Annotated in this window: 78 protein-coding genes and 2 pseudogenes (1 of these 80 only partly in view); 23 read left to right on the forward strand and 57 right to left on the reverse strand. The window is 36.9% G+C overall.

From position 1 onward, the window contains the following. From B9T31_RS09460 to B9T31_RS09675, 44 genes and pseudogenes are all read right to left on the reverse strand, one after another. Window positions 1-209: pseudogene (locus B9T31_RS09460) on the reverse strand (hypothetical protein); the annotation flags it as partial. Next, window positions 210-686: a hypothetical protein gene (locus B9T31_RS09465; protein WP_086181717.1), complete on the reverse strand. Its 477-nt coding sequence runs from the start codon at window positions 684-686 to the stop codon at window positions 210-212. After that, entirely contained in the window at window positions 686-4450 is a 3765-nt protein-coding gene (locus B9T31_RS09470) for a tape measure protein (protein WP_086181718.1), read from the reverse strand. The genes B9T31_RS09465 and B9T31_RS09470 overlap by 1 nt, the downstream gene beginning before the upstream one ends. Before the next feature lie 55 nt (window positions 4451-4505). Next, window positions 4506-4949: a hypothetical protein gene (locus B9T31_RS09475; RefSeq protein WP_086181719.1), complete on the reverse strand. Its 444-nt coding sequence runs from the start codon at window positions 4947-4949 to the stop codon at window positions 4506-4508. Between the two features lie 289 nt (window positions 4950-5238). Next, entirely contained in the window at window positions 5239-5727 is a 489-nt protein-coding gene (locus tag B9T31_RS09485) for a hypothetical protein (protein WP_086181721.1), read from the reverse strand. Then, complete coding sequence (locus B9T31_RS09490; protein WP_086181722.1) at window positions 5727-6197, reverse strand: phage tail tube protein; 471 nt, start codon at window positions 6195-6197, stop codon at window positions 5727-5729. The genes B9T31_RS09485 and B9T31_RS09490 overlap by 1 nt, the downstream gene beginning before the upstream one ends. 69 nt (window positions 6198-6266) lie before the next feature. After that, a complete protein-coding gene (locus B9T31_RS09495; protein ID WP_086181723.1) occupies window positions 6267-6596 on the reverse strand; it encodes a hypothetical protein in 330 nt (109 codons plus the stop codon). Then, window positions 6593-7429, reverse strand: coding sequence for a KilA-N domain-containing protein (locus tag B9T31_RS09500; protein ID WP_086181724.1), 837 nt, complete (start codon window positions 7427-7429; stop codon window positions 6593-6595). The genes B9T31_RS09495 and B9T31_RS09500 overlap by 4 nt, the downstream gene beginning before the upstream one ends. A 166-nt stretch (window positions 7430-7595) precedes the next feature. Continuing rightward, window positions 7596-7970, reverse strand: coding sequence for a tail completion protein gp17 (gene gp17 / locus B9T31_RS09505; protein WP_086181725.1), 375 nt, complete (start codon window positions 7968-7970; stop codon window positions 7596-7598). Then, window positions 7967-8449: an HK97-gp10 family putative phage morphogenesis protein gene (locus tag B9T31_RS09510; RefSeq protein ID WP_086181726.1), complete on the reverse strand. Its 483-nt coding sequence runs from the start codon at window positions 8447-8449 to the stop codon at window positions 7967-7969. The genes gp17 and B9T31_RS09510 overlap by 4 nt, the downstream gene beginning before the upstream one ends. Beyond that, window positions 8431-8787 (reverse strand): phage head closure protein, encoded by a 357-nt coding sequence (locus B9T31_RS09515; RefSeq protein WP_086181727.1) that lies wholly within the window; start codon window positions 8785-8787, stop codon window positions 8431-8433. The genes B9T31_RS09510 and B9T31_RS09515 overlap by 19 nt, the downstream gene beginning before the upstream one ends. A 1-nt stretch (window position 8788) precedes the next feature. After that, window positions 8789-9235 (reverse strand): head-tail connector protein, encoded by a 447-nt coding sequence (locus tag B9T31_RS09520; protein ID WP_086181728.1) that lies wholly within the window; start codon window positions 9233-9235, stop codon window positions 8789-8791. Between the two features lie 3 nt (window positions 9236-9238). After that, window positions 9239-9661 (reverse strand): hypothetical protein, encoded by a 423-nt coding sequence (locus tag B9T31_RS09525; protein ID WP_228146017.1) that lies wholly within the window; start codon window positions 9659-9661, stop codon window positions 9239-9241. A 44-nt stretch (window positions 9662-9705) separates the two neighbouring features. Beyond that, a complete protein-coding gene (locus B9T31_RS09530) occupies window positions 9706-10890 on the reverse strand; it encodes a phage major capsid protein (protein WP_086181729.1) in 1185 nt (394 codons plus the stop codon). Next, on the reverse strand, window positions 10883-11767 hold the full coding sequence (locus B9T31_RS09535) for a head maturation protease, ClpP-related (RefSeq protein WP_086181730.1): 885 nt from the start codon (window positions 11765-11767) through the stop codon (window positions 10883-10885). Before B9T31_RS09535 ends, B9T31_RS09530 begins: the two co-directional genes overlap by 8 nt. Before the next feature lie 61 nt (window positions 11768-11828). Continuing rightward, a complete protein-coding gene (locus B9T31_RS09540) occupies window positions 11829-12119 on the reverse strand; it encodes a Gp49 family protein (RefSeq protein ID WP_139840909.1) in 291 nt (96 codons plus the stop codon). A 57-nt stretch (window positions 12120-12176) separates the two neighbouring features. Next, the gene (locus B9T31_RS09545) at window positions 12177-13394 is read right to left on the reverse strand and encodes a phage portal protein (protein WP_086181732.1); all 1218 of its coding nucleotides are present in this window, start codon (window positions 13392-13394) and stop codon (window positions 12177-12179) included. Next, on the reverse strand, window positions 13366-13551 hold the full coding sequence (locus B9T31_RS09550) for a hypothetical protein (RefSeq protein ID WP_086181733.1): 186 nt from the start codon (window positions 13549-13551) through the stop codon (window positions 13366-13368). The genes B9T31_RS09545 and B9T31_RS09550 overlap by 29 nt, the downstream gene beginning before the upstream one ends. A gap of 9 nt (window positions 13552-13560) precedes the next feature. Further along, complete coding sequence (locus B9T31_RS09555) at window positions 13561-15279, reverse strand: terminase large subunit (RefSeq protein WP_086181734.1); 1719 nt, start codon at window positions 15277-15279, stop codon at window positions 13561-13563. An 11-nt stretch (window positions 15280-15290) separates the two neighbouring features. Further along, window positions 15291-15740 carry a phage terminase small subunit P27 family gene (locus B9T31_RS09560; protein ID WP_086181735.1) on the reverse strand — a complete coding sequence of 150 codons (450 nt, stop codon included), beginning with the start codon at window positions 15738-15740 and terminating at the stop codon, window positions 15291-15293. A gap of 95 nt (window positions 15741-15835) precedes the next feature. Next, complete coding sequence (locus B9T31_RS09565) at window positions 15836-16015, reverse strand: hypothetical protein (RefSeq protein ID WP_086181736.1); 180 nt, start codon at window positions 16013-16015, stop codon at window positions 15836-15838. An 8-nt stretch (window positions 16016-16023) separates the two neighbouring features. Next, window positions 16024-16311, reverse strand: coding sequence for a hypothetical protein (locus B9T31_RS09570; RefSeq protein WP_086181737.1), 288 nt, complete (start codon window positions 16309-16311; stop codon window positions 16024-16026). A 3-nt stretch (window positions 16312-16314) separates the two neighbouring features. After that, entirely contained in the window at window positions 16315-16605 is a 291-nt protein-coding gene (locus B9T31_RS09575; protein ID WP_086181738.1) for a hypothetical protein, read from the reverse strand. Next, a complete protein-coding gene (locus tag B9T31_RS09580; protein WP_086181739.1) occupies window positions 16602-16955 on the reverse strand; it encodes an HNH endonuclease in 354 nt (117 codons plus the stop codon). Before B9T31_RS09580 ends, B9T31_RS09575 begins: the two co-directional genes overlap by 4 nt. A gap of 66 nt (window positions 16956-17021) precedes the next feature. Beyond that, window positions 17022-17204 carry a hypothetical protein gene (locus B9T31_RS09585; RefSeq protein ID WP_086181740.1) on the reverse strand — a complete coding sequence of 61 codons (183 nt, stop codon included), beginning with the start codon at window positions 17202-17204 and terminating at the stop codon, window positions 17022-17024. A gap of 21 nt (window positions 17205-17225) precedes the next feature. After that, window positions 17226-17780: a hypothetical protein gene (locus tag B9T31_RS09590; RefSeq protein ID WP_228146018.1), complete on the reverse strand. Its 555-nt coding sequence runs from the start codon at window positions 17778-17780 to the stop codon at window positions 17226-17228. Further along, window positions 17755-18477 (reverse strand): HIRAN domain-containing protein, encoded by a 723-nt coding sequence (locus B9T31_RS09595; protein WP_086181741.1) that lies wholly within the window; start codon window positions 18475-18477, stop codon window positions 17755-17757. The genes B9T31_RS09590 and B9T31_RS09595 overlap by 26 nt, the downstream gene beginning before the upstream one ends. A gap of 25 nt (window positions 18478-18502) precedes the next feature. Continuing rightward, entirely contained in the window at window positions 18503-19432 is a 930-nt protein-coding gene (locus B9T31_RS09600) for a HipA domain-containing protein (RefSeq protein WP_086181742.1), read from the reverse strand. A 168-nt stretch (window positions 19433-19600) separates the two neighbouring features. Beyond that, complete coding sequence (locus B9T31_RS09605; protein ID WP_086181743.1) at window positions 19601-19810, reverse strand: hypothetical protein; 210 nt, start codon at window positions 19808-19810, stop codon at window positions 19601-19603. A gap of 153 nt (window positions 19811-19963) precedes the next feature. Continuing rightward, window positions 19964-20632: a hypothetical protein gene (locus tag B9T31_RS09610; protein WP_086181744.1), complete on the reverse strand. Its 669-nt coding sequence runs from the start codon at window positions 20630-20632 to the stop codon at window positions 19964-19966. A 116-nt stretch (window positions 20633-20748) separates the two neighbouring features. Then, entirely contained in the window at window positions 20749-21366 is a 618-nt protein-coding gene (locus B9T31_RS09615) for a super-infection exclusion protein B (RefSeq protein ID WP_086181745.1), read from the reverse strand. A 148-nt stretch (window positions 21367-21514) separates the two neighbouring features. Continuing rightward, complete coding sequence (locus B9T31_RS09620; protein WP_086181746.1) at window positions 21515-22087, reverse strand: hypothetical protein; 573 nt, start codon at window positions 22085-22087, stop codon at window positions 21515-21517. Between the two features lie 10 nt (window positions 22088-22097). Then, window positions 22098-22580, reverse strand: coding sequence for a RusA family crossover junction endodeoxyribonuclease (locus B9T31_RS09625; RefSeq protein WP_228146019.1), 483 nt, complete (start codon window positions 22578-22580; stop codon window positions 22098-22100). Next, window positions 22577-22954, reverse strand: a complete 378-nt coding sequence (locus B9T31_RS09630; protein ID WP_086181748.1) for a hypothetical protein — start codon at window positions 22952-22954, stop codon at window positions 22577-22579. Before B9T31_RS09630 ends, B9T31_RS09625 begins: the two co-directional genes overlap by 4 nt. After that, window positions 22951-23475 (reverse strand): hypothetical protein, encoded by a 525-nt coding sequence (locus B9T31_RS09635; RefSeq protein ID WP_139840911.1) that lies wholly within the window; start codon window positions 23473-23475, stop codon window positions 22951-22953. Before B9T31_RS09635 ends, B9T31_RS09630 begins: the two co-directional genes overlap by 4 nt. Then, on the reverse strand, window positions 23444-23635 hold the full coding sequence (locus B9T31_RS09640) for a hypothetical protein (RefSeq protein ID WP_086181750.1): 192 nt from the start codon (window positions 23633-23635) through the stop codon (window positions 23444-23446). The genes B9T31_RS09635 and B9T31_RS09640 overlap by 32 nt, the downstream gene beginning before the upstream one ends. Further along, on the reverse strand, window positions 23628-23789 hold the full coding sequence (locus B9T31_RS17770) for a hypothetical protein (RefSeq protein ID WP_171264731.1): 162 nt from the start codon (window positions 23787-23789) through the stop codon (window positions 23628-23630). Before B9T31_RS17770 ends, B9T31_RS09640 begins: the two co-directional genes overlap by 8 nt. Beyond that, window positions 23786-24028: a hypothetical protein gene (locus tag B9T31_RS09645; RefSeq protein ID WP_086181751.1), complete on the reverse strand. Its 243-nt coding sequence runs from the start codon at window positions 24026-24028 to the stop codon at window positions 23786-23788. Before B9T31_RS09645 ends, B9T31_RS17770 begins: the two co-directional genes overlap by 4 nt. A gap of 8 nt (window positions 24029-24036) precedes the next feature. Then, window positions 24037-24231 carry a hypothetical protein gene (locus B9T31_RS09650; RefSeq protein ID WP_086181752.1) on the reverse strand — a complete coding sequence of 65 codons (195 nt, stop codon included), beginning with the start codon at window positions 24229-24231 and terminating at the stop codon, window positions 24037-24039. Then, window positions 24228-24836 (reverse strand): restriction endonuclease, encoded by a 609-nt coding sequence (locus tag B9T31_RS09655; protein WP_086181753.1) that lies wholly within the window; start codon window positions 24834-24836, stop codon window positions 24228-24230. Before B9T31_RS09655 ends, B9T31_RS09650 begins: the two co-directional genes overlap by 4 nt. Beyond that, complete coding sequence (locus tag B9T31_RS09660; RefSeq protein WP_086181754.1) at window positions 24829-25683, reverse strand: replication protein; 855 nt, start codon at window positions 25681-25683, stop codon at window positions 24829-24831. The genes B9T31_RS09655 and B9T31_RS09660 overlap by 8 nt, the downstream gene beginning before the upstream one ends. After that, window positions 25680-26009: a hypothetical protein gene (locus B9T31_RS09665; RefSeq protein WP_228146020.1), complete on the reverse strand. Its 330-nt coding sequence runs from the start codon at window positions 26007-26009 to the stop codon at window positions 25680-25682. Before B9T31_RS09665 ends, B9T31_RS09660 begins: the two co-directional genes overlap by 4 nt. A gap of 26 nt (window positions 26010-26035) precedes the next feature. Then, window positions 26036-26392 (reverse strand): transcriptional regulator, encoded by a 357-nt coding sequence (locus B9T31_RS09670; protein WP_086181755.1) that lies wholly within the window; start codon window positions 26390-26392, stop codon window positions 26036-26038. After that, window positions 26389-26580: a helix-turn-helix domain-containing protein gene (locus B9T31_RS09675; RefSeq protein ID WP_086181756.1), complete on the reverse strand. Its 192-nt coding sequence runs from the start codon at window positions 26578-26580 to the stop codon at window positions 26389-26391. Before B9T31_RS09675 ends, B9T31_RS09670 begins: the two co-directional genes overlap by 4 nt. Before the next feature lie 125 nt (window positions 26581-26705). Between B9T31_RS09675 and B9T31_RS09680 the strand changes: the two genes are divergently transcribed. From B9T31_RS09680 to B9T31_RS09745, 15 genes and pseudogenes are all read left to right on the forward strand, one after another. After that, complete coding sequence (locus B9T31_RS09680) at window positions 26706-27410, forward strand: S24 family peptidase (RefSeq protein ID WP_139840912.1); 705 nt, start codon at window positions 26706-26708, stop codon at window positions 27408-27410. Between the two features lie 60 nt (window positions 27411-27470). After that, complete coding sequence (locus B9T31_RS09685; RefSeq protein ID WP_086181757.1) at window positions 27471-28352, forward strand: DUF6731 family protein; 882 nt, start codon at window positions 27471-27473, stop codon at window positions 28350-28352. After that, entirely contained in the window at window positions 28315-28764 is a 450-nt protein-coding gene (locus B9T31_RS09690) for a hypothetical protein (RefSeq protein WP_086181758.1), read from the forward strand. Before B9T31_RS09685 ends, B9T31_RS09690 begins: the two co-directional genes overlap by 38 nt. A gap of 189 nt (window positions 28765-28953) precedes the next feature. Beyond that, the gene (locus B9T31_RS17680) at window positions 28954-29211 is read left to right on the forward strand and encodes a hypothetical protein (protein ID WP_139840913.1); all 258 of its coding nucleotides are present in this window, start codon (window positions 28954-28956) and stop codon (window positions 29209-29211) included. 9 nt (window positions 29212-29220) lie between these two features. After that, on the forward strand, window positions 29221-29454 hold the full coding sequence (locus tag B9T31_RS09695; RefSeq protein ID WP_086181759.1) for a hypothetical protein: 234 nt from the start codon (window positions 29221-29223) through the stop codon (window positions 29452-29454). Continuing rightward, a complete protein-coding gene (locus tag B9T31_RS09700; protein WP_086181760.1) occupies window positions 29454-29759 on the forward strand; it encodes a hypothetical protein in 306 nt (101 codons plus the stop codon). The genes B9T31_RS09695 and B9T31_RS09700 overlap by 1 nt, the downstream gene beginning before the upstream one ends. Beyond that, the gene (locus B9T31_RS09705; protein WP_086181761.1) at window positions 29759-30106 is read left to right on the forward strand and encodes a hypothetical protein; all 348 of its coding nucleotides are present in this window, start codon (window positions 29759-29761) and stop codon (window positions 30104-30106) included. The genes B9T31_RS09700 and B9T31_RS09705 overlap by 1 nt, the downstream gene beginning before the upstream one ends. Continuing rightward, window positions 30079-30450, forward strand: a complete 372-nt coding sequence (locus B9T31_RS09710; protein WP_139840914.1) for a hypothetical protein — start codon at window positions 30079-30081, stop codon at window positions 30448-30450. The genes B9T31_RS09705 and B9T31_RS09710 overlap by 28 nt, the downstream gene beginning before the upstream one ends. Continuing rightward, complete coding sequence (locus B9T31_RS09715; protein ID WP_086181763.1) at window positions 30447-30929, forward strand: hypothetical protein; 483 nt, start codon at window positions 30447-30449, stop codon at window positions 30927-30929. Before B9T31_RS09710 ends, B9T31_RS09715 begins: the two co-directional genes overlap by 4 nt. Further along, on the forward strand, window positions 30926-31213 hold the full coding sequence (locus B9T31_RS09720; protein ID WP_086181764.1) for a hypothetical protein: 288 nt from the start codon (window positions 30926-30928) through the stop codon (window positions 31211-31213). Before B9T31_RS09715 ends, B9T31_RS09720 begins: the two co-directional genes overlap by 4 nt. Further along, entirely contained in the window at window positions 31206-31433 is a 228-nt protein-coding gene (locus B9T31_RS09725; RefSeq protein ID WP_086181765.1) for a hypothetical protein, read from the forward strand. Before B9T31_RS09720 ends, B9T31_RS09725 begins: the two co-directional genes overlap by 8 nt. Beyond that, a complete protein-coding gene (locus B9T31_RS09730) occupies window positions 31417-32154 on the forward strand; it encodes a phage antirepressor KilAC domain-containing protein (RefSeq protein ID WP_086181766.1) in 738 nt (245 codons plus the stop codon). Before B9T31_RS09725 ends, B9T31_RS09730 begins: the two co-directional genes overlap by 17 nt. Continuing rightward, the gene (locus B9T31_RS09735; RefSeq protein ID WP_086181767.1) at window positions 32154-32354 is read left to right on the forward strand and encodes a helix-turn-helix transcriptional regulator; all 201 of its coding nucleotides are present in this window, start codon (window positions 32154-32156) and stop codon (window positions 32352-32354) included. The genes B9T31_RS09730 and B9T31_RS09735 overlap by 1 nt, the downstream gene beginning before the upstream one ends. Window positions 32355-33402: 1048 nt before the next feature. Further along, window positions 33403-34332, forward strand: a pseudogene (locus tag B9T31_RS18240) (outer membrane protein transport protein); the annotation flags it as partial. Window positions 34333-34645: 313 nt separating this feature from the next. After that, window positions 34646-35779: an OmpP1/FadL family transporter gene (locus B9T31_RS09745; RefSeq protein ID WP_086181769.1), complete on the forward strand. Its 1134-nt coding sequence runs from the start codon at window positions 34646-34648 to the stop codon at window positions 35777-35779. A 58-nt stretch (window positions 35780-35837) separates the two neighbouring features. On the opposite strand, the gene thrH is transcribed toward B9T31_RS09745, so the two are convergent. Further along, window positions 35838-36455 (reverse strand): bifunctional phosphoserine phosphatase/homoserine phosphotransferase ThrH, encoded by a 618-nt coding sequence (thrH, locus tag B9T31_RS09750; RefSeq protein ID WP_086181770.1) that lies wholly within the window; start codon window positions 36453-36455, stop codon window positions 35838-35840. 203 nt (window positions 36456-36658) lie between these two features. On the opposite strand from thrH, the gene B9T31_RS09755 reads away from it, so the two are divergent. Then, entirely contained in the window at window positions 36659-37390 is a 732-nt protein-coding gene (locus B9T31_RS09755) for a phosphoadenylyl-sulfate reductase (RefSeq protein ID WP_086181771.1), read from the forward strand. A 174-nt stretch (window positions 37391-37564) separates the two neighbouring features. After that, a complete protein-coding gene (locus tag B9T31_RS09760) occupies window positions 37565-38944 on the forward strand; it encodes a WS/DGAT/MGAT family O-acyltransferase (RefSeq protein ID WP_086181772.1) in 1380 nt (459 codons plus the stop codon). A 57-nt stretch (window positions 38945-39001) separates the two neighbouring features. On the opposite strand, the gene B9T31_RS17775 is transcribed toward B9T31_RS09760, so the two are convergent. The 6 genes from B9T31_RS17775 to B9T31_RS09790 form a co-directional block, all read right to left on the reverse strand. Continuing rightward, entirely contained in the window at window positions 39002-39169 is a 168-nt protein-coding gene (locus tag B9T31_RS17775) for a PA1571 family protein (RefSeq protein ID WP_086181773.1), read from the reverse strand. A gap of 128 nt (window positions 39170-39297) precedes the next feature. Continuing rightward, a complete protein-coding gene (rng, locus tag B9T31_RS09770; RefSeq protein WP_086181774.1) occupies window positions 39298-40752 on the reverse strand; it encodes a ribonuclease G in 1455 nt (484 codons plus the stop codon). A 46-nt stretch (window positions 40753-40798) separates the two neighbouring features. Beyond that, the gene (locus B9T31_RS09775; RefSeq protein ID WP_086181775.1) at window positions 40799-41365 is read right to left on the reverse strand and encodes a Maf family nucleotide pyrophosphatase; all 567 of its coding nucleotides are present in this window, start codon (window positions 41363-41365) and stop codon (window positions 40799-40801) included. Beyond that, complete coding sequence (gene mreD, locus B9T31_RS09780) at window positions 41353-41844, reverse strand: rod shape-determining protein MreD (protein WP_086181776.1); 492 nt, start codon at window positions 41842-41844, stop codon at window positions 41353-41355. The genes B9T31_RS09775 and mreD overlap by 13 nt, the downstream gene beginning before the upstream one ends. Then, window positions 41831-42688: a rod shape-determining protein MreC gene (mreC, locus tag B9T31_RS09785; protein WP_086181777.1), complete on the reverse strand. Its 858-nt coding sequence runs from the start codon at window positions 42686-42688 to the stop codon at window positions 41831-41833. The genes mreD and mreC overlap by 14 nt, the downstream gene beginning before the upstream one ends. Window positions 42689-42704: 16 nt before the next feature. Further along, entirely contained in the window at window positions 42705-43748 is a 1044-nt protein-coding gene (locus tag B9T31_RS09790; protein WP_228146023.1) for a rod shape-determining protein, read from the reverse strand. Between the two features lie 135 nt (window positions 43749-43883). Between B9T31_RS09790 and gatC the strand changes: the two genes are divergently transcribed. From gatC to gatB, 3 genes are read left to right on the forward strand one after another with little or no spacing between them, the layout of a single operon-like run. Beyond that, the gene (gene gatC, locus B9T31_RS09795) at window positions 43884-44198 is read left to right on the forward strand and encodes an Asp-tRNA(Asn)/Glu-tRNA(Gln) amidotransferase subunit GatC (protein WP_086181779.1); all 315 of its coding nucleotides are present in this window, start codon (window positions 43884-43886) and stop codon (window positions 44196-44198) included. A gap of 51 nt (window positions 44199-44249) precedes the next feature. After that, window positions 44250-45728 (forward strand): Asp-tRNA(Asn)/Glu-tRNA(Gln) amidotransferase subunit GatA, encoded by a 1479-nt coding sequence (gatA, locus tag B9T31_RS09800; protein WP_086181780.1) that lies wholly within the window; start codon window positions 44250-44252, stop codon window positions 45726-45728. Continuing rightward, complete coding sequence (gatB, locus tag B9T31_RS09805) at window positions 45728-47203, forward strand: Asp-tRNA(Asn)/Glu-tRNA(Gln) amidotransferase subunit GatB (RefSeq protein WP_086181781.1); 1476 nt, start codon at window positions 45728-45730, stop codon at window positions 47201-47203. The genes gatA and gatB overlap by 1 nt, the downstream gene beginning before the upstream one ends. 124 nt (window positions 47204-47327) lie before the next feature. Here gatB and B9T31_RS09810 read toward each other — a convergent pair whose 3' ends face one another. Then, the gene (locus B9T31_RS09810) at window positions 47328-48233 is read right to left on the reverse strand and encodes a DMT family transporter (RefSeq protein WP_086181782.1); all 906 of its coding nucleotides are present in this window, start codon (window positions 48231-48233) and stop codon (window positions 47328-47330) included. Window positions 48234-48556: 323 nt separating this feature from the next. Here B9T31_RS09810 and B9T31_RS09815 point away from each other — a divergent pair, with 323 nt between their 5' ends. Continuing rightward, window positions 48557-49135 (forward strand): DJ-1/PfpI family protein, encoded by a 579-nt coding sequence (locus tag B9T31_RS09815; protein WP_086181783.1) that lies wholly within the window; start codon window positions 48557-48559, stop codon window positions 49133-49135. Between the two features lie 101 nt (window positions 49136-49236). Here B9T31_RS09815 and B9T31_RS09820 read toward each other — a convergent pair whose 3' ends face one another. The 5 genes from B9T31_RS09820 to B9T31_RS09840 form a co-directional block, all read right to left on the reverse strand. After that, window positions 49237-49746 (reverse strand): DinB family protein, encoded by a 510-nt coding sequence (locus tag B9T31_RS09820; protein ID WP_086181784.1) that lies wholly within the window; start codon window positions 49744-49746, stop codon window positions 49237-49239. A 189-nt stretch (window positions 49747-49935) separates the two neighbouring features. Continuing rightward, window positions 49936-50415: a hypothetical protein gene (locus B9T31_RS09825; protein WP_416202533.1), complete on the reverse strand. Its 480-nt coding sequence runs from the start codon at window positions 50413-50415 to the stop codon at window positions 49936-49938. 642 nt (window positions 50416-51057) lie between these two features. Continuing rightward, a complete protein-coding gene (locus B9T31_RS09830; RefSeq protein ID WP_086181901.1) occupies window positions 51058-52134 on the reverse strand; it encodes a DUF1176 domain-containing protein in 1077 nt (358 codons plus the stop codon). A 51-nt stretch (window positions 52135-52185) separates the two neighbouring features. Next, window positions 52186-52542 carry an SH3 domain-containing protein gene (locus B9T31_RS09835; protein WP_086181786.1) on the reverse strand — a complete coding sequence of 119 codons (357 nt, stop codon included), beginning with the start codon at window positions 52540-52542 and terminating at the stop codon, window positions 52186-52188. A 120-nt stretch (window positions 52543-52662) separates the two neighbouring features. Beyond that, window positions 52663-53556 (reverse strand): LysR family transcriptional regulator, encoded by an 894-nt coding sequence (locus tag B9T31_RS09840; protein ID WP_086181787.1) that lies wholly within the window; start codon window positions 53554-53556, stop codon window positions 52663-52665. A 122-nt stretch (window positions 53557-53678) separates the two neighbouring features. Between B9T31_RS09840 and B9T31_RS09845 the strand changes: the two genes are divergently transcribed. After that, window positions 53679-54254, forward strand: coding sequence for a chromate transporter (locus B9T31_RS09845; RefSeq protein ID WP_086181788.1), 576 nt, complete (start codon window positions 53679-53681; stop codon window positions 54252-54254). Beyond that, on the forward strand, window positions 54251-54663 hold the 5' portion of the coding sequence (locus tag B9T31_RS09850; protein ID WP_086181789.1) for a chromate transporter. Its footprint extends 103 nt past the window's final position; 413 of the gene's 516 nt are visible here — the first part of the coding sequence; its start codon is at window positions 54251-54253; its stop codon lies beyond the right edge, outside the window. The genes B9T31_RS09845 and B9T31_RS09850 overlap by 4 nt, the downstream gene beginning before the upstream one ends.

Raw genomic sequence — 54663 nt, forward strand, 5'->3', positions numbered from 1 at the left:
ATCGAGAAACGCTGTTCTAAATCATTGGTAACATTGGCACGTTTAATTGACATTGGTTGATACTGATAAACATCTTTACCGATTTTTACCCCATCCTCATCATTTCGAACATACCGAAAGGTTTTAGTGAAACTTGGATGTGATATTTCAATGCATTCAAGCTGAACCACGCCACCAGAGCTGTTTAAAAAGAATGAGGTGTAATCCATTTAAAGTTTTCCTACAGCTTTTGGTAAGCTTTCATTAACCAGTGTCTCAAGTGGGTTTGTAAGATCATTTAGATCTACACCTTCGCTACCTGCATTAACAATTAAATTATCTAAATTTGGATCAGTATTTAACGGCTTCACACGAAATTCAGCAGTAACGGTATAAACCCCTGCTTCTTTACTGGTGAGCCTTGGACTACCTGAAAAATAACACTGATAATCTTCTACCACTGGACTATCAATACAGAGTTTTGCCAAGAATCGCCGACTCGGATTTCGAGCCCATACACGATAAAAGGCCATTAAATATTGATAGCCTTCGTCTTTAACCACCCACTGTACAGATGCAGTATGGTAGCTCCCTTTCAATGCACGGCGATATCTTGGCGCACCACCATCCAATTGTTGTGAAATAACGCCATCGCCCAACTGAGCCGAATAACCCGATTGAGTAGAGCAGTAGAGTAATTTATGCACTAGCGTCTCCGAGATGTATTTGTATTATTTTTCAAAGATTTTGAAATAACACTATTTGGACTCGCTAACCGATTAGCGAGCTGTTTTTCGATTACATCAATATTGATACTGCCATCAGGATTTTGGCGCGTATTTACTTCTGCACCAACATGATTGTTAATGTTGATCTGCGGTGCTTGTTGTTTTTGACCAGCAAGATACTTCTTCAAATCAGAGTTAGTACGACTATCAACAACACGTTCACCCTTATCTAAAAGCCACGTACCCTCACTTGGCACATTGTCAATACCATCATGAGCCATACCACTTAAAGACAAAGATGAAATAGTTGTAATCGCTGGCATTAAAGCAGCCATTACCGCAGCACCTCCTGCAAATTTCTGGGCAAGAGTCATTGCGCTAGGATCAGCAAAGGCTGTTGTATATGCGTTGTAGGCAGCCATGGTTGAAGATGCAATTGTGAAAGCTTTTTGCATTGCAAACATTGTGCGATAAATACCGCTTTGTTCACCTGCAGAATTTTGAACAGACTGTGTGAGTTGAGCAAATGTGTTTTGTCCTTGACTTAATACACTCCCCCACAAATCAAGCTGTTCTGCCTTTTGTTGCATCAATAAATCAGCTTCCTTCTCCTTATACTCTAGAGAAATTGCATACTCATTTTCCTTATGAAGTCTTTTTGCATCTTCCAAGCGTTTATGGTGCTCCTGAATACCAAGCTCAATTTTTTGCCGATCGATTGCAGTGATATCATTGAATAATTGCTCATCATTCTGCTTGTGCGCATTCCTTTCATCTATCACCAAGCCCAATCGTGCTCGTTGATTTTTTGGTGCGGACATTAAAGCAATATTATCTTGAACACTTTCCATTTTAGAAGCGTAAGATAAATCATACTGAATGATTGCTAGTTCTTTTTGACGTTGAGCATCCTTAAAAGCTTCAACATCTTTCTGATAAACCACCTCTTGCAAAAGAAGATACTTGGTAATTGCTGTTTTATCACCCAAAAAAGCTTTCTCAATATCTTTTATAGCATCAGCATTAGCAGCCGCCATTACTTCTTCTTCAGTGTAATAGCGTTGTTTAATCGTCTTTTGGTACTCTAAAGATTTTTCTAAAGCAGTATCTGCTTCATTTTGCTTATCAAGCACCACCTCTAAAGCTTTTTGAGTGTCAGAATCCTTAACAAAAGTTAAGCTACTGTCAAAAGATGATCTCCATGCCTCGTCTGCACTCTTGCCAGCTGCAATAGCCATTGCATAAAGACTACGGCTTGCCATCAAAGCCTCTTGTGCTTCTTTAGCACTTATGGATGCCTTGTTGTTGCCTTTACCATCATAATAAGATTTACCTGTAGCTGGATGCGCTACAGAAGCAAAAACTTTTGCTAAATCTATGTTAGCAGCAACCACATCATCACTTTTACCAGTTAGATAATCTTCAAGTGATTTTCTACCTGATTTTGAGGTAACTAGGTATTGTCTGAAGATTTTTTCTTGCACCTCAGCATTAAAGGTTTCAGTAACAGATACAATCCCTGAATCAACTGCTCCCTGTAATGTGGATGGTATATTTTGATATTTACCAGCCGCAAAAATTTTCCCACTGTCTTGCATCTGTCTAATTTGACCAACAGTCATACCAGTGAGATTGATTTTTTGCCCAAGACTATCACCCGCCTTCCCTCTATTAAAGGAATTGTAGTTTCCTTCACCTCTAGCAATAACAGCATCAATTGTTTGAGATTTAACGGTCTTCTCTGCGAGATCAAGCTGCTTTTTCTTCTCCTCAGTAGTCTTTTTCTCAGTCTCTAATCGCGCCTCCTCCTTTAAGTTGAGCTTATATACAGCATTAATTTGCTCATACATAATCTTGGATAGCTGCTGATTAAATGGAATTCCTGCCTCTATACGCTTATCCGCAAAATGCTCTGCTTGAGGTCGAGTCATTGTTCCCTGAGATACATTTTTTTCAATATACTCCTGACGTTGCAATCGCTGACTAGCAGAATCGTAAACTTTCTTTTGCTGATCTGTTAAGCCTTCATAAGCATTTTTCTGACGATTTACAGCGTTCGCCACATCATTATGAGATTTAGTTAGCTTGGTATTTTCTCTCTGTATCTCAGTGATAAGTGATTTTTGTTCACTCATTTTTTTAGATGCTTGTTCTAGACCTTTTGCTTGCTTATCAAATTCATCTTTTTGCTTTTGAGTGAAGTTAGTATTTCGGTGCACTTCTACTGAAAGCTGCTCTAGTGTAATTTTTCCTGATTTGTACTGCTGCACAAGTTTATTAAACTCACTCGCCTGTGCGGTTGACATATCAGTGCTACGACTCATTTTTAATGAATGTGAAACAAGCTCTTGATTTACCTGCTCATAAGATCTAGTTAATTCATCCAAAGTCTCGCGTTCTTCAACAATTTGCCCTTTGCGCTCCAACTCTCCTAGCTCTTTGTATTTCTTAATTGCATCTTCGACTGTGGTGTTATTTTCACGCAACGATACTGTTGAGTGTTTTGTGTTATCTCTAAATAAAAGATAAGACGCAGCAACACCTGCAACAGTTAAACCTAAACCTACTGGCCCACCCAATACACTTGTTATACTGGCACTCGCTAATGCTGCTGTTTTTGCTGCCGCTGCTTGTTGATATGCCGCTCGCGCATTGCTAATCATTGCTGCTGTCTGTGCATTGGTGACACCCATTGATCGAACCATTGCTGCAGTTGCAGCAAGATTTGATTTAGCAACATCATAATCAGCAATCGCCTTACTTCTTTGAGCAGCGATATTTGTGATTTTGGAAATAGTATCTGCTACTGTCGCTTGAGTCCCTTTAATTACAATTGGAATATAGGTGCCAGCCATAAATGCCACAGCAGTCCCACCAACAACAGTTAAAACATCCAAATTTTGAGACGCCCAAACCATTGTATCGCCAGCAACAGCTAAACCAGCAGCTAATTTATTAGTCGCACCCGTAGCAATATTTACCTCACCTACAAGCACACTAAAACCATTTTTCACAGCAAACATACCATCAGCAAGTGAGTTTTCCATTGCGTCTGCTAATTCTTTGTTTGCATCCTTTGAAAGTAAAAAGCCTTTGTGAAGGTCTGCTGCTGCAAGTTTGCCTTCCGCACCCAATTTACGAACTTCTTGTGTAGATTTTCCAGTTGCTTTTGCAACATCATCAAGAACATTGGGTACTGCAGCAATAATAGAAAACCATGAATTAGCTTCAACTTTATTTTTATCTAAAACCTTGCCGTAAGCACTCATTGCAGACTGCGCTTTATCGGCAGAAGTTGCATTATGCACAAAAGAAAAAGAAAGGGAATCCGAAATATCTAGAACTTGCTTTGTGTCGTAGCCCAGCTCCTTTAGGCCACCTGAAACCCCAAGATATACTTCTTGAGCTTCACCTAATGCACGATATGTGCTATTTGCAGTTTTTAATAATCGTTGCTGAACATAATCATATTCTTCAGTAGAGTTTGCAGCATCTTTTGTTGCATTTCTAATTCGTGCTGCGTTCTGTGTATAAGCATCCGCGGTTTTAACAATTTCACCCACCGTTAAACCAGCAATGGTTGCAGCACCAAAACTAAGAATAGCTTTAGTTGCTGAATTTACACTTGATTCAATTCTTTTTGATTCACGTTGGGCGGTATCGCCAGCACTCTTCATTGGGCCAACAAAATTGCTGATCTTAGCAATCATATCAAGTGTCAATGTTCCGAGTTTTGCACTCATATAAACCTCAGGCGTAAAAAAACCGCCTAAAGGGCGGTGTTGCTGTTTTTTAACATCAATATCTTAATTTTCGATCAACTTGATCCATGTATTTTAATTTTAAACAAACCGACTCTTTATCAGCAACCAGTCTATTAACCCAGTCTTTATTTAAGTCTGACTCACTTAAATCATTTAAATCTAAACGCTCACCATTGGCATTGATAGCATTATATATGTATGTTGTATAAGCAATTTGATCTAGCTTTTTTAATGAATCGTCTGAGCATACAATTTTTTCATAATTGCTAATTGGATTTTTGCAACTTACAGGTGTTTTTATCCTTTCATCACTTGGATCCAACCAATAGAGTTTAGCATCTGCTTTATCCTTCTTTAATGCTTTATTAAGGACACCATTCTTATCTGCATCTTTTAATAAGAATACACACTCCTCATCATTAAATGCATTTGAAAACGTACATGTGAAAACCAGACACAACCCTAATATCTTTTTCATAAAACCCTCCAAAGAATAGCTCTAAGATAATGAGATTTATATGAAAAAGAAACCAACCTAAGTTAATTTCCCTCTCCATAATGCTGCATCATATAATCCTCAAGCGACATTTCCACTTTTAGTGGCTTTTCTTCATGAGGCATAAAGTTGTATGGATCAACATCTTTAACGCCTTTAACGGATACATAGAGTGCTGATAAGCCACCTATTGATTGCTCAATACGTCTTGCAGTAAAAAGAGAGCCCCGTTTTTCACGATAAGCTCTCCATATTTGAAGCTCAGAATGTTTTATTCTTCGTTTGGCTTCCGCAATGGTTCTTCCCCCAATTCCGTTGATGACAAGTTCACACCAGAATTCTTCTTCGCCAATTTCTCTACCAGATACTTTCCCACAAAATCATTCACTTCGTCCGCAACAACATACATTGCATCTACAATTTGTGGAGCAGCAACACCTGTTGAATCTAATGTTGGGAAAATAAGCTCATTTGTATCAAAATTATAAACACAAGCCTGAACACGAATTTTAATGACATCAGCCATGAGCATCTTAGATGTATCTTTACCACGCACTAAATTTACAACTTCATCGTACGACAATGATTTAACACCAACGATGGCTCGAAACTCTTGATCGCCACGGAAAAAAGAAATTTCTTTTTTCACAAGTTCAGTTGTTATATTGGCAGACATTGCTAATAGACTATCAATATCCAATGTACTACCTACAACCCCAGCAGTATCTTTAGGCTGAGCTAATTTTTTCTTTCTAGTCATTATTTAGTCACCGTGCGTGGAGTGATTACAACTGCTGATGTGCGGATAAGGGTAAATGTATATCCAACCATTGCATCTGTCTCAATTGTTGGTGCTGCTGGATTGATGTAGCCTTTGAATGACCACCAAATACGATCTTCAGGTAATGCAATACCTGATACTGATTCATAAGTCGGTGGTGATTTCGAGTGGCTAGAACCAATGTACCATTCGATTTTATTCCCTGAGTCAGCAAGCTCAATAAGTTGAAGATGACTTGCATTTTCATCATCCAAGTCAATTTGAATAGAGCCTTCACCAGGATCACGCAAACCACGTTCATAATCTTTTGTGTCAGAATCTAAACATGTTGTGTCAATTTTGGTAAAAGTATCATCACCAAATGTGAATGCTTTAGGGCATGAAAAACGCACTACTGTGTTATCAATAACAGCAAAGACCTGTGTGCCTTGTGCTTTAACATTTGCCATGAGTAGCTACTCCTCTTTTTAGGCATAAAAAAACCTCCTTTAAGGAGGTGGGTTTAAAAACAAGGTTAATTAATGCTTTTGTGCTTTTAGTTCTTTCCAATGGAAAGCTTTATCAAGGCGATGATCACCCATAGCTGAATCACCTATGGATAACTCAGCTTCCAAAGTTTGCAATTCAAGTACTGATTGGAAGTAATTAAATAATGGCGCATAAGTTGTCATTACTTTATGGTTTGGAAATGCGTTAATTAGCTTTTCATGAGCATCTTTAATACCATTTTGTAAACAGACCTCAACAGCCACTATTACTAATGACTCGCCATTTAATATGAAATCTACTTCTTCATCCTGATCAGTTGCATCTTTACAAGCCATAGTTAAATACTGATATTGGCTCATACTGCATACTCCTGTTCGGGCATCACTAAACGTAATTGACCTTTTGCTTGTGGAAAGGCTTGATAACAACGAGTTATAAAATCTTGATAATCAGTAGAACTATTAGCAATAACTTCTATTGAATTAATTTGTTTTGATAGCATTTGCTCACCACCATTAGTAAGCCATTGATGCATCTTTTCACCATCACGTTTATTCTCTCGAACCTCCAATAGAACTTCTTTTGGCATAATGATTCGATATACCCATTTATTGGTAATGTCACCAAATATGGCAGGACTACCACCAACATGATTATTGAATTTAGTGTTGGTTATTTTCGCTAAAGCTTTGTAATAGGAATCAGGAAATCGCTTCTCCCAAGTGGATGCGGAAGGCAACAACATTAAGCGAATCATATCCTGTACGGATGGAGGTGCTTGATTTGCCTGAATCAGATTATCTATTTGCTCATCACACCAAATTGCGAAATCAATATTTAACCAACGAGCAAAAGCGATCGCCAATTTAGGATGCAGCCATGTGCCACCACCATTGTCTGGTGAACCAGATTTGGCTTTCACAAAGCCAGTTTTCTTAGCTAAATTTAGAACTTTGTTTCTTGATGTTGACTTACTTCCATCTAACTTTATGATTTCATTGAACTCTGTCAGAAAGTCACTTTTGCCTTGTCGCTTGGCTAGAGCAGAAAGATATTCTGCTGTATCTCTTTGTCGCAACCACATGTATGGTTCTTTATTAAATCTTTTGGCAGCTTCTGTTGCATTAAACCAACCCGAACTATCAAATGATTGGTCTACATTTTCATATTTGATTTTCACTATTGCATTCATTGCTTTACTCCAACTATTCATTAAAAAAAAGAAAAGCCGACAAGAAGATGCAATGAATAGTCGAAACGACCATCTTCTCTTTCGGGAGCTACCCTAGTCGGCTTGGTTGCCATTTTTCAGGCATAAAAAAACCGCCCAATAAGGACGGTTTAATTAACTTTTTAAATTATCGATCTACAAACCAATTTGTATCAAAACCAGTTCGATAAAGTTTTGTGTCTGATTCTCGACTGTTACCACGTAAACCTGTAATCGTGCATGAGTTATCTTTTTCTAATGCGCGTCGCACAGCATTTTTAATTTGAAGCAAATCATCTGGCGTTTCAGCATACACATCAAATTGAATAGAAATATGATCGACTAATGCAGGGCAATCAAGATTGTTTTGGGGTGTGCCTGAAATGTCCTGCCACACTAAATATGGCTTTTTAGGACTATCAGATGCCAAACCAAATTCATATGCACGCAATACACCTCCTGACTCTAAGAATGATTTAACATCTTCACTCGCATCGAGCAATTCATAAATAGGTGCTGTCATGATATTTTGCCTTTCGCTATTGCAAGCTCAATTGATTTCATAAAAGTTTGTGCAAAGACATCAGTGACTTTTTCAACATTTTGTTCCAATGCTGGGCGCATAAAAGGCACTGCTTGAACTTTACTTGTACCAAATTCAATATAACGCCAGTAGACCGTTTCACCACCCGGCAAAGCTGCCAGTTTTGCACGATTAGATTTGCTATTTACGGCTGCACCACCCAATACACCAACACGCATTCGAATTGTGGCCATATTTCTTGTTTTGCCTGCGCGAGTGACAATATTTTTCTCAATATCTTCTCTCGTTGCTGGGTCATCAATATAAGCAGCACCAATCTTTGCAGATAGTTCAACAATTTTCATTGCTTTACGTGCTGCTGACATGCCTTTTGATCTGACTTTTTTAATATCAGTGAGTTCTGCTATTTTTTTATTAAAATCATCCAAGCCTTCAATATTTAATTGCTTTGCTGCCATAATGATTCACCTTCTGCAAGGTTTAGAGTCAGCCACTCAAGACCTGATTCATTATCAGGCATTGGCTCACCATCAATTTTCCAATATTTACCTCGAAACAAAACTCGCATAGTTGAATCAATTTGATTAGCTTTAGAACTAAAACGAATCTTACAACGAGCAGTCATTTTGGAATTAATCGCTTGAGCTTGGAGGATATCTTTTGTGGATAAAGGCTCAAGTTTTCCCCAAACAGTCGTAAATTCTGACCACTGTTTAGTAATTCGGCCTGTCTTTTTGTCTTGAGTTTCAATGAAGGTTTCTATCCGGATGCGGTGAGGAAGTTTTCCTGCTTTCAATTTACACCCCTAAATCAACTCTAAATGGCTGTACTACATTTTTCACAGACTGAGGTAAATCTTCAAAATCTTCGCGCGTTTCATAAAAATAGCCAAATGTGAGCAACACGCCTGCCCGAATAAGTGGATTGATTACAAGGCCATTCACGATCATTGAAATTTGACGATCATTATCGTATTTCTTTTGCTTGGCTAATTTTTCATATAACTTAGAATTGCTTTCTGACTTATCGAGTAATTTTTGATACTCAGTTTCAAACCTTTGCTGAATTAAATCAATCTGATCAAATGCAGTATTTAATGCATTTTGATCTGGGTAAAAATAACGTCCAATAAACTGTGCAACCATTAATTCAGCTGCATCCAACTTTGATTGTATGTCGCTATCCTCGTCATCATGATCAATCTTTTGATGTAGCTTTGCATCCTCAATGGTGAGCACAGACATATTTTATTCCTTTGGAATTAAAGCAAGAAGCTCATCCTTCTTAGCACTTTGTTTAAACCCAATTCCTTTTTCAATAAGAATTGCTTTTAATTGATCATTGTTCAGTTTTGAATAATCTTGAGCTTGATCGTCCTGATCGGATTGCTGATCACTGTCTAACTCAAGTTCAGCCAACCGTGCCTTTAATGCATCTGGGCTATTTTTAAGTGCATTATACTCAGCCTCTAATGCATCGTATTCAGACTTAGCCACATAGTGACTTAAATCAATACCATCTTTGCATTCTGATATTTTTTCAGGTTCAAGGGAGACCGCTTGTTTTAATGCGATTAACTGTTTTGCAGCATGATCAGAAGCTTCAAATTCATCATCAGGCTTTAGAACAACACCCATAAAATCATAGGTTTTTAATGCCTTTAATTTCATAATATTTTCCATTTAATAGGGCATGTGATATGCCCCGATTTTGATTAAGGGCCTTTTTTACTAAAAGTGCCTGTGACAAATGCTTCAGGACGATATACAGCCAGCGCTAAACGCTCTTCTGCACGAATAGAAACCATATTATTTTCAAAATCTTTGTCGTTTTCAGTAGAGAGAAGAACCTCGATATCCATACGATCAAAGATTTGTGCACCCATACCAAATGCACCTGTCAAGAAGTTATCGACTACCATTGCCTGTGTTTCAACAGTCGGAAGATTCCATAATGTTGGCGCATTACCATTCACCGGATTACCAATGATATAGCGCCCTTCATTGTCTTTTGTGAGTTGAATTCCAGCCCAATCAATCGGGTTCAATACGATACCTGTAGATGGCAATTCTGCAAGGACCGCTTGCAGCAATGCATAACGAATACGATCAATTGCAGTCGCATTTGAAATTTTCACTAATGCTTCATCAAAGGTTTGTGCTTGAGGAATAATGCCATGCAGGTTTTGACCTGCACCATTACCAAGTAATAATTGACGCTCTTCTGCAAGCTGTAGCCCATAACGAGCACGTGCATCGATATAAGATTGAAGCGCAGGAGCATCATCTAAGATTTGTCGGGATGCTTTGAATAAATGTGCAATGGTACGAACATTCGCAGTCACATTATCAAACTTAATATCTGAATAAGGTTTAGGCTTACCTTCTTCGACTGTTGCAGCATTATTGGTAAAGCCTGTTTCAACCGTATATTCAATTGCATTTGAACTTGTTTGACCGGGTGCAATTAAGTCACGTACAGTCAAACGCTGAGTTACAGGTGCAATAATCCCCTGGTGATCAGGAGTTACCGATGGTCCTGTTGAAGTTAGAATGGCTTGTCGAGGCATAGCAATACGCATATTACCGCGGAATGTTGAGCTTGCATTGGTTTTGAAATCTTCACTTTCAACAACACGCTGTCCAGCAGATTTAAACGTAGACTGTGCTGGTGTATTCGGACGATCTAACTGTTGCTGCATATTTTGCATGCTTAACTGCAACTCATTAAATTTACTTAAAGCATCATCAGCTTTCTGTTTAGTTTCAGCATTTGCATCACCAAATTGCTTGACCTGTTTTTCAACGTTTTCAGCATATTGTTTAACATCATCACCAACTTTCTTTAAGTCAGTTTGAACTTGCTTGTATTCGTTTTCGAGCTTTACTGTATCAGTCATTGTTAAAAATACCTTTTAAAGAGTTTGAGATTCTTGAAGCCGAACCATCGGCAAACGAAATTGAACCAGCGTCATGCGTGGTTTTTTGAGCAGCATTAGGCGTGCTCGGTACGACAGCGTTTTGCGTGTCGGCTTTAATTGCTTGAAATAATTTGCGTCGTTCTTGACGAGGAATATTTTGCTTTGCCAATATTTGATCTAATTTACGAATGGCTGCTTGTGCTGGTTGCTCTTCGGATTGCTCAACTTGATCTGCTGGTAAATAATCATCTGCAAATCCTTTTTCAATCGCTTGTGAGCCTGACAACCAAGACTCCACATCCATCATTTTGGCAATTTCTTTTTCATCAAGATTGGTGCGTGTTCGATAAATATCATTTGCAGACTCATCAAAAACCGCTAAGTAATCTGCTGCTTCACGCATATCATGTTGATTTCCAACTGCATAAGACCAACAGTTATGGATCATGACAAAGCCAGCACGTGCAATTTGAATTTCATCACCTGCCATGGCAATAACGGATGCTGCACTTGCTGCAACTCCCAAGACACGAACAGTTACTTTCCCTTTATGAGCGCGTAATAAGTTATAAATTGCCAAGCCTTCAAATACATCACCACCTGGTGAATTAATATTGACGATGACATCTTGATCATCACCAATAAATCGCAATGCCGATGCGATCCGCTGGGCAGTCACTCCACCATCCGTCCACCAGTCATAGCCAATTTCTTCATAAATCGAAATCGTATTGTCAGTTTCAGAAGATGCTTTTATATTTGCTTGCCATTTATTTAGCACCGAGTCAGGCAAATCAAACCGAACATTAGGTTTATTAAGCGCCTTTGGTGCCATTGGCATATTTCGTTTTGTCATTTGATTTACCTTTTAAATGGCAATAAAAAAGCACCTTAAAGGTGCTGTGATCTAGATTGTTTTAACCACCCGAAAATAAGCGATAACCTTCGAGCTCCCAGAGCTTATTTTCTGCAATTTTTAAAGCATCTTTAGTTGAGCGTTCAATTCCTAGCTCTTCATTAAAATGCCCTGTTGCAATGTCAGCTTTAGAAATAGCGGTTCCTAAATGAAATTTTCCATCAAGCCATGCAACCGCCATAACATGTGATGTAGGTGTGTCACATGTAGTTGTGTGAACTTCAACACGATTCAATAATGCTTCGATTCTTTCTTTTGTTACACGCGGTACAATCTGTTCATTGTTTTTCATTTCTTTACTCACAAAAAAAGAGCCTATTGGCTCCGTGGTTAATTTAAATTGTAAAACTTACTCTTGCCCAGCTTCATCAATTGGAACGTTTTGTTTTTGAATCGTGAGTTTGCTTGCTATACCACCATGTTTAGGTAGATTTTCCAGTGTTCTAACTTCATCACGAGTATAAATACCGTTATTCACCATTTTGGAATAATATTCAGATCGTGCTACAGAGTCAGCTCTAAGCAAACCTTCAATATTAAATTCAATTTTGTATTTAGCACGTTCAGCAGGGCTTAATAGATTTTTATTCATAGCCTGCTCAATCAAAACAAGCCATGGTCGAAGTGTAAATGTGAGGAAACCAATCATTTCCTGTTCCATTCCACTTCCCCACTTAGTCTGTCCTTTTCCTGCGTAACCAATCATCCAACCAGGAACACGGAACCAACGGCAAATCGTTTCAATGCTAAAATTTCGTGATTCCAGAAGTTGTGCATCTGCTGGATTAATCCCAATCATTTCTGGTGTAACACCTTGTTCCAGAACAGGTGATTTCCCTGCATTTAAAGCACCTGATACCTCTTTTACATAATCGCGAAATACTTCACGTTGCTCTTTGGTCATTGTGCGTTCGACTTTAAAAGCAACTGTAGGCATCAATCCATTTTTAAATGTACCACTTGCTGCTTTATCAGCTGCCATCGCATTACCGAAGGTATTCGCACCGTACTGAATGGGTGATAATCCAATTCGACCATCTAAAGAAAATGCAGGGATATGGAGTATTTCTTTATTACTAATTTCAAATTGTTGACCACTTCGATCTGTATATTCATAAATAAGATCATCTCGATCTGACCAACTTAATTTCATTCGATCAGGTGATAAGAAGTTAAGGCTAGTTACTCGATCTCCTTGACGCTTTACCTGTGTAAAACCATTACCACGAAGCAAAAGAGATGCTGTTAATGCTTGAGTGTAATTCACCGAAGTCATATGAATATTCGGTTGATTCCGCAAAATATTAAACAACGGATGATCTTTTGCTGGTATCCGACTGCCATCTGTTTGGCTTTCATAAAGCATAATCGGTAATGTTGACGTTGTTTCAGAAAGCAAACGTACACACGCCCAAACCGCATCAAGCTTTAATGCTTTTTCAACATTAACCGACTCACCGCTTGTTGATATAGCTCCAAAGAAATTAGACCAACTTCCATCGGTTAATTTGATTGATTGCTTGGGTTTAACTACGGCATCACTCAGGGTTTGTAGAAGTGTTTTCATCTATCAATCCTTTTCTTAAAAATGATGCAAAACCAAATAAGCCAAATGCGATAACCAAAAGCATCCAGCCCATACCCCATAGAATATAGATCCCTATACCAAGACAAATTGCACCGCTTAACAGCAGTAGCAGATATAAAATTACTGCTGTATTCATATGACCTCTTTATACGATTATTGGGTTACTGATTGCATCCATGAAATTATCATCCGATGAAGCATCAATAGTTGTCAGCACGATTCGATTGATACCCATTAAAGCTGCAACAGCACCATCAATTTTCTTAAAACTCTTTTCCTTATCTGGAAATTCTGTTTCATTTTTTCCAGTCTTAGAGATTACGTTGCCAATCATCCATGACAATATTGGATTGCCATCATGATGGAATCGCCCTGATGCAATTGCTGCTTCAAGCTCTTTCATGGCTGGTGAAAATGTTTTGGTATTTTTAGGGATCTTGATTGATGTATATCCTGCATCATCAATATTTTTTGCAATCTGAAAACCTCCCCACTCGTCATATGGGACCTCTTTAACCTTTAGATTACTGGCATCATCAATGATCTCTTGCGCTATTTCATTTAAATCATTTTCAGCATCACCACTGATAGTGAGCAATTCTAAGTTCAACCACTTTTGATATCGCTCAGTTACTTGCTTTTCATCACCGTTATAAACAGTGTCATAAGGTAAGTAGAACCTTGGCTTAATGCTGTAGTAGTGAATCTTCCCTTTAATAACCCGATAAAAGAGATTAATTCGTGCCGCAATATCAATCTTTGAAGATAAATCAACACAAATCATGCAAGCATCATTACTAAAATCTTCAATTTTCAATGAAGTGTCTTTGCAGCGATTCCATTGCTCCATGTTAAAAAACGCTGATTTTGCAGAAACCCATACATTGAGATGTTTTGTTTTAAAGGCATTCTGCTTAGATGCACTCTGAATTGCACGACGTTGCTGCGACTCTAAGTAATCTGCATATACAGATACACCATAGTTTGGGTTCGCTTTCTGCAACACTTTTGGATCAGTCCAATCATCCCCTTCATCAATTGTAAAGATGAACCCAAACAACTCGTCATCTGGAACAGTGCCCTCAAGCATCTCCTGAACGCGAATTTGAAGATCATAACAAGGGCCTTCAATATTAAAACCCGATGTGGTGATTGTAAAAATCAACGGTTGTCGACGTGCCCCCATTCCTGTTTGCATCGTGTCGTATAGCGCAGAAGTGGGATGTTCATGGAATTCATCAACAATTGCACAATGTGGACTCTGACCATCTGGTGGATCTCCAATAATGGTTTCAAATAAAGAACCATCTTCAGGAATTTCCAAACTGCCTGCATTAATTAGTATGCCAGCAGCTTCAACTAATTCAGGTGATCGTGCAGCCATCAGTCGAGCTGGTTTAAATACTTCCCATGCTTGTTTTTCAGTAGTAGCACCTGCATAAACCTCAGAACCAAACTCCCCATCGTTCGCAAACATATTAAGGGCAACACCTGCTGCAATAGCAGACTTGCCATTCTTACGCGGTACATTCCAATAGCTCTCACGAAAACGCCGATATCCATCTTTCTTTCGCACCCATCCAAATGTGCATGCGATTCCGAATTTTTGCCAAGGCTCGAGCGAAATTAACATTCGCTTCATCGCCCATTCACCCTTCGTGTGAGGTAAAAGTTCTATAAAAGCTATCTTTTTTTCAGCTAATTTAGCGTCGAATTTATATAAAAAATCTTTATTTTTGCTATTTTTTAGGTCGTTTAAGTGTCTTTCACAAGCTAATTTCACCCATTTGCATGCTGGAATTTTATTTGAAATGACTTGTTTAGCCCACTTATTTGCAATATCTACGTTCGGGTAAGCCGTCATTTCAACCCCATTTACATATTAAGCACCTTCGCAAAACGGTTTTCATTTGGCTTCTTTTGTGCACCTGTTAAGCGTGTACGAGAAGAAGGATCAAGCCCCAACATTGCCCCAAAAGAAGCCATTTGTTTTGATGCCTCATTGAGAGCTGTTAGTGCAGGATTTTTAATTACACTTCCTTGATCGGTGGTTAGCGTAATCCCCATCAATGCTACTTCTTGCTGTGATTTTCTTAGGTTTTCATAGGCAATACAGAACATTTCAACATTGTGCATATCGGTTATTTTTAGCGTCTTTCTTTCCAGTAATTTTGGTACAACAGACCGCCACATAATAGATGCATTTTCCATCCCTTCCATGTAGTCAGGAACCACTATATCAAACACACCTTCAAAGTCATTGCTTGGGTCGGGCTTCACTTTTGTTTTTCGACCGACTCCAGCGACTGCCTTAACTCCACCCATTTGTCAACACCCTGAATTTTTAATTTCGCTCACGTAAAAAAATACCTAAAGGGGCGGTCATTTCAGAAAAAGCTCTGAACTTTTCACCTCCCCCCCTACCATCTACAGCGCCTTTCATCTTCTGCTATATTTTTTTGAGCTTTTTTGGCTTGTTTTTTAACTTCACATGCAAGCTTTATGAATTCTTCAATGTCATTCGTTGTTGCACCAATGCCTGAACTTAACTGTGCAACCGCATAATCATGTGCCATTTCTTCGATAGTTTTCTCAGTCATCATAATACTCACTTGTTAGCAAAGGGATCTTCATACACTTCAAGAAATTCTTTTTCATTCATAACACTCAGTTTATTTTTGTCATCAATGAAAATCATGTCTGTACCCTTTGCATCTCGCAAACAACGATCTCGACATTCAACCTGAACCACAGACCCACCTATCATGATTTTATTTTCTTGAAACTGTTTCTTAAACCATGTTGGAAGTTTTGACCAATTGTCTTTCGATAGGCTAATTACCTTCTCAGCACTTATACCGCTTACGGTTTTGTGCTTGGTTTGATAAACAATCATCCCTTAACCTCCTGAGCAGTCCTTTAAGTATTGAACACATATGTTTTCAAAGAACATAAATGTTTCTTTTTGAATGAATTCATATTTCCCATTAAATAAAAGAGAAAACTTCTCACCTACTCTCCTAAAGGAAAACACCACATCATCCGCTGACATATCAAATATCACGCTACGACCAGTTCTTTCGTGAAATAAACACTTGATGCTTGTGTTTTGTTCATTCCATGAATCAACAAAACTTTTAAACTCTTGAGCAACAGCACCTTTTTCAATATCAAACCACTTACTACTCATATCTTTCCTTCCATCGCTGTTTTTTCTTTATGACACGGCGAGCACAATGACTGTAAATTTGATTCATCATCTGTACCACCATGAGCCTTAGCAACTATATGATCAACATCTGTTGCTTCAGTCACTCGACCTTTAGCCATACAAGTTACGCATAGATATTGATCACGCTGTAGTATGCGTTTACGCAGCTTCTGCCACTGATAACCATAACCACGCTCTGTAGTTGAACCTGTTCGATCTACACGGCGAGTCCAGCCAGTACGCTTAGATGCATGTGCATCACAATATCCTTTTTGATTTCGTGACTTGACTAAATTAGGACACAGCGACTCTCTACATGGTCTGCTCATAATCACCCATCCAAATATGCAGATTGAGCTTTAGGCTCATCAATTCCACTCATCGCAATCAATTCATTATTCTGATCGATGATCTGTGCTATTAGTTGGCTTTGCGCTGCCATTAATTTGTTTTGTTCCGCCATGCTTTGAATCAGCGTCAACACCAAGCTGTTGCAAGCACAATCGCATTCTTTCTTTTGCTCTTTCAATTTGTTTGCTCATCCATTCACGGCGTTCATCACAGCCTTTACATGCCATATCAATTCTTCTTTGAAAAATTTAATTAATCTTTAGGTCAATATCAGAAATGATTGATTGTGGTTTGAAGGTAACTTTGTAGTGATAAGCACTAACACCCTTACCACCTAATTGCTCAGAAAAATAAGTCACATTATCTGAAATACCTAAAGAATGTTTCTTGTACTCAGAAGGACCTGTTTTGCAAGTAACATCAACCTTACGATCACTAATCACATCAAATGAGCATTTACCCTCTATCGTTAAAATATAGTCGTTGGTGATACCGTTATAAAACACAACACGGCGATCTAATTCAAAATTATCGGCAGCATAAGATAGGTTTTTAGATGCCACTTGAGCATCACGAGCGCAACCAACAAATGTCATAACAGACATCAAACTAATAGCGATTAGTGATTTCTTCATTTCTTTACTCCTAAAAACAAAAACCCCACCGAATTTATTATTGGTGGGGTTTTGTGCCAGTGGCAATGTCACCGAAGTGACGAGGGTTTTAATTAGGGTGAATCCACCCATAAAAAAACCACCCGAAGGTGGTTGTAAGAAATTAAATTTCTTTAAACTGCTCATCATCAAATGGCTCAAAACCATTCTTCCATGGTGCCTTTAACTCACATAAAATTCTATATTGAGCGGGCGCCGATGTGTTTACTTTTAAAATGTTAATACTAATTTCACTTTTATCACTGAAATCCATTAATCTCTTAAGGTCATTACATAAGTAATGGGGTAAATATCCTACTTTTTTTTCAGCTTCTTTGAATAAAAGAGTTGCTTTATTATCATAGTGATTATCTAGCTCAAATTCAAAATCTAAACGATCACCGTCTTGCAAGTTATCTGCATTACCCTTTTCTTGATCTGTTAGATGATTTACGCCACTAACAAAAAATTTAGTTGTATAGAAAGCATTTTCATTTTTAGGAATATTCACAATCCTAAAATGATCTGTCTTTTTTTCACCTCCAGAGATAGCTAACAACTGGATATAATCTTTACAATCTGACGAAAGTCCAGCCCATGCAAATAGGCTATCATGCTCTGGTCGACTTTCTGGAATTAGTCGATTTTTAAAAAAATTAAAAAGTGTTGCAGATTTATAAACCTTAGACTTATCCTCCATGTTTGGAAAACATGAAAAAGATTTATGGTTCGCACCTTTTGTATACTTAAACAAATAGTCACTTTCAGACTGTTGTGTTAATTTTGCTACAGGATGCCACATTCTGGTATCTGCCATATCTTGCCACATAACATATACACTTTTCATAATGACACTCTCTCAATATAGGTTTTCATAAAAACACGTTTCTCAATTCCAATAAATTAGCCTTATTGCATAGGATTAATTGGACAGTAAACTTTTTAGCAATTTCAGACATTAATGCTGGAGGTACTTTTTGTATTATTTTCCAAACAATTTCTTCTGTTACATTATCGTTCAAACGATTAAGCCAAGATAATGCAGCACCTTTTTCTTTCAGACCATAAAAATGAAAGGCATCCAATAATTTAAGTCGCTTATTATTAGAAGGACTATGAAATTGAGATCGCGCTTTTTTTACATATACTGAAAGCATTTGTCCTTTATCTTTAGTATTTAACCGTGTATTTCGCACTTCATCACTCTCATTCCTAGCAAGACTCGCACCATGATCATAACTAGGTGCTAAATGCTTTCCAGAAATTGAACTAATCATTCCCCAATTTTCATTGTGTCTATCTTGATTTGCAATTAAAGCATCAAACATAAGATAACCCACAAAAAATTCACTAGCTGAATCAATCTTTTCATAAGAAATTGATTCAATTGGTTTTAATCCAATCATATTAGTCATAACACTGTGAACATGATCAATATATTGAATATTTGGATTTTCACCATTTGCATCCAAATAAGTCTGTAGTAATAGATTCCCAGCTAAGAGCTGTTGATCTGTTCGATTGATAAAATTAGGCGTAATAACCCCCCTTTCGGAGTTATATGTTGCTAACTCATAATGAGCATGAGGTAATCCAATTAACTCAGCAAGCTCACAAGCAATTTTTTCTGCCCAATCTTCACCATACCTAAAACCATCTTTTGTTTTTGTGCTTTTGAAAAGAATATCCTTTTTAGTATCACGCTCCAAATACCAAAACTTACTTTTCGTTCCAAGTTGCTCATATGAGTCTTCCTCTTCCTGAGATATATCATGAACTGTATAAAACTCAATGTCTGTCATAATGGTGTTTGAAAATTATAAGGTACTTATAAAAAGGTTAATAGAGCTATGCGACACAAAATGTCGCCATAGAATAAGGATTAGTATAAATACCAAACATTAATATGACTAGGCTCAATTTGTTACTAAACAAAACCCCGAAAATACGAAGTTTTATCTCTAAATGTTTTATAAAATAATATTTTTATCCAAATCCACAACTACTGGATTTAGAATCGATCGATTATTATCAACCTCATTAGATGCAGCAAGAGTAATTACTTTTTTTCGATCAATAGTACCATTTGTATAAATATCCTCAGCCGTCACAGGTAATCTTATTTGACCTGAATCAACTGTATAAATGATTACTAAATTACTTTTATTATCAGTTCCCATTATGAATAGCTTCCATTTTTTAATATGAAAACCAATAATATCATATGCCTTTTAAATAAATACATGTAAACAAAAACCCCACCGAATTTATTATTGGTGGGGTTTTGTGCCAGTGGCAATGTCACCGAAGTGATGAAATACGACTAATTCAATTCAACGATCAAGCTTTTGTTTGAGCCGATATAGCTCCATATAATTTTCAATTGCTATTGAAAATTCAACCCTAACCTTTTCTACTGTTGATAATTTTTCAACCTGTAAATCAACATTGTCACTTACCACATGATCAATTAGAAATGAAATGTACATTGGTTGAGGATATTCTCCATATTGATCCAGCTTATATTTTTTTTCTTTTAGGTGCGATTTTATAGCTTGAAATTGCTCTTTAATCAAAATATCAACACTTAATTTAATTTCGCTTTTTAAATCATCAGTCAATTTTCTTTCATTTATTTTTTCCAGAATATCAAAAAAATTGCGAATTCTTGTTATTACTAATGAATTATCCTTAAACGTACTATTTGGGTATCTGTTGTTTCCTAGCAACATGCGAAAGCTTTCCAGATTCACATCTTTAAGCTCTCTAAGTACATCTCTAGCTTCATCTGTTGCTTCTTTTAGTTTTAATGTGGTTCCAGCAACAGATATCTCAACAATTGATTTTTTAAAAGCTATCAAACAACAAATCACTAAAACCACTGTTATAAGAGCAACATAATTACCACCATCTATTTTTTTTAGAAATAATAAAAGAGTGCTAGCGCCACTTAGAATGCAAAAAATTAATATTGAACACCATACATCGTACTTATTCTTCAAGTGTAAAACTCTTTTATATAAATTTTTTTTAATTATAAAACAAAAAGCCCACCGAATGGTGAGATCTTGTGCCAGTGATAAACTATTGAGGTAGTGGGGCAGCTATAAATATTAGTTTATAAATTCCAGATTTCTTTACTCTCGTTCAAATCCCGTAAATATGGTGGTGAATTTTTCGATATAAAAGACTGAATTTCATCTTCCGAAAAATCATTAAAATAATTACCTAAATAATGCAAAAGCTCTTTTTCAATTTCAGGGTTAATTGAATAGTGAAATATTTGCATACCATTAGACATATTTCTTCCATATTTTGAGGATAAATAAATTACCCCTTTTGTTACCAACAAGGTTACCTCTGGTGCTTGCACTGGCAACCAAGTCGTACTAGATGATTCCAGTAAATATATATATAAAATAATTACTTCTTTGGCATTAATACCATCAAGTAACTTAGGTATGTTTTTTTTAAATTTTTTCCTTCTAAAATAATTTACTATCTTATTTTTTAGTCCACCAAAAACACCATCAGCAATTAAAAATACAAAACTAGAGACACATATCAAAAATATTAAGCCAATAATGGAAATATAAAGCTGCTCTAATTTGTCAACTCCTAATATATACCTTAGACCCAATACATCAAATGTAATAACACCACTACAAACCAACAGTATGTACAAAATAATATTATGCGTCTTAAATATATTAAAAATATTATTGATATATTCCATTATTAAATCATTACTGAAAAGATATTCAGTAATATATCTATTTTCCAGACAACAAAAAAGCCCACCTTTCGATGAGCTTTAATTCGTTGGTCTCGGATAAACCGTAATACGACCAGTATAGTAAAACTATACCTTAATGAGAAAAATTTTACCACCCTTTGGCTTGTATTTCTTTATAAGTATCTTTTTTGTACTTTTTAACAGCTTTTGATGCCTCATCTATTGCTGATTCAATTGCTAATATCATTAGTTTTTCATACTGCTTCCAAGTTCGATCATAAGCTTTCAATGTCATCTGGTGACTACCAACACCTGCATAATATAAGCGCCCTTTAGCTGTGTAGTTTTCCTCAAGTTCAGGATTTAAAGAGAAATCTATAACCATACGTGCAATAAGATATGCCAAATGGTACATGCTGATATTTTCAGGTTCACGCTTCTTATCACTGGTCGCGCTTCTCAACATAATATTTGCCAAATGATTACGCACATACTCATAATCACTTTCGCTCTTTCCATCAAATACAATCAAAGCTGTTACTGATTTCGCTAACTGGCTTTCCATTGAAGCTATAGCACCCAAACGATCTTGATAGTCCAATGGTTTCTCTCCCGTGCCATGTGCTTGTGGTTCAAAATTAGGTGACTTTGCAGTAATGCCATGAGTCAGCCATTCAAATTGTTCAAACTTTTCCGATGCTACATTCACTGCAATATTCATCCTATTCCCCTCAAACTTTCTTAACCGAAATAATCAATTTCCCATTTTTATGAACTGGCAGTCGTTCGACCACCAACTTATCCACTTGCCTATCATCTAAAATCAGTCCACATTTTGAGAGTGAATCAAAGATAGGCTTCACTATGTTGTCTATATCCCTTACTTTTGCATCAGGTGGCGCAAATTGGACGTTTACCGACACTTTCCCATCGTACCTACACGGACTAATAAAACGCTTCATAACAGCCATAAAATGCTTTGCTCGTTTGCTTAATCTTTTTCGTGCTTTTCCTGAATCTAACCAGTAGTTGTTGACTGACGGTGGCACTATTTCGATTTCGCATAACAGCAAGTCATCTTCAAACAATCCATCACTTGCAAAGCCTTTGACCAAATTAGGAGGGATTGTCGGTGCAGGATCAGGATTGCGTTTCTTCTTTGATGCAGGCTTATTACCCACACCTTGAAGTTTTCTAACCTCTGCAACGGTCATTCGCATGAATTACCTCGCAAGGTTTTCTTAATTTCAGCAATACAAAATCTCAAAGCAAATACGCGCTGTGAATTTCCAGACTTAAGGTTTTGACTCAAAGCAAATTCAAGCTGCTTGATCAGCATTTCAGATGACATTCTTAATCTGTCATTTTCCTGCTTTAAGCCATGAAGCTCTTGAGCAAGTAAATCTACTTCTAAAATTGCTTGTTCTCTTGTGAGTTCCTGATCAGCAAAACATGAACCGTCATAGTGACAATAACCATCAGCACCACAATATGGGTTATGACCTTTACAACGCATCACAGCATTAGCCCATACATTATGATTTTTGCTTAATAAATCGTGTTCACAAGGTATTTTGATTGCTTTCACGACTCACCTCGTAAGGCTTTTTCTAAAGCATTGATTGTTAATTGCGTAATATATCGATCATGCTTTTTAATAACGTCTTTTACAGATACAATTTGATCTTGCTGTTCTTGCATCTTACCTAGGTAGCGTTTGTTCATTTCAGCAAGGTGAGCTTTCTCCTTCTCCAACTGCTCGATTTTTTCTTTATATGAATCAAGCAAATCAAAATTAAATGGCTTGCCCAGCGGTGGCTTTACCAACATTGCACCACCTTCAATTTTTTCTTGGCTTAGCACTGCATATTGCTTGAGTTCATCTTCCTCACTTTGGCCGTAGTAGTGTTGGTCAATTTTGGATTGTTGTTCTTGGAACACATACCAAGCGCCATTTATAAAACCTTGTGAGTATTCAGGTAGTCTTTCCGATCTATACTCGTTGTCTGATTCATCAAAGGTGCAAGCTGATACAACGTGCTTAATATTTCCCAACGCCTCAAACTTCTGTCTTAACTCACCCACCACACACCTCCGCATCAACCCCATACCAAAGACCATCATCAAAACAATCAGCTAGTTCATTCGCTTCTGATCTTGTTTTCACTTGATCAATAAGATGCCAATACCCACCACTATAATAACCAACACACCACGTTCTATTAATTCTGCGAACCTTGTGCATTCTTGCAAACTGACGTTTAGCCACCGCACACCTCCCAATTCTCATCATCATTCAATGCATCTTCTTCAGCACGGCGATGCAATTCATTCCATTGTTCTTGTAATTCCATCTCATCATCACTATGAGCAATAGGGCTATTTAACTTGTCACGAAGCGTTTTAAAATCAGGATTGGTCATGCTGTCACCAGTCTTTCCGCATTTGATCGAATGTGATTGCGACGAGTTGCATTACGTTTTCTGTAAAACACCTCATAACAAGCTTTGCAAACTGCATCAAATTGAGGGATGCGAGTTCCATCTTTTCTTGGATTCCCTAATCGCGCAAAGAAGAACTCAGAATCCATGGGCCAAAAGTCTTTGCACTTACTGCACTGTTTTTCATTACCAAGTTCGGTTTCAATAATTGGATTTTTCATGCCACCACCTACTTGCTAAATACTTTGATCAAAAGAACAAACACCACAAATACGATCAGCAAACCCAATCCAAAGCAGTAACCACGATTTACCCACTCAATAGCACCATCAAGATTTTTTCTTCCTGTGATTAAGCCTTTTGCAAAGTCATAGGTGTAAAGAACAGCGATACACACAGCAATTATTTGTAGTACATCCTTCATGCCACACCGCCTTTATTCAAAGAATTAATACCTCTCAACTGAGCAACAAACTCAGGTGGACATGGCACACAATTACGCTTTGATTCATCAAACCCAAGTCTTTTAGGTTCAGGCGGTTTGACATAAAACTCTTGAGCTTTTCCTTGGTCTTTGGCACGGCGCAAATAATCTTGATAAATATCTTTAAAAGCGAAATGCGCGGCTCTTTGCCCTTCTGCCACTAGAACATGGCGAACCTCATCGAGTGTGTGCTTTGCAAGCTTGGTAATTTTGGTTGTTGGATCTGCTTCAAACTGCAACGCTTTCGCCCAAGCCATTTCAGCAGTCCACCACTCACCACCTTGTTCACACCAACTACGGAACTTAGGAAGATTTGGACACCATTCCTCAGAATTCATGCGTAACAAGCCACGTTGAATATCTTCTGGTGTTAGACCACTCAAAACCGTACATGTTAGCTGTTGGAGTTCTGAATCTGAGTAACCATGGTATTTCTTACTAAACTCAGTGCCATACAAATCACTAATACGACTTAAAACCAAATTTGCTACTTCAACTGGAAATTCAACCTGAAAAGCATTTTTGAAAAGTTCGATATCACCCATGAGTAAATCCTCCTACATCACGCATTTGATGTTCGTTAGATTGCTCACCAAAACGACGGCGCTGTGTTTCTTGAGTGTTTTGCATGTGAGCCGATGGTGCTGGTTTGTGCTTCGGGAAATACACGCTTTGGTAACTGCTCACGATTGAGGTTTCCAAAGCTTCATTTGCTTGATCACCAAAACCATGTAATTTTTTTAATAAAATTTTTACAGCGTTTTCAGTGAGTGGCTTTTTGATTGATTTACGCATCTCAACAAACTGGTTCCACAAATCACGATTTACGTTGCCTGGTAATTCAACCGATATTGCATCGAATGAATTTTGTTTTTCAGCCTTAGGTTGTTCAGAACCACTTTCACTTTTTTTATTTATTTTTTTATTTTGATAGTGTTTATTGATAGTGGATCTTTGTGTGTAAAAATTTTTTACTAGCAGAGGTAAAATATTTTTACTAGTGTGGTTAAAATTTTTTACTAGCAGGGGTAAAGATTTTTTACTAGCAATCGTCTTGTTTTCACCTAGTAAAATATTTTTACTAGGGAAATTCATCACCAAATTAATACTTGAATCATCACCTAATTTATAAGTTTTTCCATGAATCGTACTTGGCTGTTCAACCACTAAACCAAACTTAACTAACTCACGTAAGCACTTAACAATGGTAGGACGGCTTTTACCTGTGAACTCCTCAAACTGAGTCAGAGAGATAGAATCCATCTCCTTGTTCCAACCACGAGTTTTACGAGAAATTAACAAGTAAATTTTTGTCGAAGCATCAGAAATCTTGCACATGACTTCATCAACAAATGCATTCGGCACTTGAAAAGCGTTAGGGATAAAACTCATGAAACCTCCGCAAGTGCTAATTCAGCTTCGGAAAGACGGCGTTTGGCTTGGAGTTCAGCTACCGTTGCGTGGCGAATGTTCGTTATATCTACGCAAAAACCAGCAAGAATAGACATAGATCTACTTAATCCTGGTGCATATAGACTTACTTGTACTGAGCAACCATTAACATTCTCAAAAACATAAAGATTATTTTTAGTTGGTCTCCATGCTTCAGTAATACAGATCACATCGCCTATTAAAAAATCTACATCGTTGTTTTGATTGGGTTGTTGTGGTAAATTTGATTTCATATTTAAATCTCGCTGATTTGAATTAATGACCACTTCTAGTTGCTGCTAGAAGTGGTTTTTTAATAACCTAACTTTTCTTTTTGACCGCTAATTTCGTCATGAAATAGATCATCTACCGATTCAATACGGCTCATCCAGCTTTTAGACATGACGAGTAACGCCTCAACTCTAGATTTATCAATACTTTGGTATTCCTTAGGAACAATCTTTAACCCTAAGCAGCTCAACAACTCACAAAAAATTTCAATTTCATTCAAGCCATTGTTTTTCTTATCAGTTTTAAGTCTTGTCACCGTACTCGGATCAACACATAGGTGCTCTGCTATTTCTTTTTGATTGCCCAAATCAAGACCTTGCAATATTCGAGAAACGCCATTTCTAGCACTTGCAGACAATTCAATAGATACTTTATTCATGCACATGATCCTTGTTCATATAGCTTTTGAAGTTTTCTTCCTCTGCTATATGTCACCTCGGTCAATTCCTCATTGAGAATTTTTGAAATTGAACTTTGGGAAATATTGGTTAATTGTGAAATTTGAACTTGAGTTAATGATTTTGAAAGAACTAGTAGCATCTCTCTAATGGTTGGTTCTTCACTCATAAACTGATCCTCCTTTTCACGAATTATTATTCATATGTGAATAGGTGTCAATTCATTAGTGAATTATTTATTAATTCATATTCAAATTTGAATAATATGTATTTATGAGTTAGTGAGTTCGCAGTATGTTTTTAAAATCTAATGTTGATTACTTGTTGGGAAAACATAAAACCAATCCAAATGAGTTAAGTGAAAAACATGGCATACCCCAGTCAACAATTTTTCGAATTCAAAATGGACTAACTGAGAATCCAAGACAAAGTACGCTCAAGGCTATTTCAGATTGGTCTGGAGTTGATGTTGGTGACTTGCTAACTAAAGATTTAAGATTGCTAGATTTAATTCCAAATCGAATATCAATAGATGATTGGGATAGCAATACTCCACTAGATGATGATGAGGTTGAAATCCCATTTTTTAAAGATTTCTCTTTTGCGTGTGGTTCAGGTTCAATTAGCGAAGCTATTGCCAATGAAACACGTAAATTGCGCATGTCTAAAGCCACGCTTAGAAACTTATCTATAACCAAAGATAATGCAGTAGCAGCCTCCGCTATTGGTGATTCAATGAACCCTACTATTAAAGATGGGGATACTATTCATGTAGATCTTGGTCGAAAAACCATTAAAGATGGGAAAATATTTGCGATTTGTATAGGTGGTCTTTTTTACTGTAAGCGCTTATACAATCTGCCATTTGGTGGGGTTCGTATTGCATCTGATAATTCTGAAGAGTTCCCAGAAATACAACTCACGGCGGAACAAATCATAGATCAAGATTTTCAAATTGTTGGCTGGGTTTGGCAGATATCATCTCTTGAAAGATGGTAAACACCACCATACTTTGTGGGGGCCACAAACTAAATTTAAAATATATTTATAGGGGATAGTATGACAAAACATGAAGTTAATTTTGATTTTTACCAATTAGTTTTTAGCTCTGGAAATAACTCAAGTGTAATCAATTGCTTTAATAAAATCATAAAAAATGAAGTTGAAGCTTTTGTTGATGTAAAGGACTATACGCGTGAATTATACAGATTGAGCTTCAATGAAACTGATAAATACTGGGCTGGTCAGTTTAGAAAATACAGAAAAAATCAACTTCCAGCATTTGCTCGACCTGGAGAAGATGAGATTGAATTGACTCTAGATGGTGATCAGGGAATTATTGAACGAAACTGTTTTATATTCTTCCCAATTAGAAATATTTTAATTTGGCAGCATGATGCACACGCTAATAATCCTGAAAGGTTAGCTGATTTTTTATCAATCTTAAGTGCGGATAAAGTTGAAGTTGCTCCAATTTTAACAAAATCAGCATTATTAAGATTAATGGATGGCAAAACAGAGGCTTTAAAATTCAAAATATCTGTTGCCAGGCCAACCGCCCCTAGTATGTATGATGAAAACAAATTTACAGCGGATCTATTTTCTTTAATGAATAACTCAGGATCGGATTTGTTTAATTTAGTGGGCGGTGTTGATTTAAGATCTAAAGAATCGGGTGTTCTGGGTAGGTTTGTAAAAAGCGGTATAAGGACACTTGTGTCTTCTGGAGCTGCCAAAACAGCCAAGGTTCTAGTCTTAGAGAATGGAAAAAGAGAGTGGTTGGATTTAATTACTGATAGGGTTAAAGCATCACGAGAACTTGAGTCAGGTAAAAAATCAATACCATTTTTAACTATGGTTGATATGATAAAATCAGTATACGATGAGAAGCTAGAGGTGTTAAATGAAATTCTTGGCAAGGAACAAGACACTCTTATTTAGTTTTCTTATATCAGTAGTTGTCTGTGGCGTCTTAATCAACTATCAAGGTGTAATTGTTGATTTTAAAGATGGCGGTCAAAATACACCTTACGAAATAGCAAAACTCATATCTAGTATAAGTGGGACTATTTTAGGTTTTTTACTTACAGCAGTTGCTATGTTAACAGCTGTTATGGATAGAAAATTAGTGGAAAACATGCGTAAAACAGGCCACTATAGAGTTTTTATTGTTGATTGTTTTATTAACTGTTTTTTACTTTTGTGGACCATGGTATTTGGAATTATTACTCTTTTTACAGTAAATCCTTATCTAAGCTATGTTTTTTATATAATGATATTTTTTTCAATTACTGCAATATTATTCTTAATAACTCAAGGCCATAGGTTTTTGTTAATTTTTACAAGAATATAAAACTCCATCAACCCACCCAGCGTGGGTTTTCTTTTGCCTATTAAAACATAAATTAAAAAAATAATTCATATATGCATAATTTACTATTGCATAAATCTATTCACTAGTGAATAATAATTTACATCAAAAACAAAAAAAGCACACCGACCTTCTACTTTCAGTGTGCTTCTGCTAAACAGCGAGATAAGTATGAAACAAATTCCATCACATAGCAACACACCGACCTTTGGTGTGAAAAGCCAAACAACCTCTTTTCTATATCAACCGCCTACTAAGGCGAACACTGTTCGATACAAATCCAAGTCAGGTTTGGTTGGTGCATCCCTTTTCGTCATCGCCGTGGTTTCTTTCTCTCTCTTTCTGAAGGGTTGTGCTGATGATGTAGATCGCCAACAAACGGCGTCTTTCAAATATCAAGAACAAACAACGAACCTCTTATCTAAATAGGTGTCTCTCATGGCGAAACATAGAAAAGTTAATCCTCTTATGAGTACTGCATTTGTGATTTGGCTTACTCACCTTGGCTATAAAGGTGTTTTAAAAAATGGCGTTGTTTGTTTTTACCACACAGTTACAAGTAAGAATTTTCCACGCGATGTCATGATCATGGAAAAAGGTCGCTTGAATAAACCTGCAACTCAGCTTTTTGAAGAGTTTAAAAAATACAATCCTTTTGGTGAGGTGGCGTGATGGGAATTAAGAAAAGAGTAACTCTCACTGTTGAGGTTGAAATGGATATTGAGCTTGATGAGGAGTTTAGCAATTTATCTCCTGAGCTAATAAAAGATATTAATTCTTGTGGTTATAGCATCTCAAGCTCTGATGAACTTTATGTTGCTGCTGCAAAATTAGTTTTGAATGGTGGTCAAAATTCTGCATGGGATGTTTTTGGACTGGTAACACCTTACTGGAATAAAGGGCGTGAAAGTATTCCGGATAGCAGCACGTTCTTTGATCGAATTGACCTGCATGTTGAAGACTGGGAGGTGGTGTAATGGAAATCAAACAATTAACCCCTGCTGAAATTACTCGTAATGACTACGGTTTTTGGACTCATCCAGTTTTAGATGAATATCTGAATCAAGTGCTTGGGGATCGTGAATTTATGACAAATTCCGAACACCTACACATGATGAATTATTTCAATATCAATTTGCGACAAACACAAATGGAATGGGATTGTTCAGAAGAATTATCTGATAAATATTGGGGTGATGGTGATATTGATGCTGTTGCTGAATGGCAACCCACACAGCCCCAAGGTGATGGATGGTTCTTAGTTTCAATCAATGACACTGATGATGGTCCGATCGCATGGTGGGCAAAGGAAAAGGTGGCGTGATGGATATTCAAAATTTAGCAAGTGCATCAATGGTTGTTATTCACTCCCTACTGGCGATGCTTAAGGATAATAATATTGATGTTAATTCTGCTGTTATGCGGTTATCAAGTGCAAGTGGTGAAGCTGTTTCACCAGAAGTTAATTTGGGTGAATTGACACAACAAACATTGGATGAGCTGCAAAAGGCTAAAACTCAAAAATTGACTGTGCCAAAGGGTTTTGTTTTGGTGCCGAGAGAGCCTACGGATGAAATGATAATGGCTGGATATCAAAGCAAAGATAAAACAAACAATTTAAGAGTGAATTATCAAGCCATGATCGAAGCACAGGAGCAAGTGGGATGAGTATTTCTGAATTTCAATATGATGGTGAGGCCATTGTAGTTGGTAGCGAAAACTGGAAAGAGTGGATTCTGTCAGCAGATCCTTTTGAAGGTGACTTTGATGATAGTCAGCACCTTTCGGATAAGATCGTTAAAACTCGAAAAGCCACTCAACTCTGTTCTGATTGCCTATCAATCTGTGTTTCTGGAACATATAACCGCGTTATTACAGTTTCGGAACACGGCAGTTTAATTACCAATCGTTATTGCCAAGAGTGCTGTACAGCCATGGCTTTTGATGAGCTTCATCAAGACTATAAGCAATATGATGAAGATAGTGAAAATTATCCAGAAGAAGAAATAATGTTGATTGATGTGCGACAACAGCTACGTACGGTAAATGAAAATTTTCTAATTAAAAAATTGGGTAAACGATATTTTGATAAACCTAAAGAAGACCTTTACAAGGTAATGATCGAAGCACGGGAGCAAGTGGGATGAAATTAACACCGATTCGTTTTGATGATACTAGGCATCCCACTAAAAAAGGTTTGGCTGATAATGTTATTTCAGTGAAAGCTAAAATCTTAGGAGATTACTCAGAGCATGGACGAAGTTATTACGTAGTTGAATGTGGTTTTTGTAAGAGTGATTTTGATGCTTACAAGTGGTGTATTTGGGGCGGCGGTAAAAGATGCCCTCATTGCAAAGCATTAATGGGGTCTAGTTTTGATATGTATCAATGGAGACAACTTACAAATGTTGAGGAGCCAGCCAATGACTGAAATTCAACAAATTGAAATGCATGAAATTCGCAAATTATTAAACGCCGTTGAAATTCTTGCTGTACGTCCTGCTCAGTGTAGTGAAAATACAATTGGTGAAGCAGTTGCATATTTTAAGAAGTTGTTAATTGATCGTACTAATGGTTTATTTTCTATCGAATTAGTGGTGAACGGCGTTGTGGTAGCTGATCAGGAGCCAGTCAATGAATGCAATCATTAATTTAAATACAGCCTCCATGAATAGCTTGGAAATTTCCGAGCTAGTTCAAACCGAACATCGTAACGTCAAAGTCTCTATAGACAGATTAATGAAAAAAGGAGTAATCCGAAATGCTCCAATGACGAATGTCGAAAAAATCAATAACTTAGGCTTAAAAACCCAAGTTGGTATTTATGTTTTTGAGGGTGAGCAAGGTAAACGTGACAGCATCATTGTTGTTGCTCAGCTCTGCCCTGAATTCACAGCTGCTCTCGTTGATCGTTGGCACCATCTTGAAAACCAAAAGCCAAGAGAATTGTCTCGGATGGAAATTCTTCAAATGGCATTACAGGCTGAAGAAGAAAAACAGGTCCTACAAAACCAAGTTGCTATTCTTGAACCCAAAGCACAAGCATTAGAAGCAATTGCTAATACAAACGGCACGTACACGATCCGCGAATGTGCTAAAGCATTAAATGTTGGTGAACGTAAACTTATTGATCTTTTACTGGATAAGAAATGGATTTATCGAGAAGAGCATGGCCGATTACAGCCGTACTCAACCAAACGTGAAGCTGGCATTTTTATCAATCGCCCTTCCCCTGTCATTATGAATAAAAACACTGGTGAAGAAAAAGTACATTTACACATGAGAATCACGGCGTTAGGTCTGACTAAAATTACTGAATTGATAAATCGGTGTATGAATATAGAAGTTAAAAAATTAAGAGGGGTGGGATAATGGGAATCAAATTACTAAACATCAATCAGGTCTCTTTGAAAATTGGCATGTCCAAGCCAACTATATATAACTGGATTAAGAGTGGTTACTTCCCTGCCTCAACTTTATTTGGTGAAGGAAAGAGACAATTAGCTAGGTGGAGAGAAGAAGAAATTGACGACTGGATTAAACAACATTACACTGAAACCAGAGCCTCTTAGATTGAGGCTTTAATTTTATTGACACTTTTTATTTTAGCGGCATATATAACGGTATATTATTTTCATTAAAAAAATATAGTAATAAATATCAAGTAAATAGTTTATAAGTTCGAGTCCCGCAGAGCGCACCACCTCACAAATATGATTAAAATAAAAACATAAAATTAAATTAAAATCTTTCTCATTTAAAAAATAAATTCTATAAACCATTAATATTTATCATCTTAACTACCTATACAATATTTCGAATACTTATTTTTTTAATTTTAAAAAATGTATATTTTTCACTCAAATAAAATTCAATTCAAAAATATTTTACTTAATAAATAACAGATAGTTAGCCTTAAAAATATACGCTTAATAATTTTTTAGATTAAAATTTAAACTGTATATTCACATTTAGAGCATTTACTCTTATTTTAATTATGGTATTTTTGTCACATGGAGTAACAAATGATTTCAGTTGAAGAAACAGATCTCCACAATCACATCTAAAAGTATTAGCAAAAAAGTGGTTATTACCTTTGCATCTCAGGGAACATAAAGAATGAAATTAAAAACACTTAGTACCGCAATGATTCTTGCAACCGTGCCAATGACTGGAGCGTTCGCAGCTGCTATGGATCGCTCAGGTCAATCAGTTTCAGCTTTTCTACAACCAGGCAACTATTTTGAAGCTGGTGTATCTGTATTAGATCCAAATGTTTCAGGTAAAGAAGCAGGAACATCAACAACAAGACGAAATATTGAGGATATGGGGAAAGGATATTACTTCCCAAATGCTGCAATTAAAATTCAAATTAATGACAAATTCTCTTTTGGTCTACTCTACGATCAACCATTTGGTGCAAAAGCAGAATATACAGGTGACAACGTTTTTGTTTCTAGTCCAGGCAATGATGTTGTTTTAGGTGCAGCTGCAATTGATGGGATCATTACAAAAAAAGCAGCGCAATATTTAGCTAGTCAAGGTGTTAATAATCCAACACAAGCACAAATTGATGCAGTCAAGCCAGTCATAGCAGGTCAATTAGATCCTGTTCTTACAAATGCAAATAATTCATTAGGTGAAGGTCGAACGCAAGTTGATGTACATACTGATAATTTATCCTTTATTTTTGGTTATCAGCCTATTGAAAATCTAAACGTTTACGCAGGACCAGTTTATCAACGTGCAAGAGGTGATGTACATTTACGTGGTCAAGCCTATAGCCTATTCAATGGTTACGATGCCCGAATTAAAGAAACAGGTGAAGTTGGCTGGCTTGGTGGTGTTGCGTATCAAATTCCAGACATTGCATTAAAAACATCCTTAACCTATCGTTCAAAAATCAAACACAAAGCTAAGACAGATGAAAGCTTAGCTTTATTGGACAATATGAATCCTGCTGCTTTACAAGCATTACTAAAAGATGGTATAGGCTTAAATGATGAACAAATTGCCAGTTTAGGCAAAAAAGGGAAAACTGAAATTACCACGCCACAATCTGTAAATTTAGATTTTCAGTCTGGCATTATGGAAAATACTGTTGCCTTCTTAAATGTCCGCTGGGTAGATTGGTCAAGCTTTAGCATTCAACCGACACAGTTCGGCAATATTAGTAAAGCTGTTGGTGGCTTAGTGAAGAAACCTGATGGTTTCAATTTAGTTCAATATTCTAAAGATCAATGGTCTGTGAATACAGGTCTAGGTCGTAAGTTTACCGATAAATGGGCTGGTAATTTCTCAGTAGGTTGGGATTCTGGTGCAGGTAACCCAGTAACAACACTTGGTCCAACCAAAGGTTTTTGGAGTCTCGGTTTAGGCGGTCAATATAGCCCAGCGAAAGATTATTTCCTTCAAGCAGGTATTCGATACTTCTGGTTAGGTGATGCTAAAGCACAAACGGGTGCACAAGCTGATACTCCAGAATATGTGGCTAAATTCGAGAAGAACTATGCTATCGGCTATGCTGTAAAAATTGGCTATCGCTTCTAAAATTAATAAAATTTAAAAAAGGCAGTTTTCACTGCCTTTTTTATTATTTATTTTTAATATAAATCAATTACCCCAAAATTGACTTTTTTTTCAACAAATAGATGATCAAACCAAAACTTTAGCATTAAAACCAATCGATTAATTAACCCATTAATTTTTAAAATAATAATTTTTTAAATTTAGATTAATTACTCTATTTTTCACTTAATTCATGAGTTCACAGCGCTTTTCTGATGCAACTGAGTATTTACTCTTTTTTTATTTATGTTACTTTTCCACCACTTTTTGTTACAAAATAGCATCAGGGAATACCATGAAGCTGAATAAATTATATCTTGCGGTAAGTTTATCTACCCTTTCTTTCTCATCTATTGCAGCAGGTCTAGATCGCTCAGGTCAGTCTATCGCCGCATTTTTACAGCCTAATAATTATGCAGAAGCCAGCTTCCATCTATTAGATCCGAATGTAAAAGGTAAAGACAAACATGGAAATGCCGTCGGTAATATGGGGGAACATTACTACTTCCCTACAGCTGCAATAAAAGTACAAGCAACCAATCAAATTTCTTTAGGTCTGCTCTATGATCAGCCATATGGTGGCGATGCTTCATATCAAGTTGATGGTTCTGACTTTGCCAATGCTAAAGAAGGCACAAAAGTTAAAGTTCGTACCAATAATCTAACAGCGCTCATTGGGTATCAACCTACTGAAAACTGGAATATTTACGCAGGTCCAGTTTGGCAAACTGTTGAAGCTGATATTTCCTTACGTGGCAATGCCTATAGTGTACTCAGTGGCTATGATATTAACGTAAAACAAAAAGATGCCTACGGTTGGGTTGCAGGTCTTGCTTATCAAATTCCTGAAATTGCCTTAAAAACTTCGATTACCTATCGTTCTGAAATCAAGCACAATGCACATGCAACTGAAAGCCATCCACTTTTAGGTTCTTTTCAAAATCGTTTAGAAGCGATCACCCCACAATCTGTGAATTTAGATTTACAAACTGGGATTAGTCCAAATACTTTAGCATTCACCAATGTTCGTTGGGTTCACTGGGATCACTTTGTTGTCAGCCCCACCGCGTTAGGCAATGCTACTCAAATGTTTACAGGAACACGTCAAGATCTGATCAGCTATTCTAAAGATCAATGGTCAGTGACAAGTGGTCTGGCACACAAATTCACAGACAAATGGTCTGGAACAGCATTGGTTGGATGGGATTCAGGCGCTGGTAATCCAATTACAGTACTTGGTCCTACAAAAGGATATTGGAGTTTTGGGTTAGGTGGACAATATAGCCCAGCAAAAGACTACTTTATTCAAGCAGGAATGAAATATTTCTGGTTAGGTGATGCAGATGGGCAAACTGCTGGATCAATCAAAGGAAAATTTGAAAACAACCATGCATTGGGTTATAGCGTAAAAATCGGTTATAAATTTTAATTGAATCTAGATTAAAAAAGGGCGTGTAATACGCCCTTTTTAATAATCATTCAAATGATTAAGCAGGAATATCACGCACTGATGCGTTACGAATCGCTTCTTTTAATGCTGCATAACCATGAATTGCTGGAAATTGTGGAAACTCAGCAATGACATTGGCAGGTGCATCAAATAAGAATCCTTGATCTGCTTCACCCAACATTGTCGTGTCGTTATAAGAATCCCCCGCTGCAATCACACGATAATTTAAACCATGTAATGCTTTAACCGCTTCACGCTTTTGATCTGGTTGGCGTAATTTATATGCGGTAATCATTCCATTTTCATCTGTTTCTAACTTATGACAGAAAATCGTTGGCCAACCTAATTGTTTCATTAGCGGATGCGCGAATTCATAAAATGTATCTGACAAAATAATCAATTGAAAATGGGTACGTAACCATTCTACAAATTCTTTTGCGCCTTCAAATGGCCCCATATCAGCAATCACGTCTTGAATATCATTTAACCCTAAGCCGTGTTGCTTTAAAATATTAAGACGCTGAGTCATTAATACATCGTAGTCTGGGATATCACGAGTTGTTGCTTCTAACTCTTTAATTCCAGTTTTTTTTGCAAAATTGATCCAAATTTCTGGAACCAAAACACCCTCAAGATCTAGACATACGATTTCCATGGGTTCTCCAAATGCCACTATGATTTAAAATTTCCCTATCATAGCCAAGAAATCAAATTTTCTCATCAATTATCTTTTAAATCTGTTTTTTTCATAAGTATCTATTTTTTAGTGATAAGTGTGTTTTAACATTTCTATTAAAATAGGTATGAATTTATTGAATATAGGTTTTGAAGCCTCCAAGCCTATTTGCCAGGACTCTCATGACTACAATTCCGACGATTGATATTGTCGATGCGCTTGCATCTGAATATAAAGATAAATCACCAAGTGAAATTTTAGAACTCGCACTCAGCCAAGAAGGTGAAATTGCAATTTCTTTTTCTGGTGCAGAAGATGTTGTTCTGATTGATATCGCCTCACATTTAGGTAAGCCATTTCGCGTATTTAGCCTAGATACCGGACGCTTACATGCTGAAACTTATCAATTTATCGAGCAGGTTCGTAAACATTATAAAATTGATATTGAAATCTGCTTCCCTGAATCTGACGCTGTACAAAAACTTGTCACCGAAAAAGGCTTGTTTAGCTTTTATCAAGATGACCATAAAGAATGTTGCGGTATTCGGAAAGTACAACCTTTACGTAAAAAACTTGCTACGCTAGATGGATGGATTACTGGTCAACGTAAAGATCAAAGTCCAGGAACACGTAATGAAATTCCTGTAATACAAGCAGATGTAGGGTTTTCAGGAGTTGGCAAGCAATTAATTAAATATAATCCTCTCGCAAATTGGTCAAGCGCTGATGTCTGGAATTATATTCGTCTAATGGAAATTCCATATAATCCACTACATGAACGTGGTTTTACTTCTATTGGTTGTGAACCTTGTACTCGCCCTGTCCTTCCTAATCAACATGAACGAGAAGGTCGCTGGTGGTGGGAGGAAGCGACCCATAAAGAATGCGGATTACATGCCGGAAACTTAAAATAATCTTTTTTAAATTAAAGACTTTCATGTAAAGTCTTTAATTTATTATTTGAAAACTCACGTACTCATATATTTATTTAATAAAGTCGCTATAATTTAATTGAAACATCAAATTCCTAAAAAATATGGCCGCTCATAAAGGAGTAGCAACGTTTTTGCAGTGAGGCAATAAGTATTATGCGTCCATTACACCCTATTGATATTATTTTTCTTTCTTTAGAAAAAAGACAACAACCTATGCATGTAGGTGGACTTTTTTTATTTCAAATTCCTGAGAATGCTCCATCTTCATTTATACAAGACTTAGTTGCAGATATTAGACAGTCAAAATCTATTCCAATTCCTCCTTTTAATAATAAACTGAGCGGACTTTTTTGGGGCGAAGATGAAGAGTTTGATCTAGATCATCACTTCCGACACATTGCTTTACCTAAGCCAGGTCGCATTCGTGAGTTATTAACTTATATTTCCCAAGAACACAGTTCACTCATTGATCGTGCGAAACCTTTATGGACATGCCATATTATTGAAGGAATTGAAGGCAATCGTTTTGCCATGTATTTTAAAATTCATCATGCGATGGTTGATGGTATTGCAGGTATGCGTCTCCTTGAAAAATCATTTTCTAGAGACCCGAATGCCAAACGTATTGTCCCACCTTGGTGTATTGAGGGTGAACGATCTAAACGCTTAAAACAAACGAAATTAAGCAGAATCAAAGGAGTCGTTTCTGGCTTAAAGAGTCAACTTGAAGCAGCTCCTGGTGTATTTCATGAGCTTTCACAAACCATTACTAAAGATATTGGTCGAAATCCAGATTACGTTTCTAGCTTTCAAGCGCCAGCATGCATACTCAATCAACGTGTCAGTTCATCCCGCCGATTTGCTGCCCAATCATTTGAATTTTCACGTTTAACGCATATTGCTCAATCATTAAATGTCACGATCAATGATATTATTTTAGCCGTTTGTTCTGGTGCTTTACGTGAATATCTCATTTCTCAAAAAGCATTACCTCATAAACCACTCATTGCAATGGTGCCGGCTTCTATTCGAGATGATGATTCTGAAGTGTCGAATCGAATTACCATGATTCTTGCAAATTTAGGAACACATAAGGAAGATCCTTTAGAGCGCTTACAAATTGTACGTCGTAGCGTTTTAAAAGCAAAACAACGATTCAAACGTATGACACCTAATCAAATTTTAAATTATAGTGCCTTTGTATATAGTGCAGCGGGTTTAAATATTATTTCGGGTCTCATGCCAAAACGACAAGCCTTTAATTTAGTGATATCAAACGTTCCTGGCCCTAGAGAACCTTTGTATTGGAATGGCGCAAAATTAGAAGCATTATATCCAGCATCAATTGTTTTGGATGGGCAAGCTTTAAATATCACCATGACCAGCTATCTAGATAAACTTGAAGTTGGCTTAACTGCTTGCCGTAACTCGTTACCTAAAATGCAAAATTTATTGATTCACTTAGAAGATGAAATTCAACGCTTTGAGAATTTAATTAAAACACCACAGCTTGAGCTTCAAGAAGTCAGTTAAAAAGTGTTATTACTGTAAAATCTATAGATAAAATTAAAGGGCTTAGCGCCCTTTAATTTAGTTTTTAATATTTCGACATTGCTTTAATAATTGCTGACACACTGTTCTCACCATCGCAGTTGTAATCTGAACTTCTTTACCTTCCGCATCAAGCATATATCCGCGATGCGTATTTTGACTTTCAAGTACTTTGATGCTTTTCTTAATAACTGTATCCACATTCATGATTACTACCCCTTGGCTTAGACCTCTATAACGAGTCTTTGTTTAGCTAATGCGTGTAGTATTGTGAATTTAACGCAAAAAGTAAAATTACAGATGTAACAACTGTTTAATGATATTTTGTTACACATTTAACTCAAAATGATATCATATTGCTCTTGCGTATATAAATTTTCCACTTGAAACTTTATGACTCTATTCAAGAAATGCTCTAAATCTGCGACAGACGTCGCTTCTGTTGTTAATAAACGATCGACAACCAAAGGATGCGCAACGACAGTAAAGCCACTCTGAGAAGCATATGCACGAGCATATCTCATGATTTCTCGAAAAATTTCGTAACAAATAGACTCTGCTGTTTTAACAAAACCACGTCCTTGACAAATTGGACAAGATTCACATAACAAATGTTCTAAAGATTCACGTGTTCTTTTACGTGTCATTTCAACCAAACCAAGCTCAGAAACTTGTGTAATTTTGGTTTTTGCATGATCCCGTTCAAGCATCCGTTCAAACTGAAGTAGCACTTCTTCACGATGATGGGATTCTTGCATATCAATAAAGTCAATAATAATAATGCCACCCAAATTTCTTAATCGAAGTTGGCGTGCAATAATTTGGGTTGCTTCCATATTGGTTTTAAAAACCGTATCTTCCAATGAACGGCCTCCCACATATGACCCAGTATTTACATCAATAGTGGTCATCGCCTCAGTCTGGTCAATCATCAAGTAACCGCCCGATTTGAGAGCTACCCGTGTTTGTAAGGCTTTTTGGATATCTTCTTCAATATTATACAAATCGAAAATTGGGCGCTCACCTGGGTAATGCCCCAAGCGATTTTTCATCATTGGTACAAATTCTTCAACAAACTCTGCTAACTTTCCATGTACTTCTCTTGAATCGACATAAATTTTTGCGGTGTTTTCATTGGCTAAGTCACGAATCACACGTTGAGGTAATGGTAATTCCTCAAAAATGAGGGATGGTACGCTCACCAATTGTTGTTTGCGTTGAATATGTTTCCAAAGTTTAGCCAAATATGCCATATCTTGGGCGATTTCTTCTTCTGAAACGCCTTCCGCAGCAGTACGAACAATCACTGAACCTGGTAATTTATGTTGTTTTTGAATCCGTTCAATAATATTTTTTAAGCGCTCACGCTCAACATCAGACTCAATACGTTGAGAAACACCTATATGATTTCCATAAGGCATCAAGACTAAATAACGTGATGGAATTGAGAGATCGGTGCTTAAACGCGCACCTTTGGTTCCCAACATATCTTTCATGACTTGTACAACCAATATTTGACCTGGTTGTAATAATTCAAAGACATTTGGAATGGCTTGATTACGCGGCCATACCATATCATTAATATGTAAAAATGCAGTTCTAGATAATCCAATATCAACAAAAGCAGCTTGCATACCTGGTAAAACACGCACAACTTTACCTTTATAGATATTTCCCACCAACCCACGCTTTGCCGTACGTTCAATAAATAATTCATTGACCGTTCCGTTTTGAATTAATGCTACACGACATTCCATGGGTGTAACATTAATCAGTAACTCGTCTGACATAATAGAACTCAAAACATTATAAAATTATAAAAATTTGGTTCAGCAGTTAATGTAAAGCCCCAACTGTCTGTAATAATTGTCTAGTTTCAAATAAAGGAAGACCAACAACATTGCTATAGCTGCCTATAATTTTAGGGATATACTGTGCTGCAATTCCTTGAATTGCATAAGCACCAGCTTTTCCGATCGGCTCGCCTGTTGCCCAATAATATTCCATATCATTTTGGCTAAGCTGTTGAAATTCAACTTTAGTGCTTACCACTATACTCAATTTTTGTTGCTTTGTCTGAACACAAACACCTGTGTATACATGATGTTCACGCCCAGAAATTAATGTCCACATTTCAAAAGCATGTTGTTTTGATTTAGGTTTCCCCAATATTCTTTGATCAATTTCCAAGCTTGTATCTGCCGCAATAATCACAGCATCAGGAAATTTTTCCAACACGATATTTGCTTTTTCTACAGAAAGCCTTTCTACATAGTGCTCAACAGGTTCATGTTGCAATATAGCTTCATTAATCTTTGGACTATAAGTATCAAAGTGTAGGCCTAATTGTAATAAAAGCTCACGACGTCGTGGTGAGCTTGAAGCAAGTATTATATTCGCCATCTTTTCAATACATAATAAAATATAGGCCAAACAACAACGGTCGGAAACCACGGTGTCCAATGACGAGTGAATACAAAATCGGTACCACTCATAATGTGTGCTAAAAAGGTGATCGTCAAATATGCCGTCACACCTAAAATAGTGATAATCCACAAATTCATAAACGTCATAATACGGCGTTCACGTGTTAAATAACGTGCGATGAAGGTGATCACCACAAAAGAAAATGCATTTAATCCTAATGGCGCATCTAATAATAAATCGGTAAATATACCAGTTGCAAAAGCAAACCAAACACCACACCACGTTGGCTGACATAAGACCCAAAATAACATGACGATAAACATAAAACATGGTCGCCATCCAGAGAAGGTATATGAGAGTGGATAAACCGTTAAAACAGATGCCACCAAGATCGATATTATAATTGGAAATAATGGATCTCTAGATTTTGAATACCCTATTTTAGCGCTCAGCATAAGGTTGCTCCATTGCTAGAGAGTTTGAATAAAGTACAACAACATGATGACCACTCGCGAGTTGTGCCGCAGGTATAACATCTATTTGTGCGAACTCACCCGTATTATGTCGACTGACTTTTGCAACTGTTCCAACTAAATAGCCAGCTGGAAAATGTTCGCCAAGCCCTGAACTATATACTTTTTCACCTACTTTAATATCTGCACTAGTAGGCACATATTCCATTTTAAGTAATCCTAAGTCTCCAGTACCCGAAACAATAGCACGCATTCCACTTCGTTCTAAACGAACAGATAAGGAATGTTCTTTATCAGATAACAGCATGACACGACTACTTCTTGGTGACACAGAAATAATTTGTCCAATAATCCCTTTATCATCCAGTACCGTTTGACCTACCTTAAGTTGGTTCATTGATCCACGATTAATGACAATAATATGACGTAATGGGTCAGCATCTGTACCAATGACTTCGGCAATTTCCATCCGTCCATCAATAATTAATGGCGTATCAAGCAAACCGCGCAAACGTGTATTCTCAGCAGATAGTTCTGAGAGTTTTTGAAGACGTACATTCGCCTGCGATAATTCTGCACGCATTGCTGTATTTTCACGACGTAATTGCGCTTCTGATTTACTTTGTTGACTCAGCCACTCTCGCGAAAGTACGGGATAACTTGCAAGGGTATAAATTGGATTATAAGCCGTGTACAAGACATCTCTTGCAGGTTGAATTACATGTGGCATACGATAATTAAAAAACAATATGACCAGACACGTAATCACTGCAATAATAAATGAGCGAAAAGATGGCGGTTGTCTAGAGAACAAATTTGCTTGCACCCGCCTTATCCTTTAATTATCCAACAAATAGCATGTCATGATTTGGGTTGTCGAAAAATTCAAGTACTTTGCCGCCACCACGTGTTACGCAAGTCAATGGGTCATCTGCAACAATTACAGGCAAGCCTGTTTCTTGTGCAAGGAGTTTATCTAAATTACGTAGTAATGCCCCACCGCCAGTTAATACAATGCCGCGCTCGGCAATATCCGAAGACAATTCTGGAGGCGTTTGTTCAAGTGCAGATTTGACTGCTTGTACAATACTTTGTAATGGATCAGAAATGGCTTGTGCAATTTCATCTGAAGTTACAGTGATTGCACGTGGAACACCTTCTGCTAAGTTACGGCCACGAACTTCTATCTCTAAAGCTTTCGCCCCTTCTTCTGGTAAAGCCATCCCCACTTCTTTTTTAATATTTTCAGCGGTTGTTTCACCAATTACACAGCCGTGTGCTTTGCGAACATAATTGATAATTTGTTCATCAAAGACATCTCCACCTATACGAAGTGAATCCGCATAGACACAGCCTTGAAGGGAAATAATTGCAATTTCAGTGGTACCACCACCAACATCAACAACCATAGAACCACACGCTTGCTCAACTGGCATTCCAGCCCCTATTGCAGCTGCCATAGGCTCTTCAATTAAGCGTACATCACGTGCCCCTGCATTATATACAGCTTCACGAATAGCACGACGTTCTACAAGCGTAGATTTACATGGAACACAAACTACAACACGAGGTGCTGGTGGAAATAAACGTTTTTCATGTACTTTACCAATAAATTGGTTCAACATGGTTTCGGTCACTTCAAAATCTGCAATAACACCATCTTTCATTGGACGAATTGCAGAAATATTAGCGGGTGTACGACCTAACATTTGTTTTGCATCAAGACCAACCGCAGCGACAATTTTTTGTGAACCGCTGTGTCGAATTGCCACAACAGTCGGTTCATTTAATATAATACCTCTGCCGGGCGCATAAATAAGTGTATTTGCTGTACCTAAGTCAATGGCTAAATCTGGTGAAAACAAGCCAATTAGTCGTTTTAGAATCACGGAGTCGTTCTCTATTAATCTTTATGTAAGACGCAAACGGTAACTTTAACTAAATGTGATGCTTTGAACAAGTCAATCGCTTATTATAACGTACGATATTTTTATTTTTTTACACTAAATTTAGGTGATGTTATGTCTACATCAGATGCACAGCATTCTGAAGATCTAAATGCACAAACCGTATCGCAGATCGCACACTTAGCGCGTTTATCGTTAAATGAGACACAATCTGCCGAATATGCTCAAAGCCTAAATAAAATTTTAGGTATGATGGAAAGCTTAAAAGGCATTGATACTGAAGGGGTTGAGCCCCTTAAAAGCCCATTTGATCATCCTCAACCATTACGTGAAGACGTGGTGAGTGAACAAAATCATCGCACAGAATATCAAGCCATTGCTCCTGCTGTTCAGGATGGTTTGTATCTCGTTCCTCGTGTGATTGAGTGATTTTCACTCACTTAAACTAATTTCTTCATTTAAACGTAAAGAATACTTCATATGTCAGATTTACATCGCTTATCGATTCGTGAACTTTCAACAGGATTAGCTGAGGCTAAATTCTCTTCACGAGAACTTACTGAACACTATTTAAAACGTATTGCAAAAATTGATACACAAGTAAAAGCTTATGTCACTGTCACTGCTGAGCAAGCTCTTGCTCAAGCTGATGCAGCTGATGCAGCCATAAAAGCTGGAAATGCAACACCCTTAACAGGCTTACCTATTGCACATAAAGATATTTTTTGTACCCAAGGAATTAAAACCACCGCAGGTTCAAAAATGCTTGATAACTTTATCTCGCCTTATGATGCAACAGTCGTTGCTCAAGGGAAAGCGGCAGGTTTAGTCACTTTGGGTAAAGTAAACATGGATGAATTTGCCATGGGATCAACCTCAGAATCCTCTTACTTTGGTGCAACCAAAAACCCGTGGGCACTTGATCATGTTCCAGGCGGATCCTCTGGTGGTTCTGCTGCCGCCGTTGCAGCCGATCTTGCACCATTTGCAACGGGTACAGATACTGGAGGTTCAATTCGTCAGCCCGCTTCATTCTGTGGTTTAACAGGTCTTAAACCGACGTATGGTCGTGTTTCTCGCTTTGGCATGATTGCGTATGCATCATCTTTAGACCAAGGTGGACCAATGGCACGTTCGGCTGAAGACTGTGCTTACTTAATGAATATTATGGCTGGACATGATGCTAAAGACTCAACGTCAATACAAAAAGATGTTGATCATTATGTAGAAAATTTAAATAAAACAGCACTCAAAGGTTTACGTATTGGTATTCCGAAACAATACTTTAATGTTGCAGGTTTAAATGCAGATGTTAAAGCACGTGTTGAAGAATCTCTCAAGAAACTAGAAGAGTTAGGTGCAATTTTAGTTGAAATTGACCTTAATATGACGGAAAGCTACGTTCCAACGTATTACCTGATTGCCCCTGCTGAAGCCTCTTCGAATCTTTCTCGTTTTGATGGCGTTCGCTATGGCTACCGCTGTGAAAATCCTGTCGATCTTATGGATTTGTACAAACGTTCACGTTCAGAAGGTTTTGGTTCGGAAGTTCAACGTCGTATTCTCATTGGTACCTACGCGCTTTCTGCGGGTTACTACGATGCATACTATGTGAAAGCACAAAAAGTACGTCGTTTAATTCAACAAGACTTCTTAAAAGCATTTGAACATGTTGATGTGATTGCTGCACCATCTGCGCCAACAACAGCATATAAAATTGGTGCGTCTTTAGATCCAGTTGAAATGTATTTAGGTGATATTTACACCATTGCGGTTAACCTTGCAGGACTTCCTGCAATCAATGCACCTGTTGGTTTTGATCAAAATAATTTACCTGTAGGCTTACAATTAATTGGTAACTATTGGTCAGAATCTCAATTGCTATCTGTGATACATCAGTATCAACAAGCAACAGATTGGCATACAAAACGTGCGGCAATTGCTGAGGAGAACGCATAATGACAAAGAACAATGCGAAACCAAAATCAAACTTAATTGATGGTTGGGAAGTTGTCATTGGGATTGAAATTCATACCCAACTTGCAACGAAAACCAAAATTTTCTCTGGCTCCTCAACTGAGTTTGGTCAAGATCCAAATACTCAAGCCAGCCTTGTTGATTTAGCCATGCCTGGTGTATTGCCTGTCTTGAATAAAGAAGTGGTTGATCTCGCGATTCGTTTTGGTTTAGGAATCGATGCGTATATTGATCAAGCATCGGTATTTGCCCGTAAAAACTATTTTTACCCAGATTCACCCAAAGGCTATCAAATTAGCCAAATGGACAATCCTATTGTCGGTTTGGGTCATATTGATATTCAACTTGAAGATGGCACTGTCAAACGTATTGGCGTCACACGTGCACATTTAGAAGAAGATGCAGGTAAATCTGTTCATGATCAATTTGAAGGGCTGTCGGGTATAGATTTAAACCGTGCAGGCACACCTTTACTTGAAATTGTGTCTGAACCTGACATGCGTTCTGTAGAAGAAGCTGTGACGTATATTAAAGCGATACATACTTTAGTTCGCTGGCTTGGTATTTCCGATGGCAACATGGCAGAAGGTTCATTCCGTGCCGACTGTAACGTATCTTTACGTCGCCCTGGGCAACCATTTGGCACACGCTGTGAATTGAAAAACCTCAACTCATTCCGTTTTATTGAACAAGCCATTAATGTTGAAATTGAACGTCAAATGGATATTTTGGAAGATGGCGGTAAAATCGACCAAGAAACACGTTTGTTTGATCCTGTGAAAATGGAAACGCGTTCCATGCGTTCAAAAGAGGAAGCAAACGATTACCGCTATTTCCCAGATCCAGATTTATTACCAGTATTGATTTCAGATGCTCAAATTGAAGCTGCACGCACAGCACTTCCAGAGCTACCTGCGGCTCGTCGTGCGCGTTTTGTCACTGACTTCGCTGTGACTGAGTATGATGCTCACGTTCTGACTCTGACGCGTGAAATGTCTGAGTTTTATGAAGCTGTAGTAAAAGCTGCTGGCGGTAATGCACACGGTAAAATGTCTGCCAACTGGGTCATGGGTGAATTTTCTGGTGCATTAAACAAAGCAGGTTTAGATTTAGCTGATTCTCCCGTTTCCGCTGAAAAGTTAGGTAACATGATTGCACGTATCGTTGATAATACGATTAGCGGTAAGATTGCAAAGCAAGTGTTCGGCTTTATGTGGGATGAAGGCAAAACTGCGGATGAAATTATTGCGGAAAAAGGCCTGAAACAGGAAACGGATACAGGCGCAATTGAAGCAATTATTAAAGAAGTACTTGCTGCAAACGAGAAGATGGTTGAAGAGTATAAATCTGGTAAAGAGAAAGCTTTCAACGGTCTTGTTGGTCAAGTAATGAAAGCCTCTAAAGGTAAAGCCAATCCAGCGCAAGTCAATGAATTGATGAAAAAATTGATTGGTTAATTAACTTGATTATTATGAAAAAGCCTCGATTTATCGAGGCTTTTTCTCTTACTAAAATATTCAATTTATATTTGATCATCTTTGGTATTCATTTTCGTTATTTGTCTTGTTCAATAGACGCTCATTAATTCTTCTTTTTACAAAGCAAATGGTGATTAGGTTTAATAATTAGCCACACAGCGATACAAACAATTAAAGCACCGATAATAAACTCTCCAGAAATAACTTCATCAAGAAAAAAATAACCCCACATAACTGCAAAAGGTGGGATTAGAAAAGTTACAGTAAGTGAACGAAGTGGTCCGATATTCGTAATTAATTGAAAATATAAAATATAAGCAAGCGCTGTACAAATTATACCAACTGCGATAACGCATGCCCAAACATCTGCCTGTAGCCAATTCACTTTTGTATCATAAGTGAGTGAAAAAATAAAAAAGGGAATTAAAAATAGAATTGCGCCTATTTGACTTCCAAAAGCAATTGTTGTTGAATCTAAATCATCTTCCTCAGAAATCCATTTACGTGTTAAAAACCCAGAAAGACCGTAACAACTTGTAGCAATTAAACAACTTATTACTCCCCAAATAAGATATTTAGATTCTTCAATTTTTCCAAACGTCGTAATAATCATTATTCCGACCAGTCCCAAAAATACACCCATACATTTGCGAAGAGATAGTTTCTCATTAAAAAAAGAAAAACCAATTAAAGCCCCCATGAGCGGAGTAGTCGCATTTAAAATTGAAGAGTAACCCACAGATAACCAATTGGCAGCAAAACAATACATTAGAAAAGGAAGTCCCGTATTAATAATACCTAATATGAGTAAAGATCCTAATTTACCTTTAAATGTAAATGACATTCGAAGTATTAAAAAAATACCAATCAATCCTATTAAACCAAAGAATACTCGGAGAAATGCTGTATTAATTGCATTAAATTGAGGAACTGCAATGCGCATAAAAAGAAAACTTGCCCCCCAAATTGCAGCAAGTACAATTAGCCTTATATAATCTGATAATTGCATATTCTCGCCTTTTCACAATAAGTTCTTTTTAGCTACATTATTTATAAATAATCATATTTTTATATTGATCACTTACAAACAGATCAGCTCTCGACATAGAACGTTAACAAATCAAATGGTTTTTAAAAATCCAAATCTTGTGAAAATAATTTAAATCTACTTATTCCTTAGAATATTTATATTGAATATTTAGTTTTACGTAACAGCTCAAAATTCATAATAATTTAATATTTACAACCAATGTCGCAAACCCACAAATTCAATTTTTATGCTAACTTAAACATGAGATACTGATAAATAAACCACAAGAAAAGGAAGTAAAAATGTCAAAACAAATTTTAATGTTAGTTGGGGACTATGCTGAAGATTATGAAACCATGGTGCCTTACCAATTCTTAACAGGCTTAGGTTATACCGTACATGCTGTATGTCCAGATAAAAAGACAGGTGATAGTATTGCCACCGCAATTCATGACTTTGAAGGTGAACAAACGTATAGCGAAAAACGTGGACATAACTTTGCCATTAATTATGACTTTTCGGCAGTGAACACACAAAACTACATTGGTTTAGTCATTCCAGGAGGACGTGCTCCCGAATATTTACGGATGCATGATCGTGTCATTCATATTGTTCAAGAATTTGACCAAGCCAAAAAACCAATTGCAGCCGTTTGTCATGGTGCTCAGCTCCTTGCTGCTGCAAATATTTTACACGGACGTTTATGTTCAGCCTACCCGGCATGTGCAGCAGAAGTAAAACTTGCAGGTGGAACCTATGCAGATATTGCAGTTACCGAAGCCGTAACAGATGGTCATTTAATTACAGCTCCAGCTTGGCCAGCACATCCTGCATGGTTAGCACAATTCATTAAAGCATTAGGTGCAACAGTCACTATTTAAACAATTCCTATCTATAAAACCTCTCTATTATTAGAGAGGTTTTATAGATAGCCAATCAAAAAATTACTTTAAAACACTTAAATTATTGAACAAATCAAGCATTAAAAAAGTGGTGATTCACTAAGCCTACGCTCAGGTTCATATTGATGAATAAAAACAGTATAAGTATCTGCAGGATGTACTACTTTTGCATGATGCAAAGCATGAGCGATATTTCCTCGGTGATAAGTCCCATGATTAATCATATGAAAAAGGATTTCTTCAACGGAAAGACTCCCCATCTTCTGATCAATAAACTGAAAATGTAGAACTTGAGACAACTGTTCAACGTGAAGATGCTTAGAAAAATCAATAAACCATTGATTTGAAATTTGAATACGTTTCTCTAACATATCAAGAGAAGGTAATAGATCTGTATTAGTTTGGGTATGTAACGGTTCTGTATTTTCTAAGCGAGAACGAAATAGTTCTTCTACAATGACCATATGATTGAATTGCTGTTTTGCAAAATTGTAATCGTCTAAATATTGCACCTGATCAATTTGCGCTATTGCCTTAAATAAACGTTGATCAGACCATTGCTTGTATAAAAACAGTTTTTCAAAATCCATTTAAGTCAACCTAAAACATTTTTTCTAGCACATCATAAAGATAGCGCTCTACGATTTAAAATCATTTTTGGTATTTATCTTTCAAATTTTATCTATACTTCAACAACGGAGAAATCTTCATTGTGATTTTTAATCATTCAATTTTTCACAATGAAAATCTTCACTTTATTCATCGTTATCGTTCTTTACTTATCTATCTCCCATCAAACCCAGTTTATTCCAAATATCAGGCGTTAAAAAAGTGGTAACTAACTTGGTTAAATCCATATAACGAACCAATCCTTTTAATTGTTGCTTAACTTCAGGATTCTTTAAAATTTCTTCGCCTGTGCTACGCCCAAGTTCCTGAAAACTGTCTCCAACTGCTTCTATTCCTTCTTGTTGAATCACGGTTTTGGTTTGAGCTGAACATTGTTCCACAATAATACGCTGTAAGACCTGAGCAACTTTTTTATCCAACTGCTGTTTTTGTTCTGGACTTACCTGACTAAACGCTTTTAAATCTGGATGTGCAGATAAAGCCACAAACGTCCATTGTAATACCGCTGTTTTATCAGCTGCGGTAGTTGACTGTACTAAACAATCACTTAATTGATCAACGCTCGATCCTGCCATTGTTGTTTGTGTGATTCCAATTAAGGCTGTCGTTATAACAATCACTTGGCTCATGCGTATTATTTTTTTATTCGTTGTTTTTGCAATTGAATTCCACATTGTTTTAGTTCCAATACATCAATAATTTGGATCTATCATACAAGTAAATGATTTAAATATAATGGAGTTTTTGTCAAATATAAAAACAATATCTCACTTTAAAATTACATTTTTTTAAATTATTTTTTTCAACTCGATTTGATTTCCCATTTCATTATCAAGTTTTTAAATACAATATAATATCGTTGTCACGTTAATATGGGATAAATTTTAATATAAAAATAATTACATCTAAATTCTTAATATTGGCAACATTTCCATGTTATGCCTTAAGTTGTGTCCAAGAGAACCACGATTACCTAAATTTTCCAACGCTGAATAATTGCGAAAAAACAAATATCATCTACTCAATTAGACAAGCGAATTTTCATAATCATGTGAAGTGCCAATGTATGGCGTGATGGTTGAACATCCGCTAGAAGACGGGCGACTTAAAATAACTGATCTTTAGCAGGAGAAAAAGAGCTGTCATTTTAACTTTAAACTCAACTCTAAAGATGCACAGCAACTAGAACTATTATTTCTATCCAGTATTAGTTTAATCCTTGATACAATCTAAATACTAAATACGCTGCTTAACATGCAATTCATATTTTATTATCGAACGTCTGTTTCAATTTTTTCTAAACTCCAAGCGCCTCCTACAAATCCTTTACATACACCTGTCCAGCCCTCTTCAGTATGTATAAAATTCTGACCATTCCAAATCCATTGCTCATGTGACCAGCAATCTCCAAGCCCTCTTCCTTTATGTGAGGCATATAGCTCACCAGATGAAAGATCTGTCATACTATCAGTGACTAACACAGCTGGGCCTTGTAACGACTCATTTAAAACCCAAGCACCATACCCAGCATTATATGCACCTCGCCAACACAACATCGTTGCAAGCACACGTTGATGACTTAATTTATATAATTGAATATTGCCAAAATTATAGCCGTCTTGATCACTGTCATAAGTACCTTCACAATTATCATCTGCTCCATTTTGTTTGGTTTTTGCAGTTTTTAATGAAGACAGTACGCTATTATATTGAGGTGAATGAGGCGCTAACGTTAAATATTCTTTTTCATCGGTTTTAACTCGTTTTACAATAGTTTTGGGCTGTGGCTTTAAAATACCTGTCTCATTTTTTGTTCCTTTACGAATTAATGCACCTATTGTTCCTATGCGTTTTTGAAAATCATCCATTTTTAATAAAACCGCAGTCATTCCTGCATCTGAAACAATCCAATGTTCCGTTTTATTTTTAAACTCTATCTTTACATTCTGATTTGCCAGCTTCAGTAAAGCTTGTACTTGCTTCCCGTTAAATTCACCGCTCAATAATTCTTCAGTGTTTTTGGGACTTGAAACTACACCATAATCTTGCCCATTTAGCCAAAGTCGAATTGGATCTTTTATGCTGAGTTCTTCATCATTAGAAAGTAAATATTCAATTTTTACAGGTTGACGTTCACCTGCTTTTCGCGTGATTAATATGGATGCTGGTTGTAAGTCTTCATCGGTATTCTCTGACTGAAATCCAGCCGCACGGCAAGTACCAATATTACTACATGCAATTTCCCATTCACCATGACTAAAAACCATCGGTTGAATATTCTGAGCTAGACTCACTGGTGCAAGAATACTACTGCCAAGAAAAAATGATATTTGAGCAATTTGTTTCATAACCATCACAACCATATTTCATTGATTTAAAATAATCCATCAACTTAGGCTTTATTTCAATTTCTGAACCAATAAATTTTCAGGAACCCAACCACTTTCCCCATCTTGAATACGTGTACACCACATCCATCCATTCAAAGACTGGTCAACTTTTAATTCATCTCCAGCATTCACTTCTAATTCTTTAGCAGTATAATTCTCTAAAGCATATCCAGAGTTTTCATCTACTCGATCAATAATTTGCTCAGGAACCCAGCCGCCACTTTGACCTTCCACGGTACAAAAGAACCAATGATCCCAATTATTTTCCCCTAAATATTTCTCACCAATATTTAGATAAGTTCCTTTTTGAAATGTGATGGGGTTTGGGAATTCACTACGATGCTGCCGAATAGCAATAAACTTCATTATATTTACCATAATAATCTGAATATCTATTTCACTTCATTGTGCATAAATTATTCATGCTCAATTCAAGACAAAATATAAAGTTCAGCTAAATAATCATTTTATTTTAAAATTAGATTATCATATGTTTTTGTTTAGTAAATATAATATATGATTTAATCGAATATTGTCTATTTTTTCTTTATAGACAGCATAAATCGGAGCAATACAGGGTGTATCCGCCTTTAATACTTTATATATAATTTGATTATTCCAGAAGTCTTTAATTGATTCAGGCACGATAGATAAACCAATTCCCGCTGCAATTAAATTTAAACTTGAGGTGAGACGTGGTGCCTCTTGAACAATTTTTGGGCTAAACCCTGCAATATAACAACTTGCTAAAATACTATCAAATAGATCCTGTCCTGCTAAACGACGGTATAAAACAAAATCATATGGTTCTAAATCCAAAAGATGAATTGCTTCTTTTTTCTCAACCAAGGGATGATTATTTGGCAAAGCCACAATTAATGGCTCATCTAAAATATGTAAACATGTTAAATCTGTACGAATCGGGGCAGGTTTACGTAAAAAAACAATATCATTTTTATCATTAATTACAGAGTCTATGAGTGCAGTACTCCCTTCTTCTTCTAAATGAATCGCGACAGCTGGGGAAATCTCTCTAAAATTTCGCAATAGACTCGGTAAAAATGAATGTAATCCAACCGAATTCGTAAAGCCAATATTAATTTGCCCTTCTAAACCTTGTGAAATATTTTTCACCCGTTTAGGAATAACGTCAGCATGTGCCAAAATTGCCAGTGCTTCTTGATATAACACTTTACCTGCTTCGGTCACCTCAACACCCCGTGGTAAGCGTTTTAAAAGTTGTGCACCCAGCTCATCTTCTAAACTTTTGATAATTCTCGTCAATGGAGGTTGTTGTATATTTAAGCGCACTGCGGCATGTGAAATATTACTTTCTTCTACAACAGCGACAAATGCTTTTAATTTCTGAATATCAATCAATTTAAATTATCCTCTCACAAGGCATGACATACTTTTAAAGTATGAATCATGCAAAAAAAAGCATTTTTCATTATACCTCTACCCAAGCATAATAATCACATCCAAGATAGCGAGGTCAAGAAATGACTACTAAAATTATTTCTCTAGAACATGATGTTCGACCTAGCAATAAGGAATTATTCACAGGATTTATGAAGCTGGGCTTAATGGGTTTTGGCGGTGTACTTCCCTTAGCCCACAACATGATTGTAGAAGAACGTAAATGGCTAAGCTCTGATGAGTTCACACATCTGTTAGGTATTTGTCAAATTCTTCCTGGCGGAAATATTATTAATATGGCAGTGGCAATTGGTTATCAATTTCATGGCATAAAAGGCGCCTTGAGCACCATACTCGGTTTGATCTTTGCCCCAACTCTTATTGTGATTGCCTTATATGAATTATATGCACATTTTCAAAACCTTGTGATCATTCAGCATATGATTCAAGGTTTAGCCGCAGCAACAGCAGGTCTATTGTTTGCGATGGCATTAAAAATGCTTAAACCCATTTTAAAAAGCTATTTAACAATTTTTACCATTAGCATGACTGTACTGTTTATGCTGATCATTAAAATCCCAATGTTACTCACATTGCTTATTTTAGTCGCGATTAATATGTTGGTTTTAAGCTTTGCAAAAGGAGTAAAAAGTAAATGATTTTATTCACACTTGCACTAGTTTTTACGCAACTTTCCCTTTTGGCATTTGGTGGTGGAAATGCCATTTTACCTGAAATGCAACATCAAGTTGTTGAAGTTCATCAATGGTTAACTCGCACAGAATTTAGCAGCATGTTTGCGATGGCACAAGCAGCCCCTGGTCCCAATATGATGATTGTGCCTTTACTGGGTTGGCATGTGGCTGGTCCTGCTGGATTATTGGTCACCTCTCTTGCAAAATTTGGCCCATCTTCAATTCTTGCCATTTCTGCACTTAAATTATGGAATAATTTTAAAGATCATCCGCTTCGTGAACGTTTTGAAACTGCCTTAAAACCAATTACAGTTGGACTTATTTTAGTCAGTGCATACATTATTGCAGATGCATCTGCACAAAATTGGTTACT

It is taken from the genome of Acinetobacter sp. ANC 4558, assembly GCF_002135375.1.
Lineage (GTDB): Bacteria > Pseudomonadota > Gammaproteobacteria > Pseudomonadales > Moraxellaceae > Acinetobacter.

What these genes read in the sequence shown, in the direction of transcription:
- B9T31_RS09470 (WP_086181718.1), bottom strand. Translation starts at nt 4,450, where the DNA reads ATGAGTGCAAAACTCGGAACATTGACACTTGATATGATTGCTAAGATC.
- B9T31_RS09475 (WP_086181719.1), bottom strand. Translation starts at nt 4,949, where the DNA reads ATGAAAAAGATATTAGGGTTGTGTCTGGTTTTCACATGTACGTTTTCA.
- B9T31_RS09485 (WP_086181721.1), bottom strand. Translation starts at nt 5,727, where the DNA reads ATGACTAGAAAGAAAAAATTAGCTCAGCCTAAAGATACTGCTGGGGTT.
- B9T31_RS09490 (WP_086181722.1), bottom strand. Translation starts at nt 6,197, where the DNA reads ATGGCAAATGTTAAAGCACAAGGCACACAGGTCTTTGCTGTTATTGAT.
- B9T31_RS09495 (WP_086181723.1), bottom strand. Translation starts at nt 6,596, where the DNA reads ATGAGCCAATATCAGTATTTAACTATGGCTTGTAAAGATGCAACTGAT.
- B9T31_RS09500 (WP_086181724.1), bottom strand. Translation starts at nt 7,429, where the DNA reads ATGAATGCAATAGTGAAAATCAAATATGAAAATGTAGACCAATCATTT.
- gp17 (WP_086181725.1), bottom strand. Translation starts at nt 7,970, where the DNA reads ATGACAGCACCTATTTATGAATTGCTCGATGCGAGTGAAGATGTTAAA.
- B9T31_RS09510 (WP_086181726.1), bottom strand. Translation starts at nt 8,449, where the DNA reads ATGGCAGCAAAGCAATTAAATATTGAAGGCTTGGATGATTTTAATAAA.
- B9T31_RS09520 (WP_086181728.1), bottom strand. Translation starts at nt 9,235, where the DNA reads ATGTCTGTGCTCACCATTGAGGATGCAAAGCTACATCAAAAGATTGAT.
- B9T31_RS09525 (WP_228146017.1), bottom strand. Translation starts at nt 9,661, where the DNA reads ATGAAATTAAAGGCATTAAAAACCTATGATTTTATGGGTGTTGTTCTA.
- B9T31_RS09530 (WP_086181729.1), bottom strand. Translation starts at nt 10,890, where the DNA reads ATGACTGATACAGTAAAGCTCGAAAACGAATACAAGCAAGTTCAAACT.
- B9T31_RS09535 (WP_086181730.1), bottom strand. Translation starts at nt 11,767, where the DNA reads ATGACAAAACGAAATATGCCAATGGCACCAAAGGCGCTTAATAAACCT.
- B9T31_RS09540 (WP_139840909.1), bottom strand. Translation starts at nt 12,119, where the DNA reads ATGAAAAACAATGAACAGATTGTACCGCGTGTAACAAAAGAAAGAATC.
- B9T31_RS09545 (WP_086181732.1), bottom strand. Translation starts at nt 13,394, where the DNA reads ATGAAAACACTTCTACAAACCCTGAGTGATGCCGTAGTTAAACCCAAG.
- B9T31_RS09550 (WP_086181733.1), bottom strand. Translation starts at nt 13,551, where the DNA reads ATGAATACAGCAGTAATTTTATATCTGCTACTGCTGTTAAGCGGTGCA.
- B9T31_RS09555 (WP_086181734.1), bottom strand. Translation starts at nt 15,279, where the DNA reads ATGACGGCTTACCCGAACGTAGATATTGCAAATAAGTGGGCTAAACAA.
- B9T31_RS09560 (WP_086181735.1), bottom strand. Translation starts at nt 15,740, where the DNA reads ATGGGTGGAGTTAAGGCAGTCGCTGGAGTCGGTCGAAAAACAAAAGTG.
- B9T31_RS09565 (WP_086181736.1), bottom strand. Translation starts at nt 16,015, where the DNA reads ATGACTGAGAAAACTATCGAAGAAATGGCACATGATTATGCGGTTGCA.
- B9T31_RS09570 (WP_086181737.1), bottom strand. Translation starts at nt 16,311, where the DNA reads ATGATTGTTTATCAAACCAAGCACAAAACCGTAAGCGGTATAAGTGCT.
- B9T31_RS09575 (WP_086181738.1), bottom strand. Translation starts at nt 16,605, where the DNA reads ATGAGTAGTAAGTGGTTTGATATTGAAAAAGGTGCTGTTGCTCAAGAG.
- B9T31_RS09580 (WP_086181739.1), bottom strand. Translation starts at nt 16,955, where the DNA reads ATGAGCAGACCATGTAGAGAGTCGCTGTGTCCTAATTTAGTCAAGTCA.
- B9T31_RS09585 (WP_086181740.1), bottom strand. Translation starts at nt 17,204, where the DNA reads ATGGCATGTAAAGGCTGTGATGAACGCCGTGAATGGATGAGCAAACAA.
- B9T31_RS09590 (WP_228146018.1), bottom strand. Translation starts at nt 17,780, where the DNA reads ATGATGAGCAGTTTAAAGAAATTTAATTTCTTACAACCACCTTCGGGT.
- B9T31_RS09595 (WP_086181741.1), bottom strand. Translation starts at nt 18,477, where the DNA reads ATGAAAAGTGTATATGTTATGTGGCAAGATATGGCAGATACCAGAATG.
- B9T31_RS09600 (WP_086181742.1), bottom strand. Translation starts at nt 19,432, where the DNA reads ATGACAGACATTGAGTTTTATACAGTTCATGATATATCTCAGGAAGAG.
- B9T31_RS09605 (WP_086181743.1), bottom strand. Translation starts at nt 19,810, where the DNA reads ATGGGAACTGATAATAAAAGTAATTTAGTAATCATTTATACAGTTGAT.
- B9T31_RS09615 (WP_086181745.1), bottom strand. Translation starts at nt 21,366, where the DNA reads ATGGAATATATCAATAATATTTTTAATATATTTAAGACGCATAATATT.
- B9T31_RS09620 (WP_086181746.1), bottom strand. Translation starts at nt 22,087, where the DNA reads ATGAATATTGCAGTGAATGTAGCATCGGAAAAGTTTGAACAATTTGAA.
- B9T31_RS09625 (WP_228146019.1), bottom strand. Translation starts at nt 22,580, where the DNA reads ATGACCGTTGCAGAGGTTAGAAAACTTCAAGGTGTGGGTAATAAGCCT.
- B9T31_RS09635 (WP_139840911.1), bottom strand. Translation starts at nt 23,475, where the DNA reads ATGGGGTTGATGCGGAGGTGTGTGGTGGGTGAGTTAAGACAGAAGTTT.
- B9T31_RS17770 (WP_171264731.1), bottom strand. Translation starts at nt 23,789, where the DNA reads ATGACCAATCCTGATTTTAAAACGCTTCGTGACAAGTTAAATAGCCCT.
- B9T31_RS09645 (WP_086181751.1), bottom strand. Translation starts at nt 24,028, where the DNA reads ATGAAAAATCCAATTATTGAAACCGAACTTGGTAATGAAAAACAGTGC.
- B9T31_RS09650 (WP_086181752.1), bottom strand. Translation starts at nt 24,231, where the DNA reads ATGAAGGATGTACTACAAATAATTGCTGTGTGTATCGCTGTTCTTTAC.
- B9T31_RS09655 (WP_086181753.1), bottom strand. Translation starts at nt 24,836, where the DNA reads ATGGGTGATATCGAACTTTTCAAAAATGCTTTTCAGGTTGAATTTCCA.
- B9T31_RS09660 (WP_086181754.1), bottom strand. Translation starts at nt 25,683, where the DNA reads ATGAGTTTTATCCCTAACGCTTTTCAAGTGCCGAATGCATTTGTTGAT.
- B9T31_RS09670 (WP_086181755.1), bottom strand. Translation starts at nt 26,392, where the DNA reads ATGAATAAAGTATCTATTGAATTGTCTGCAAGTGCTAGAAATGGCGTT.
- B9T31_RS09675 (WP_086181756.1), bottom strand. Translation starts at nt 26,580, where the DNA reads ATGAGTGAAGAACCAACCATTAGAGAGATGCTACTAGTTCTTTCAAAA.
- B9T31_RS09680 (WP_139840912.1), top strand. Translation starts at nt 26,706, where the DNA reads ATGTTTTTAAAATCTAATGTTGATTACTTGTTGGGAAAACATAAAACC.
- B9T31_RS09685 (WP_086181757.1), top strand. Translation starts at nt 27,471, where the DNA reads ATGACAAAACATGAAGTTAATTTTGATTTTTACCAATTAGTTTTTAGC.
- B9T31_RS09690 (WP_086181758.1), top strand. Translation starts at nt 28,315, where the DNA reads ATGAAATTCTTGGCAAGGAACAAGACACTCTTATTTAGTTTTCTTATA.
- B9T31_RS17680 (WP_139840913.1), top strand. Translation starts at nt 28,954, where the DNA reads ATGAAACAAATTCCATCACATAGCAACACACCGACCTTTGGTGTGAAA.
- B9T31_RS09695 (WP_086181759.1), top strand. Translation starts at nt 29,221, where the DNA reads ATGGCGAAACATAGAAAAGTTAATCCTCTTATGAGTACTGCATTTGTG.
- B9T31_RS09700 (WP_086181760.1), top strand. Translation starts at nt 29,454, where the DNA reads ATGGGAATTAAGAAAAGAGTAACTCTCACTGTTGAGGTTGAAATGGAT.
- B9T31_RS09705 (WP_086181761.1), top strand. Translation starts at nt 29,759, where the DNA reads ATGGAAATCAAACAATTAACCCCTGCTGAAATTACTCGTAATGACTAC.
- B9T31_RS09710 (WP_139840914.1), top strand. Translation starts at nt 30,079, where the DNA reads ATGGTGGGCAAAGGAAAAGGTGGCGTGATGGATATTCAAAATTTAGCA.
- B9T31_RS09715 (WP_086181763.1), top strand. Translation starts at nt 30,447, where the DNA reads ATGAGTATTTCTGAATTTCAATATGATGGTGAGGCCATTGTAGTTGGT.
- B9T31_RS09720 (WP_086181764.1), top strand. Translation starts at nt 30,926, where the DNA reads ATGAAATTAACACCGATTCGTTTTGATGATACTAGGCATCCCACTAAA.
- B9T31_RS09725 (WP_086181765.1), top strand. Translation starts at nt 31,206, where the DNA reads ATGACTGAAATTCAACAAATTGAAATGCATGAAATTCGCAAATTATTA.
- B9T31_RS09730 (WP_086181766.1), top strand. Translation starts at nt 31,417, where the DNA reads ATGAATGCAATCATTAATTTAAATACAGCCTCCATGAATAGCTTGGAA.
- B9T31_RS09735 (WP_086181767.1), top strand. Translation starts at nt 32,154, where the DNA reads ATGGGAATCAAATTACTAAACATCAATCAGGTCTCTTTGAAAATTGGC.
- B9T31_RS09745 (WP_086181769.1), top strand. Translation starts at nt 34,646, where the DNA reads ATGAAGCTGAATAAATTATATCTTGCGGTAAGTTTATCTACCCTTTCT.
- thrH (WP_086181770.1), bottom strand. Translation starts at nt 36,455, where the DNA reads ATGGAAATCGTATGTCTAGATCTTGAGGGTGTTTTGGTTCCAGAAATT.
- B9T31_RS09755 (WP_086181771.1), top strand. Translation starts at nt 36,659, where the DNA reads ATGACTACAATTCCGACGATTGATATTGTCGATGCGCTTGCATCTGAA.
- B9T31_RS09760 (WP_086181772.1), top strand. Translation starts at nt 37,565, where the DNA reads ATGCGTCCATTACACCCTATTGATATTATTTTTCTTTCTTTAGAAAAA.
- B9T31_RS17775 (WP_086181773.1), bottom strand. Translation starts at nt 39,169, where the DNA reads ATGAATGTGGATACAGTTATTAAGAAAAGCATCAAAGTACTTGAAAGT.
- rng (WP_086181774.1), bottom strand. Translation starts at nt 40,752, where the DNA reads ATGTCAGACGAGTTACTGATTAATGTTACACCCATGGAATGTCGTGTA.
- B9T31_RS09775 (WP_086181775.1), bottom strand. Translation starts at nt 41,365, where the DNA reads ATGGCGAATATAATACTTGCTTCAAGCTCACCACGACGTCGTGAGCTT.
- mreD (WP_086181776.1), bottom strand. Translation starts at nt 41,844, where the DNA reads ATGCTGAGCGCTAAAATAGGGTATTCAAAATCTAGAGATCCATTATTT.
- gatC (WP_086181779.1), top strand. Translation starts at nt 43,884, where the DNA reads ATGTCTACATCAGATGCACAGCATTCTGAAGATCTAAATGCACAAACC.
- gatA (WP_086181780.1), top strand. Translation starts at nt 44,250, where the DNA reads ATGTCAGATTTACATCGCTTATCGATTCGTGAACTTTCAACAGGATTA.
- gatB (WP_086181781.1), top strand. Translation starts at nt 45,728, where the DNA reads ATGACAAAGAACAATGCGAAACCAAAATCAAACTTAATTGATGGTTGG.
- B9T31_RS09810 (WP_086181782.1), bottom strand. Translation starts at nt 48,233, where the DNA reads ATGCAATTATCAGATTATATAAGGCTAATTGTACTTGCTGCAATTTGG.
- B9T31_RS09815 (WP_086181783.1), top strand. Translation starts at nt 48,557, where the DNA reads ATGTCAAAACAAATTTTAATGTTAGTTGGGGACTATGCTGAAGATTAT.
- B9T31_RS09820 (WP_086181784.1), bottom strand. Translation starts at nt 49,746, where the DNA reads ATGGATTTTGAAAAACTGTTTTTATACAAGCAATGGTCTGATCAACGT.
- B9T31_RS09825 (WP_416202533.1), bottom strand. Translation starts at nt 50,415, where the DNA reads ATGAGCCAAGTGATTGTTATAACGACAGCCTTAATTGGAATCACACAA.
- B9T31_RS09830 (WP_086181901.1), bottom strand. Translation starts at nt 52,134, where the DNA reads ATGAAACAAATTGCTCAAATATCATTTTTTCTTGGCAGTAGTATTCTT.
- B9T31_RS09835 (WP_086181786.1), bottom strand. Translation starts at nt 52,542, where the DNA reads ATGAAGTTTATTGCTATTCGGCAGCATCGTAGTGAATTCCCAAACCCC.
- B9T31_RS09845 (WP_086181788.1), top strand. Translation starts at nt 53,679, where the DNA reads ATGACTACTAAAATTATTTCTCTAGAACATGATGTTCGACCTAGCAAT.